The 57322-nt window shown below is 59.0% G+C and carries 48 protein-coding genes and 1 tRNA gene (1 of these 49 running past the window's edge); 12 read left to right on the top strand and 37 right to left on the bottom strand.

The window, feature by feature from the left end; genetic code table 11:
* Together oscA and dibA are read right to left on the bottom strand one after the other, a co-directional pair.
* Positions 1 to 40 carry the start of a sulfur starvation response protein OscA gene (gene oscA / locus ACP7BN_RS05020; protein ID WP_420646698.1) on the bottom strand. The gene continues 143 nt to the left of window position 1, outside the view, so only the first 40 of its 183 coding nucleotides appear in the window; the start codon lies at positions 38 to 40; its stop codon lies off the left edge, out of view.
* A gap of 158 nt (positions 41 to 198) precedes the next feature.
* On the bottom strand, positions 199 to 2130 hold the full coding sequence (dibA, locus tag ACP7BN_RS05025) for a phosphodiesterase DibA (protein WP_426202107.1): 1932 nt from the start codon (positions 2128 to 2130) through the stop codon (positions 199 to 201).
* Between the two features lie 146 nt (positions 2131 to 2276).
* Between dibA and desA the strand changes: the two genes are divergently transcribed.
* A complete protein-coding gene (desA, locus tag ACP7BN_RS05030) occupies positions 2277 to 3461 on the top strand; it encodes a delta-9 fatty acid desaturase DesA (RefSeq protein ID WP_426202109.1) in 1185 nt (394 codons plus the stop codon).
* Between the two features lie 143 nt (positions 3462 to 3604).
* On the top strand, positions 3605 to 4594 hold the full coding sequence (locus ACP7BN_RS05035; protein WP_426202111.1) for a GGDEF domain-containing protein: 990 nt from the start codon (positions 3605 to 3607) through the stop codon (positions 4592 to 4594).
* Positions 4595 to 4625: 31 nt separating this feature from the next.
* Here ACP7BN_RS05035 and ACP7BN_RS05040 read toward each other — a convergent pair whose 3' ends face one another.
* The 3 genes from ACP7BN_RS05040 to gabD form a co-directional block, all read right to left on the bottom strand.
* Complete coding sequence (locus tag ACP7BN_RS05040) at positions 4626 to 5837, bottom strand: HDOD domain-containing protein (RefSeq protein WP_426202113.1); 1212 nt, start codon at positions 5835 to 5837, stop codon at positions 4626 to 4628.
* A gap of 141 nt (positions 5838 to 5978) precedes the next feature.
* Complete coding sequence (gabT, locus tag ACP7BN_RS05045; RefSeq protein WP_420646693.1) at positions 5979 to 7256, bottom strand: 4-aminobutyrate--2-oxoglutarate transaminase; 1278 nt, start codon at positions 7254 to 7256, stop codon at positions 5979 to 5981.
* Positions 7257 to 7441: 185 nt separating this feature from the next.
* Positions 7442 to 8884: an NADP-dependent succinate-semialdehyde dehydrogenase gene (gene gabD / locus ACP7BN_RS05050; protein ID WP_426202115.1), complete on the bottom strand. Its 1443-nt coding sequence runs from the start codon at positions 8882 to 8884 to the stop codon at positions 7442 to 7444.
* A 351-nt stretch (positions 8885 to 9235) separates the two neighbouring features.
* Between gabD and ACP7BN_RS05055 the strand changes: the two genes are divergently transcribed.
* From ACP7BN_RS05055 to ACP7BN_RS05065, 3 genes are all read left to right on the top strand, one after another.
* Positions 9236 to 9312: transfer RNA gene (locus ACP7BN_RS05055), tRNA-Arg, on the top strand.
* Complete coding sequence (locus ACP7BN_RS05060) at positions 9285 to 10058, top strand: Shufflon-specific DNA recombinase (RefSeq protein WP_426202117.1); 774 nt, start codon at positions 9285 to 9287, stop codon at positions 10056 to 10058. The genes ACP7BN_RS05055 and ACP7BN_RS05060 overlap by 28 nt, the downstream gene beginning before the upstream one ends.
* Before the next feature lie 107 nt (positions 10059 to 10165).
* Positions 10166 to 10789, top strand: a complete 624-nt coding sequence (locus tag ACP7BN_RS05065; RefSeq protein ID WP_426202119.1) for a sce7726 family protein — start codon at positions 10166 to 10168, stop codon at positions 10787 to 10789.
* Here ACP7BN_RS05065 and ACP7BN_RS05070 read toward each other — a convergent pair.
* Genes ACP7BN_RS05070 through ACP7BN_RS05080 form a run of 3 tightly spaced genes read right to left on the bottom strand, consistent with a single transcriptional unit; the run spans position 10782 to position 13340 of the window.
* A complete protein-coding gene (locus ACP7BN_RS05070; protein WP_426202121.1) occupies positions 10782 to 11846 on the bottom strand; it encodes a beta family protein in 1065 nt (354 codons plus the stop codon). The genes ACP7BN_RS05065 and ACP7BN_RS05070 overlap by 8 nt on opposite strands.
* Positions 11839 to 12705, bottom strand: coding sequence for an ImmA/IrrE family metallo-endopeptidase (locus ACP7BN_RS05075; protein WP_426202123.1), 867 nt, complete (start codon positions 12703 to 12705; stop codon positions 11839 to 11841). Before ACP7BN_RS05075 ends, ACP7BN_RS05070 begins: the two co-directional genes overlap by 8 nt.
* Complete coding sequence (locus tag ACP7BN_RS05080; protein ID WP_426202125.1) at positions 12705 to 13340, bottom strand: hypothetical protein; 636 nt, start codon at positions 13338 to 13340, stop codon at positions 12705 to 12707. The genes ACP7BN_RS05075 and ACP7BN_RS05080 overlap by 1 nt, the downstream gene beginning before the upstream one ends.
* 907 nt (positions 13341 to 14247) lie before the next feature.
* Between ACP7BN_RS05080 and ACP7BN_RS05085 the strand changes: the two genes are divergently transcribed.
* Entirely contained in the window at positions 14248 to 15249 is a 1002-nt protein-coding gene (locus ACP7BN_RS05085) for a restriction endonuclease (protein WP_426202127.1), read from the top strand.
* A 241-nt stretch (positions 15250 to 15490) separates the two neighbouring features.
* Here the strand turns inward: ACP7BN_RS05085 and ACP7BN_RS05090 are convergent, their stop codons facing one another.
* From ACP7BN_RS05090 to ACP7BN_RS05110, 5 genes are all read right to left on the bottom strand, one after another.
* The gene (locus ACP7BN_RS05090) at positions 15491 to 15763 is read right to left on the bottom strand and encodes a hypothetical protein (protein ID WP_420651036.1); all 273 of its coding nucleotides are present in this window, start codon (positions 15761 to 15763) and stop codon (positions 15491 to 15493) included.
* A gap of 20 nt (positions 15764 to 15783) precedes the next feature.
* Complete coding sequence (locus tag ACP7BN_RS05095) at positions 15784 to 16359, bottom strand: hypothetical protein (protein ID WP_426202130.1); 576 nt, start codon at positions 16357 to 16359, stop codon at positions 15784 to 15786.
* Positions 16356 to 16937 carry an RNA polymerase sigma factor gene (locus ACP7BN_RS05100; protein ID WP_426202214.1) on the bottom strand — a complete coding sequence of 194 codons (582 nt, stop codon included), beginning with the start codon at positions 16935 to 16937 and terminating at the stop codon, positions 16356 to 16358. Before ACP7BN_RS05100 ends, ACP7BN_RS05095 begins: the two co-directional genes overlap by 4 nt.
* 29 nt (positions 16938 to 16966) lie before the next feature.
* Positions 16967 to 18658 carry a vWA domain-containing protein gene (locus ACP7BN_RS05105; protein ID WP_426202132.1) on the bottom strand — a complete coding sequence of 564 codons (1692 nt, stop codon included), beginning with the start codon at positions 18656 to 18658 and terminating at the stop codon, positions 16967 to 16969.
* Positions 18659 to 18745: 87 nt separating this feature from the next.
* Positions 18746 to 19306, bottom strand: a complete 561-nt coding sequence (locus ACP7BN_RS05110; RefSeq protein ID WP_426202135.1) for a YbhB/YbcL family Raf kinase inhibitor-like protein — start codon at positions 19304 to 19306, stop codon at positions 18746 to 18748.
* A gap of 138 nt (positions 19307 to 19444) precedes the next feature.
* Between ACP7BN_RS05110 and ACP7BN_RS05115 the strand changes: the two genes are divergently transcribed.
* Entirely contained in the window at positions 19445 to 20974 is a 1530-nt protein-coding gene (locus ACP7BN_RS05115; protein ID WP_426202137.1) for an FAD-dependent oxidoreductase, read from the top strand.
* Here the strand turns inward: ACP7BN_RS05115 and pgaD are convergent.
* The 13 genes from pgaD to ACP7BN_RS05180 form a co-directional block, all read right to left on the bottom strand.
* Positions 20967 to 21500 carry a poly-beta-1,6-N-acetyl-D-glucosamine biosynthesis protein PgaD gene (gene pgaD / locus ACP7BN_RS05120; protein ID WP_426202140.1) on the bottom strand — a complete coding sequence of 178 codons (534 nt, stop codon included), beginning with the start codon at positions 21498 to 21500 and terminating at the stop codon, positions 20967 to 20969. The genes ACP7BN_RS05115 and pgaD overlap by 8 nt on opposite strands.
* Positions 21500 to 22849 carry a poly-beta-1,6-N-acetyl-D-glucosamine synthase gene (gene pgaC, locus ACP7BN_RS05125; protein WP_426202143.1) on the bottom strand — a complete coding sequence of 450 codons (1350 nt, stop codon included), beginning with the start codon at positions 22847 to 22849 and terminating at the stop codon, positions 21500 to 21502. Before pgaC ends, pgaD begins: the two co-directional genes overlap by 1 nt.
* 1 nt (position 22850) lies before the next feature.
* Entirely contained in the window at positions 22851 to 24848 is a 1998-nt protein-coding gene (gene pgaB / locus ACP7BN_RS05130; protein ID WP_426202146.1) for a poly-beta-1,6-N-acetyl-D-glucosamine N-deacetylase PgaB, read from the bottom strand.
* Between the two features lie 12 nt (positions 24849 to 24860).
* Positions 24861 to 27341 (bottom strand): poly-beta-1,6 N-acetyl-D-glucosamine export porin PgaA, encoded by a 2481-nt coding sequence (gene pgaA / locus ACP7BN_RS05135; protein WP_426202148.1) that lies wholly within the window; start codon positions 27339 to 27341, stop codon positions 24861 to 24863.
* A gap of 259 nt (positions 27342 to 27600) precedes the next feature.
* Positions 27601 to 29106 (bottom strand): YdgA family protein, encoded by a 1506-nt coding sequence (locus tag ACP7BN_RS05140; protein WP_426202151.1) that lies wholly within the window; start codon positions 29104 to 29106, stop codon positions 27601 to 27603.
* A 247-nt stretch (positions 29107 to 29353) separates the two neighbouring features.
* On the bottom strand, positions 29354 to 29989 hold the full coding sequence (locus tag ACP7BN_RS05145; RefSeq protein WP_426202153.1) for an NADH:ubiquinone oxidoreductase subunit N: 636 nt from the start codon (positions 29987 to 29989) through the stop codon (positions 29354 to 29356).
* Between the two features lie 93 nt (positions 29990 to 30082).
* On the bottom strand, positions 30083 to 31522 hold the full coding sequence (locus ACP7BN_RS05150; RefSeq protein ID WP_426202156.1) for an efflux transporter outer membrane subunit: 1440 nt from the start codon (positions 31520 to 31522) through the stop codon (positions 30083 to 30085).
* On the bottom strand, positions 31519 to 32406 hold the full coding sequence (locus ACP7BN_RS05155; RefSeq protein ID WP_426202158.1) for an efflux RND transporter periplasmic adaptor subunit: 888 nt from the start codon (positions 32404 to 32406) through the stop codon (positions 31519 to 31521). The genes ACP7BN_RS05150 and ACP7BN_RS05155 overlap by 4 nt, the downstream gene beginning before the upstream one ends.
* The gene (locus tag ACP7BN_RS05160) at positions 32403 to 32612 is read right to left on the bottom strand and encodes a DUF1656 domain-containing protein (RefSeq protein WP_420651023.1); all 210 of its coding nucleotides are present in this window, start codon (positions 32610 to 32612) and stop codon (positions 32403 to 32405) included. Before ACP7BN_RS05160 ends, ACP7BN_RS05155 begins: the two co-directional genes overlap by 4 nt.
* Positions 32609 to 34681 carry an FUSC family protein gene (locus tag ACP7BN_RS05165; protein WP_426202160.1) on the bottom strand — a complete coding sequence of 691 codons (2073 nt, stop codon included), beginning with the start codon at positions 34679 to 34681 and terminating at the stop codon, positions 32609 to 32611. Before ACP7BN_RS05165 ends, ACP7BN_RS05160 begins: the two co-directional genes overlap by 4 nt.
* Entirely contained in the window at positions 34678 to 35106 is a 429-nt protein-coding gene (locus ACP7BN_RS05170; RefSeq protein WP_426202162.1) for a MarR family winged helix-turn-helix transcriptional regulator, read from the bottom strand. The genes ACP7BN_RS05165 and ACP7BN_RS05170 overlap by 4 nt, the downstream gene beginning before the upstream one ends.
* A 118-nt stretch (positions 35107 to 35224) precedes the next feature.
* Complete coding sequence (locus ACP7BN_RS05175) at positions 35225 to 36712, bottom strand: Fic family protein (RefSeq protein ID WP_426202163.1); 1488 nt, start codon at positions 36710 to 36712, stop codon at positions 35225 to 35227.
* 100 nt (positions 36713 to 36812) lie between these two features.
* Positions 36813 to 37058 (bottom strand): DUF2789 domain-containing protein, encoded by a 246-nt coding sequence (locus ACP7BN_RS05180; RefSeq protein ID WP_426202165.1) that lies wholly within the window; start codon positions 37056 to 37058, stop codon positions 36813 to 36815.
* Positions 37059 to 37258: 200 nt separating this feature from the next.
* On the opposite strand from ACP7BN_RS05180, the gene ACP7BN_RS05185 reads away from it, so the two are divergent.
* The 4 genes from ACP7BN_RS05185 to ACP7BN_RS05200 all read left to right on the top strand — a co-directional run bounded on the left by ACP7BN_RS05185 (position 37259) and on the right by ACP7BN_RS05200 (position 39437).
* Positions 37259 to 37810, top strand: coding sequence for an NfeD family protein (locus ACP7BN_RS05185; RefSeq protein ID WP_426202167.1), 552 nt, complete (start codon positions 37259 to 37261; stop codon positions 37808 to 37810).
* Positions 37810 to 38571 carry a slipin family protein gene (locus ACP7BN_RS05190; RefSeq protein ID WP_420651019.1) on the top strand — a complete coding sequence of 254 codons (762 nt, stop codon included), beginning with the start codon at positions 37810 to 37812 and terminating at the stop codon, positions 38569 to 38571. Before ACP7BN_RS05185 ends, ACP7BN_RS05190 begins: the two co-directional genes overlap by 1 nt.
* Before the next feature lie 202 nt (positions 38572 to 38773).
* On the top strand, positions 38774 to 39139 hold the full coding sequence (locus ACP7BN_RS05195) for a type II toxin-antitoxin system RelE/ParE family toxin (RefSeq protein WP_426202169.1): 366 nt from the start codon (positions 38774 to 38776) through the stop codon (positions 39137 to 39139).
* Positions 39132 to 39437, top strand: coding sequence for an XRE family transcriptional regulator (locus ACP7BN_RS05200; protein ID WP_426202171.1), 306 nt, complete (start codon positions 39132 to 39134; stop codon positions 39435 to 39437). Before ACP7BN_RS05195 ends, ACP7BN_RS05200 begins: the two co-directional genes overlap by 8 nt.
* Before the next feature lie 105 nt (positions 39438 to 39542).
* Here the strand turns inward: ACP7BN_RS05200 and ACP7BN_RS05205 are convergent, their stop codons facing one another.
* The 11 genes from ACP7BN_RS05205 to ACP7BN_RS05255 all read right to left on the bottom strand — a co-directional run bounded on the left by ACP7BN_RS05205 (position 39543) and on the right by ACP7BN_RS05255 (position 53808).
* A complete protein-coding gene (locus ACP7BN_RS05205) occupies positions 39543 to 41117 on the bottom strand; it encodes an efflux transporter outer membrane subunit (RefSeq protein WP_426202173.1) in 1575 nt (524 codons plus the stop codon).
* The gene (locus ACP7BN_RS05210) at positions 41114 to 42184 is read right to left on the bottom strand and encodes an HlyD family secretion protein (protein ID WP_426202176.1); all 1071 of its coding nucleotides are present in this window, start codon (positions 42182 to 42184) and stop codon (positions 41114 to 41116) included. Before ACP7BN_RS05210 ends, ACP7BN_RS05205 begins: the two co-directional genes overlap by 4 nt.
* 25 nt (positions 42185 to 42209) lie before the next feature.
* A complete protein-coding gene (locus ACP7BN_RS05215; protein WP_426202179.1) occupies positions 42210 to 43745 on the bottom strand; it encodes an MFS transporter in 1536 nt (511 codons plus the stop codon).
* 110 nt (positions 43746 to 43855) lie between these two features.
* Positions 43856 to 44773, bottom strand: a complete 918-nt coding sequence (locus tag ACP7BN_RS05220; RefSeq protein WP_426202181.1) for a LysR family transcriptional regulator — start codon at positions 44771 to 44773, stop codon at positions 43856 to 43858.
* 58 nt (positions 44774 to 44831) lie between these two features.
* Positions 44832 to 45698 carry an ABC transporter permease gene (locus tag ACP7BN_RS05225; RefSeq protein ID WP_426202183.1) on the bottom strand — a complete coding sequence of 289 codons (867 nt, stop codon included), beginning with the start codon at positions 45696 to 45698 and terminating at the stop codon, positions 44832 to 44834.
* 17 nt (positions 45699 to 45715) lie between these two features.
* Positions 45716 to 46576, bottom strand: coding sequence for an ABC transporter ATP-binding protein (locus ACP7BN_RS05230; protein WP_426202185.1), 861 nt, complete (start codon positions 46574 to 46576; stop codon positions 45716 to 45718).
* Positions 46577 to 46581: 5 nt separating this feature from the next.
* Positions 46582 to 47607, bottom strand: coding sequence for an ABC transporter substrate-binding protein (locus ACP7BN_RS05235; protein WP_426202187.1), 1026 nt, complete (start codon positions 47605 to 47607; stop codon positions 46582 to 46584).
* Positions 47608 to 47625: 18 nt separating this feature from the next.
* The gene (locus ACP7BN_RS05240) at positions 47626 to 48522 is read right to left on the bottom strand and encodes a TauD/TfdA dioxygenase family protein (protein ID WP_426202189.1); all 897 of its coding nucleotides are present in this window, start codon (positions 48520 to 48522) and stop codon (positions 47626 to 47628) included.
* Between the two features lie 386 nt (positions 48523 to 48908).
* The gene (locus ACP7BN_RS05245; protein ID WP_420651006.1) at positions 48909 to 50276 is read right to left on the bottom strand and encodes an HlyD family type I secretion periplasmic adaptor subunit; all 1368 of its coding nucleotides are present in this window, start codon (positions 50274 to 50276) and stop codon (positions 48909 to 48911) included.
* Complete coding sequence (locus ACP7BN_RS05250) at positions 50266 to 52422, bottom strand: type I secretion system permease/ATPase (protein WP_420651007.1); 2157 nt, start codon at positions 52420 to 52422, stop codon at positions 50266 to 50268. The genes ACP7BN_RS05245 and ACP7BN_RS05250 overlap by 11 nt, the downstream gene beginning before the upstream one ends.
* Positions 52423 to 52455: 33 nt before the next feature.
* Positions 52456 to 53808 carry a TolC family outer membrane protein gene (locus ACP7BN_RS05255; RefSeq protein WP_426202192.1) on the bottom strand — a complete coding sequence of 451 codons (1353 nt, stop codon included), beginning with the start codon at positions 53806 to 53808 and terminating at the stop codon, positions 52456 to 52458.
* A gap of 359 nt (positions 53809 to 54167) precedes the next feature.
* Between ACP7BN_RS05255 and ACP7BN_RS05260 the strand changes: the two genes are divergently transcribed.
* The coding region (locus tag ACP7BN_RS05260; protein ID WP_426202194.1) for a retention module-containing protein at positions 54168 to 57322 on the top strand (3155 nt) is incomplete at its 3' end.

Genomic DNA, 57322 nt, shown 5'->3' on the forward strand with positions numbered 1-57322 from the left:
TTTCGTCCTGACCGTCAACGCTACGCAGGGATGCGCTCATGGTGCTGCTCCTTTGGATGAAATATGCCTGGCAGTGGGCGGCACTGCGTTCGGCGTAGGAGCAATATAAGAGAGCTTTAGATATTCTTAAAAAGACTATTTAAGAATGTTTATATAACTGAAAAACATTACGTGACAGGGCAAGGGTTTGCGCCGCGTTCAGCCGATGGCGGGCGCTCTGGCCCAATCGATTTCCTGCCCCGGTACTGGCCGCCCAAACCAGTAGCCTTGTCCCAGATCGCATTCCTGTCCGAGCAGAAACGCGGCCTGCTCCACCTGTTCGATCCCTTCGGCGTGCACCTGCATGCCCATGCTCCGCGCCAGCGCGACGATCACCCGCACAATCGCCGCGTCGTCCTCGTCCCACGGCAACCCGGCGACGAAACCCTGATCGATCTTGAGCTTCTGCACCGGCAGCCGCTTGAGTCGCAACAACGACGAATAACCGGTGCCGAAATCATCGATGGCCAGACGAATGCCCAGTTCGCGCAGACGATGCATCTGCTCCAGCGCCACTTCCGGGTCGTCCATCACCGCGCTTTCAGTGACCTCCAGTTCCAGACAGGCCGGATCCAGCCCAGTCTCGTGCAGCACCTGCGCCACCTGTTGATACAACTCACGCCGGGCGAACAGCCGCGACGACACGTTCACCGCGACAAACGACAGCACGATGCCGGACTGCTGCCATTGGCACATCTGCTCACAAGCCTGCTGCATTACCCAGGCGTCGATTTCGGCAATCAACCCGGTGCGTTCGGCAATCGGGATGAATTCCGCCGGCGACACCAGCCCGCGCTGCGGATGCTGCCAGCGCACCAGCGCTTCGACGCCGATCAGGCGACTGCTTTTCAGGTCATGCACCGGTTGGTAGTAGACGCGCAACTCTTGCTGCTCCAGCGCGCGACGCAGCTCGAAAGCGATTTCCACCCGTTGTTGCGCATGGGCCGTCAGTTCCTCGGTGTACAACGCGTAACCGTTGCGACCGCTGCTCTTGGCTTTGAACAGCGCCGCGTCGGCGTTGCGCAGCAGTTGCTCGGCGCTCAAGGCATCGCTGGGAAACAGGCTGATGCCGACGCTGGCATGGATGAGCAGCGGATTACCCTCGAGGCAGAACGGCTGCTTGAGGCCGTCGAGAATGCGTTGCGCCAGAGCGGCGGCCTGCGCGGGCTGTGGACAACTTTCCGCGAGCACCGCGAACTCGTCACCACCGAGGCGCGCCAGAGTGATGCCCGCCCCGAACAACTCCTGCAAACGCCCGGCCACGGCCTTGAGCAAGCGGTCACCAATGTTATGGCCGAGGCTGTCATTGATCAGTTTGAAGTGATCGAGATCGATCATCAGCAGCGCGCAGCCGCGCTTGTGCGTCTGCGCCGAAGCCAGCGCCTGCTCGGCGCGGTCACTGAACAACAGGCGATTGGGCAGGTCGGTCAGTGGATCGTGGTGCGCGAGGCGCTTGAGCTCGTGCTCGGAATCCTTGATCGCACTGATGTCGGAAAACACCGCTACGTAATGACTGAGTCGGCCGTCATCGTCACGAATCACCCGGATCGTCTGCCACTGCGGGTAGATCTCGCCGTTTTTGCGCCGGTTCCAGATCTCGCCGCTCCATTCATCACTGGCTTGCAGCGTGGCGAACATCGCCTGATAGAAACCCGGCGGGTGATGACCGGATTTGAACAGGCTGGGTTGCTGGCCGAGGACTTCTTCGCGCTGGTAACCGGTGATCTCGATGAACGCGCGGTTGACGTGCACGATCAGCCCTTCGCGGTTGGTCACCAATACACCTTCGCGAGTGCAGTCGAACACCGCTGCGGCCTGACGCAGGCGCTCGCGATCTGCTTCGCGCTCACGCAGACGCGCGCCGATGCCGAGAAACCTGAATAACCGCGCCCGGGCGAGGAAGATCAAACCGGCACTGATCGCCACAAACAGATAACCGTTGATCAGTTGCCAATGCAGCAAATCTTCTGCGCCGTCCACGGAGCTATCGAAGAAACTGTTCAATAAATAACCAGTGCCCTGCAACCAGACAACGGCAAGTACCAGGTAAAGCAGCGCTGCACGCAATGCATCGCGATAAGTGGCAGACATTCGGCCGTCCATGTCCCTACAAAAAGGCTGGATTATAGGTCAAGAAACATTCAGCCATCTCTTATCTGAAAGGGTGACTGGTTTTATCTGTGTGCTTGGTGATAATGCTACGGCTGTTTTTATCTTTATCGAGGGCCCTATAGCCTATGTGGTACGAAGGTTTTCTTGGCTTGTCGGCCTGGTCACTGGTGGCAGTCACCCTGCTGATGACCCACGTGACGATTGTTGGCGTGACGGTCTACTTGCACCGCTATTCAGCCCATCGCTCGCTTGAGCTGAATGCCGGCCTGAAGCATTTCTTCCGTTTCTGGCTGTGGCTGACCACGGCGCAGAATACCCGTGAGTGGACCGCTATCCACCGCAAACACCACGCCAAGTGCGAAACCGTCGATGACCCGCACAGCCCGGTGATCAAGGGTTTGTCGACGGTGCTGCGTACCGGCGCCGAGCTGTATCGCGCTGAAGCGCAGAACCCCGAGACCCTGCGCATCTACGGCAAGAACTGCCCCGAAGACTGGATCGAACGCAACCTCTACAGCCGTTATCCGCTGCTGGGCGTGGCGATCATGGGCGTGATTGATCTGCTGCTGTTCGGCACCATCGGCATCACCATCTGGGCAATCCAGATGATGTGGATCCCGGTGTGGGCTGCCGGCGTGATCAACGGCCTCGGGCATGCCATCGGCTATCGCAACTTCGAATGCCGTGATGCGGCGACCAATCTGGTGCCGTGGGGCATCCTGATCGGCGGCGAAGAACTGCACAACAACCATCACACCTATCCCAACTCGGCCAAGCTGTCGGTGAAGAAGTGGGAGTTCGACCTCGGTTGGGCATGGATCAAAGTCTTCTGCTTCCTGCGTCTGGCCAAGGTGCAGCGCGTCGCGCCGATTGCCCACCGCGTCGAAGGCAAGGGCAATCTGGACATGGACACCGCCATGGCGATCCTCAACAACCGCTTCCAGATCATGGCCCAGTACCGCAAGTTGGTGATTGGCCCGTTGGTCCAACAGGAACTGGCCAAGGTCGATCATTCGGTGCGTCACCAGTTCCACCGGGCCAAGCGCCTGTTGTCGCGCGAAACCAGCCTGCTGGAAGATCGCCACCACGCGCGCATTCAGAGCATGCTCGAACACAGCCACGCGCTGAAGGTCATTTACGAAAAACGCCTGGCCTTGCAGCAGATCTGGGTCAAGACCAGCGCAAATGGCCACGACATGCTTGCGGCGATCAAGGAATGGATTCACGAGGCTGAGGCCAGTGGCATCCAATCCCTGCGCGAGTTTGCCGACCAGCTGAAAACCTACTCGCTGCGCCCCGCCGCAGTCTGAAGCCATTGATCGGTGCGCCCGGACCCGGGCGCACCCTTTGGAACTTCCCCTTCAATCCCCTATCTCAATGACACTTCGCCACCCCCGGCGGGTTGAACCGTGGCCGTTGTCGACTTGCGGCACGCCTTTTGAGATTGGTGCCGATGGTCAACAACAACCAAAAAGACTCATCCCTCCCCCAGTGGCCAGAAGCCGCGCAAACCCTCATGGCTTTGATGCACGCCCAAGGCGAAGTCGCTCGACTGAGCGAGCGCGAACAGCTGTTCAGTTCGCTGCTGGTCAGCGTCAACGCGGTGCTTTGGGCGTTTGACTGGGAAACCCGTCAGGTGCTTTACGTCAGCCCGGCCTATGAGCGGATTTTCGGCCGCTCCGCTGCACTGCTGATGGCCGACTACAACCAGTGGCGTGACAGCATCTACCCCGACGATCTGGACTACGCCGAGCGCAGCCTCGCCGACGTGCTGCACAAAGGCGCAGTGGAAGACCGTGAGTACAGGATCATCGCCGCCGACGGCCAGGTGCGCTGGATCAGCGACAAATGCTTCATCAACCGCCAGGACGAACCCGGCCAACCGGTGATCATCGTCGGCATTGCCGAAGACATCACTGAAAAGAAGCAAATGGAAAGCGAGCTGCAACGCCTGGCCACCACCGATGTGCTGACCCAGAGCAGCAACCGCCGACACTTCTTCGAATGCGCCCACCGCGAGTTCGCGCAGGCGCGCCTGCAAGGCGCGCCGCTGGCGTTTCTGTTGCTGGATATCGATGACTTCAAGCTGATCAACGACACCTTCGGTCATCAGGAGGGCGACAGCGTTTTGCAGAAGATTGCCGAGTGCGGACGCGCGTCATTGCGCCGGGGCGATCTGTTTGGACGGATTGGTGGTGAGGAGTTTGCGGCGGTGTTTCCGGGCTGCGCGCCAGACATGGCGATGCAAGTCGCCGAGCGCTTGCAGAAGGAGATTCAGCGGTTGAGTTTCAGCCATGGTGAGCAGACGTTTGGCGTCACCGTCAGTCAGGGATTGACCAGCATGACCGCCGAAGACGAAAGCCTCGACAGCCTGTTTGCCCGGGCGGATGCGTCGATGTACGAAGCGAAGCGCCAAGGCAAGAACCGCATTATCTCCGGCTAACGCAACTCCCTGTGGGAGCGGCGTCGCTGCATTATTTACGCATCCGCAGCAGCTCCGGCAAACCGATCTTGAGCAACCGCGCCGTGCGACTCTTCGCCAGCTCTTCAATGCCCTCATGCTCGGTCAGCCGCGCCATCTGCGCGGCCATGTTCATCACCAGCGCTTCACGCGAATACACCCCGCCACCGAGCTGATACACCGCCGCAATCAACTCGCGCAGTTCCAGTGGCAAACGCCAGCGCGTGCGCAGCGCCGAACCATAACCGGCACCGAATTCGGCCAGCGCCTCGCCGACTTCCTCCAGATCATCCAGCTCGCCGCCAGCCTGCTTCCATTCCTGCAAACAACGCAGCAGCGCCAGATCGCCGAGACGATGCAGCATGCCTGCGCAATAGCAGCGCTCCTGATCCAGATCGAGCAGCCGTGCCAGCGTGCGTGCGTACTCAGCGGTGTGCAGCGACAGCCCCCAGTAACGCTCGGCGTAGTCCGCCAGACATGGATCGCTGAGCTTCGCGCTACGCTTGAGCGACAGGCCGAGGATCAGGTTCATGCTCTGTCCGGTGCCCAGCCGATGCAGGGCCTGCGCCAGCGTCTGTACCGGTGCGCCGTGGTGCTGCGCGGCGCTGTTGGCGGCGGCGATCAACACCGCAGTGATCTGCGGATCCTTACGGAATTCATCCTCTAACACTTTCAGATCAAGGCCATTGGGATTGAGGCTGCGTTTGACCGCCACTTGCACGTCGGTCATCAACGGCGCGCCGTCGGCCTGCTCGCGGCGACGTTCGAGGAACACCGACAGCGTCATGCCGGCGGCCAATGCCGGCACTTCGCAAAACACTTCTTCACCGGCATCGAGCAGCAGATCCTGCAAGCGCTGGGTCAGGCTTTCCATGTTCAGCGGTTTGGTCAGATACGCCAGCGGCGCCAGCGGCAGGGCTTCGCGCACGCTGGCGCTGTCGTTGCGGCTGCTCATCAAAATGAACGGCAGCGGCGGATTGCGTTTGCGCTGGCGCACGCTGCGCAACACGCTCAAACCGTCGATGCCGGGCAATTCCCAGTCGACAATGGCCAGGTCATAGGGCACGTCGCGCAGCAGCGACATCGCCTCTTGGCCATCGGCACACAGATCGAGCCGCGCATCGCAACGCACGTTGAGCAACACTTGTTTAAGTAGGTCACGAGACCAGGGGTCGGCCTCGGCAATCAGCACTCTCGGTACGGCGGGTAAATCAACGGCAGTCATGCGCGCGCTCCCTTGCAATGCCTGAACCTTAGCCAATGCTGGCGTTTCGATACAGCTCTCAATCGCCGGTTGTGTTTCAACAGGCAAGAAAAAACCCGCCGAAGCGGGTTTTTTGTCGATCCGATCACACGGTGCTGCGGATTACAGCTCCGAGAAGCACTCTTCGATGATCGCCAGGCCTTTGTCCAGTTGCTCGTCCGGCGAGGTCAGCGGTACGAGTACGCGCAGAACGTTGCCGTAAGTGCCGCAGGACAGCAGGATCAGGCCCTTGTCGCGGGCCTTGGCCACAACCGATGCCACCGCAGCAGCGTTCGGCTTGTGGCTGTCGCCGTTTTCGAACAGCTCGACCGCAATCATCGCGCCCAGTGCACGGACTTCGCCGATCACCGGGTACTTGGCTTGAATCGCCTTCAGGCCAGTCACCAGACGCTCGCCAACCGCCTTGCAGCGATCCAGCAGGTTTTCTTCTTCGAACACTTCCATCACGGCCAGAGCGGCGGCGCAAGCGATCGGGCTGCCGGCATAAGTGCCGCCCAAGCCGCCTGGCGCGATGGCGTCCATGTATTCAGCCTTGCCGCACACACCGGCCAGCGGGAAGCCGCCAGCGATGGATTTGGCGAAAGTGGTCAGGTCGGCAGCAACGCCCATCTGTTCCATGGCGAAGAAGGTGCCGGTACGGCCAGCGCCGGTTTGTACTTCGTCAGCGATCAACAGAATGCCGTGCTGGTCGCACAGCGCACGCAGGCGCTTCATGAAGTCTTTCGGCGCGACGTAGAAACCACCTTCGCCCTGAACCGGCTCGATGATGATCGCGGCAATGTCTTTCGGCTCGGCGTCATTCTTGAAGATGCGTTCGATGCTGGCGATCGAATCGTCAGTGCTCACGCCGTGCAGCTCGTTCGGGTACAGCGCGCGGAAGATACCGCCTGGCATCAGGCCCATGCCGGCCGAGTACGGCACGACTTTACCGGTCAGGCCCAGAGTCATCATGGTGCGACCATGGTAAGCGCCAGTGAAAGCGATCACGCCAGCGCGGCCAGTGGCGGCGCGGGCGATTTTCACGGCGTTCTCAACAGCTTCGGAACCGGTGGTGACCAGCAAGGTTTTCTTGGCGAAATCGCCCGGCACCTTGGCGTTCACTTTCTCGCACAGTTCCACGTACGGCTCGTAGGCCAGAACCTGGAAGCAGGTGTGAGTCAGCTTGTTCAGTTGCTCGGTCACGGCAGCGATGATTTTCGGGTGCAGGTGACCGGTGTTCAGTACGGCGATACCGCCGGCGAAGTCGATGAACTCGCGACCTTCAACGTCAGTCACGGTAGCGTTCTTCGCGGACTCGGCAAAGATCGGGTGAATCTGGCCTACACCACGTGGAACAGCTGCGGTACGGCGGGCCATCAGTTCAGCGTTAGTCTTGCTCATTACAGTCCTCATTCGCCGCTCATCGGGCGGCGCGGTTCAAGGATGAAGCAGCGGGGAATCAGCGGCGGCAGCATGCGATGATCGACTGCCACGGCGTTCCCGGCCGCAGAGAAATTGCGGTTTGCAGCGGCGCAAAGGGACAGCGCTCTCGTGCCCTTCGCGCTTGAAGCGTTCTCTGACCGGGCTTAGATGCCCAGGCAGAGGTATTTGATTTCCAGATAATCTTCGATGCCGTACTTGGAGCCTTCACGGCCCAAGCCCGAAGCCTTGATGCCGCCGAACGGCGCGACTTCATTGGAGATCAGCCCGGTGTTGACGCCCACCATGCCGTACTCCAGCGCTTCAGCCACACGGAACACACGGCCCAGGTCACGCGCATAAAAGTACGAAGCCAGACCGAACTCGGTGTCGTTGGACATCGCGATCACTTCGGCTTCGTCTTTGAAGCGGAACAGAGGCGCCAGTGGGCCGAAGGTTTCTTCCTTGGCCACGGCAGCATTTTTTGGCACGTTGGTGAGAATCGTCGGCTCGAAGAAGTTGCCCTCGATGACCTTGCCACCGGCCAGCACGGTCGCGCCTTTGCTGATCGCGTCAGCAATGTGCTCCTGAACCTTGGCCACGGCTTTCTCGTCGATCAGCGGACCAGTGGTGGTGCCGTCTTCCAGACCGTTGCCGATCTTCAGCTTGGCCACCGCCACTTTGAGCTTTTCGGCGAACGCGTCGTAGACCGAGTCCTGAATGTAGAGACGGTTGGCGCAGACGCAGGTCTGGCCGTTGTTGCGGTACTTGGAAATGATCGCGCCTTCGACGGCCTTATCCAGATCCGCGTCGTCGAACACGATGAACGGCGCGTTGCCGCCCAGTTCCAGCGAGACTTTCTTGATGTCCTTCGCGCATTCAGCCATCAGCTGACGACCGATTTCGGTCGAGCCGGTGAAGGACAATTTGCGCACGATCGGGTTGCTGGTCAGCTCGCTGCCGATGTCGCCGGCGCTGCCGGACACCACGCTGAACACACCGGCCGGAATGCCGGCGCGCTGGGCCAGTTCGGCCAGAGCGAATGCAGAGAATGGGGTTTGCGAAGCAGGCTTGAGCACCATGGTGCAACCGGCGGCCAGGGCCGGGCCGGCTTTACGGGTGATCATCGCCGCCGGGAAGTTCCACGGGGTGATGGCTGCGGTCACGCCGATTGGCTGCTTGATCACGATCAGGCGCTTGTCTGGCTGGTGGCCCGGAATCACGTCACCGTAGACGCGCTTGGCTTCTTCGGCGAACCACTCGATGAACGAAGCGGCGTAAACGATTTCGCCCTTGGCTTCGGCCAGTGGCTTGCCTTGCTCGAGGGTCATCAGGCGCGCGAGGTCGTCCTGGTTCTCGATGATCAGTTCGAACCAGCGCCGCAGCTTGTTCGCGCGGTCCTTGGCGGTCAGTGCACGCCAGGCCGGCAGCGCCTTGTCAGCGGCTTCAATGGCACGGCGGGTTTCGGCAGCGCCCATCTTCGGCACGGTGCCGAGAATCTCACCGGTGGCCGGATTGTTGACCTTGATCGTCTGACCGTTGTCCGCATCGACCCAAGCGCCATCGATGAAGGCTTGCTGGCGGAACAACTGGGTGTCTTTAAGCTGCATGTCGGCTTTCCTTAACAGCACCGCGACGGGCGCGGAGCAAAATTATGATTGTAGAAAGGCGCCTCGCAAGGCTGCCGTCAGGGAAATCATTCACCGGGCTGAAGCACGTATATAGCGCACGACTGGCAACGCGTGCGGCTCAGCATCCAGACAAGGAGCGTTTGAAATCTCAAACGAATCCTAGGTTCAAAGGGGTTAAAGGACAATAGGACGTTCGAAAAAAAGAACAAAAACGCCGCATTCACGCATTTTTCCCGATCAACGTAGCAAACGCCCGTTACAGCTTCAAAAAACACAGACGATTCAGCAGCATGGACGCCCGCAATGCATATGCGTATCATGGCGCCCGCTGCACCAGTAGCTCAGCTGGATAGAGTACTGCCCTCCGAAGGCAGGGGTCGTGGGTTCGAATCCCGCCTGGTGCACCATCTTCTTTCCCTTGTATTACAAGGGGATAGCGCTCCTGACAGAAACCTGTCCTAGTCCTGAAAGTCGTTTTTGCCACAAATTTGCCACACTTAATGTGGCGGGAATGGTCGAAATGGCAACAATCAGGAATCGCGGCGAGTATCAGTGGGAGGCGCAGATCCGCCGTAAGGGCTATCCAGCCCAGCGCAAAACCTTCGAAACCAAATCCGACGCCCAAGCCTGGGCACGCATGATCGAAAGCGAAATCGACCGGGGCATTTTTGTCTCTCGCGTCGAGGCTGAACGCACCGCCTTTCATCAACTCATTGATCGCTACATCTCCGAGATCGCTCCGAAGCACAAAGGCGCTTACTCGGAAATCAAACGTCTGGAAGAGCTCAAGCGTCATCCGCTGGCATCACGCCTCACCTCTTCAGATTTTGCACGCTACCGTGACGAGCGCCTGAAGATCCGCAAAGGCAATACGGTGAAACGTGAGCTGGCTTTGTTTCAGTGCGTGATTGAGGTCGCACGCCGCGAATGGGGAATTTACCTTGCGGAGAATCCAGTCAGAATGGTCAGCCGCCCCAGCTACAACGACGAGCGCTCGCGACGCCCTGACCCAATAGAAGAGCAATACATGCTCGGTGCCCAAGAGCTTCGTGAGCGCCGTGCCGACGGTATCTATGCTGATGCCTCACACAATCCCTGGATACGGCCCATCGTCCAATTGGCGATTGAGCCCAGCGCATGCAAAGCCCGGTGACTCGACGCCAGAGAGATTTAGAAAGTACTCGACCGCCGACAAGTCAGGTCTGCGCACCTAACATCCGCTTTAGAGAATAGGTGCTCAGTGACGTATAGTGGCGGCGAATGCAGAGCGGTTTGTGTTTCGACGAGGCGTTTACCGATGTTGATACTTCAGCTAGAATTTTTATTATGAGCTTAAAAGACAAACATATTCGCTTCGCTTTGAAGCAACATCTGTTAAAACGACGGCCTGCGGCATCGAAGATTCTTGAAGAGTTACGCATTCAGAATGGAAACGCGATAGCTGACGTGGTTGCTTTTTATAAAGAAATGCACTGCTATGAGATTAAAGGTGAAACCGACAACGTAAGCCGCTTAACTAGACAGGCTGGATTCTACAACCTAGTATTCCCAAAATTGACAGCGGTAATAACCAAAAACCATCTAAAGTGGGCAGAAAATAATCTTCCTCCGTATTGGGGAATAATTCTAGCCAGTGAGCATGGGCCAGACGTGATACTGAAGTATCAGCGAGGAGCGAAGCTTAATCCTCAGTTCGACAAAGAGATGGCACTCATGACTCTCTGGAAGGACGAATTAGTAAACATAGCCAAGAACTCAACAAACCTTAAAGTAAAGACGTCACATACTAGGCAAGAACTGGCATCAATTATAAGTCCATTATTAAGGAAAGACCTCACTCTAGATTTAGTAAGAGACGCCATCTTGTCCAGGCAGGCTATATAGTATTGACGATATAAGTAATGTGAGCGCAAAGCATTCCTTTTATCCAAGAGCCTTGCGACCCCGCCTTAGCAGGCTTTTTGGCCGACAAATAACTCCGATCATGAATATACTTGTCCCCATACGAGTAAGTTATAGTACGGTAGAAAACCTCTGGCACTATCATATCGGCTATATCAAAAAATTGGTTATTCCCTTTAGGATTAGTGTGTAACGAACTACCTCGCAAAATAAAAAAACTATCTGCGTAAGGATAAAAAACTTTAGGAGTAGACACTAGCCTAAGTAACTTAGGATCTAGATCTGCATCCGAATAGTCGGGACTAACGACTCCGTAATCACCGAACTGCACAGGAAACTTTGACACGACTCTATTCCAGACAAGCTTTTCATTCCGGTGCACATGCAACTGCTTACTCGTCCCTATAAGTCCTGCTATATTTGAAGGAATTATTGATCCAGAAACTATAAGATTCCCGTAACTGAAATCCTTAGTGAACCCTTCCAAAAAGCTATTAACTATAGCAAAATCGCTATTTACGTCAGATATTACACGCAGATCCAAAAGCAGATGCACCTCAGTAACGTTGTACTTAGCGATCTCACCGTATAGGTCTACAATGTCTGACTTGGTTAGCTTGTAGCTTTCAATGTCCTCTCTTTGAAGGCGGATAGCAACTTTCCCACCTTTTTTTGCTAAATATGAAAATGCCGCAGTATTGTGATTTGCGTTTCGATCAAGCGCTAAAACCGGGATTGGGTTAAAAATAAAAAACCTTGACAGGATGTATTCATACTGATGCATTCCGTTCAAGTGTACGTCATCATCGATATCATGGTTATCTATATAAAATTCAATTGCATGTTTTTCTTCATATAATTTTTTTAAGCATTTCAACCCCATATCAATGCGCTTTATGATACCTGCCTCTGACTGTATTTTTGTTGTTCGAGGTATATCAAATAAAGGGCGAATCTGCCCAGCTATATGACTAGGAAGCTCTTCTAACGCTTTCGCCTCATTTAGCTTTAGCTTCAAAAACGGGGAATACTTAATCATTTAATCCTAGCTCGCTTCTCACGTCCATGAAATTTACAAGCTCAGAGTACAGGGTCCACTGCCCCGTCCTATGCCGAATCATACCAGCGGCGATTGCTGGGTGACATTCAGCCTCATTGCTCAGCTCTACAACTCTCTTTAAACTTCCTTGGTTAAGCATTATTTTTCTAAGAACATTACGCGGAATAAGCGAATCCGTAGCCAAACGATTGGCTTCAACTTCAACTTCACTGTCTGACGCCTGATCAAAGTCATCAACAATAGGAGAATCTAAACTTTCATAATGCAGAACAATATGTGCTAGTTCATGACTCAACGTGAACCAAAAATTATCATATCTGTTATATCTAGCACTTATCCCTATTACTGGCACACCATTTATTAGCTTGAAAACACAGCCATCAAGTTTCATAGCTGGCAAATACTTCTCAACTACTAATATTATGCCGTAGCGCTCAGCCAATAGCTCAGGTAGTTTTGTTATGGTGCTTGGATCCTGGCTGAGCCGAGTAACATCTCGCAGATCTTTCTCAGTAAAGGCAGCCGGAAATGCGATGTCTCGATTCAAGCACAGACTGGTCGCCCGATCCTTTACAAGTGCTAGCCACACTAATGCTAGTGCGTCATTTGCAGTTTCCGCTTTTCTATAGAGGGTACTACTGCCTGAGGTAGACGAAATTGCGACTCGCAAGAGGAAATCATCAATACTTTCATTCGGGAGAGTCCGCCCCTTGAGCACAGAAGGTTTACACCGATTTTTGAGTTCTGAGAAAACCTTGAACACGCTTGATGCAGATCTACTAAGGCCGTGCAATACTGCAAAATCTTGGCCTTGAGTCATTTCTTCGTCATCGGACATTATGCAGCCCCCGCTATTTTGGCAGCAGTGACGGGGCAGGCTTCAAAGTACACTAGGTTCTCTTTGTCTGGATCAGCTGGAAACTCCGTCATACCTAAACCGCGATAATAACGCTCGGCGGTCGGAAGCGAATGGAGACAAAATCCATGCCTATAACTTAGCGTGTCTAGCACGAATTTCGAGACAAAAGAGATCAAACGGCTCCCCACCCCTGAAAACCTTCGGGTGTAGTCAGGACGATCTCTATTACTATACGATGCGGCGATATAATCGATATAGAAAATATTATCTCCATCAAATCGACTTTGCTTAGGGTGGTATACAACACAGGCACCCTGAACATGACCCTCGGCCATAAATAAAAACCAAATATAGTCGTCAGATTTGCAGTGAAAAGCTTTTGCAGTCCAATCCCAGTTCAAGTCCGCCAAGTTATAGCGTAAAAGCGCTTCCTGAGCAAAATGTTCATCATCCAACTGAGCGCCATATTTGGCTATGATCTCTTTGAGAACCATTGATTTTTCTGCCTGCCAGTCGGCCTGCATTTTTATAATTGCTCCCAGTTGAAACCCCGATGTAATTTCGTACTCGACCTGCATGCCTGTGTGATTACAAAGAATATTTTTTGCCGACATCTCAGTGCCTATATTAATTCCGTTTAATTACATAGCGAAATCATCACAACCATCTATCAAAAATGGGATGAAATACGCCATGAGAATATTACTAAATCTTGAGCTCCCTACCTAGCCAGCTATTCTGCGCAGGTGATTATAGCGCATCCAGCATAGCTCCGCACACACGCCAAGAATGGGATCACCATAAAGACATCTAAGTTAGGCCGACTCTATCCATATGATTTTGTTGAGAATTTTATTACCCGTTTTTTACTTTCGCCGCCAGACGATGCGGTTGATGATGAGACAGAACGAAATAAGAGAGAGGTCTGCTTTGCAGGATGAGCCTCAACGAATTTAAGACTGGGCAAATGAATTCGGTCAGCAGCATTATTGGGAATGTCCACCCGCCGCAATACTGTCCTTCATACAAGGTAGATGGAAGCGCATGCGATGAGTCGCAGATTTTGATTAGACGCCACAAATTTGCCACACTCGCCCCACTAATCAGGGCGAAGACCCGCTAACCCTAGTTAATACAACCCATTGATTCCCAGATAATCCCCACTAACGTGTTGATTCTAAATGTCCGACTTTTAGGACTCCAAAGGCAGGGGTCGTGGGTTCGAATCCCGCCTGGTGCACCATGAATCAAACGAGAAAGCCCCGGACTGCGGAAGTCCGGGGCTTTTTTTGAGCGATGATTTTCGAATGGGTTTTGCAAGCCTTTTGATCAGAGAGGCTTTGGCTGGAATGGCAGTTGTCAACTTAGAGTTTACAACTGCCGTAAATCATCCCAGCTTCATTGATCGAGGAATTCGGCGTTTGCCTGCGAGGGCTGAAGAATCTAACTTATGCTGCAATCTACTCGATGCGTAAATGCAGCGACCGCGTGCCATACCAACTACAAAACCAAGGAGGTGATATGACCAAAATGTGGATGATCCGTGGCGAGTCTGGTCGCCTCTACGACGATTTTCGTGAACGTGGCGTGGTGGCAATAGGGTGGTCACAGCTCGCTCCGTTGGCCAAACCCGGCATGTCGCGAAAAGAAATAACCCGCCTTTATCAAGACATCGAGCCCAACATCAAACCCGGCACAGCCATATCAGGCGCGTCGCAGGTTTGGCGATTCATCAATGAAATTCAGTCTGGTGACTGGGTTGTTACTTACTCTCCGGCCAACCGCACCTATCTCGTTGGCAAGATCACCGGCGATTTCAAACACAACCCTGAACTGGCTGATCTCGGAATGTCCCTGACTCGCCCAGTGCAGTGGATCGATCAGGAAGTAGATCGCGACAGTCTCACCTCAGCGAGCAAAAACAGTCTCGGCTCCACACTCACAGTATTCGTCGTTCCGGACTTCGCGCTTCAAGAGCTGAAAGCGATGGCCGCAGGAAACAAAAAACCTGTGTTGCCCCCGGTCGAAGAAGAATATCCAGACAGCGATCCTCTCGCAGGTATGGAAAGCTTGGCCCTAGAGCGCATCAAGGATCTGATCAGCGCCCTACCATGGGACGATATGCAACACCTAGTCGCCGGTATTTTGCGAGCGATGGGCTACAAGACTCAGGTCTCCCCGGCTGGCCCTGATCGCGGGAAAGACATCATCGCATCACCGGATGGTTTCGGTTTCGAGAATCCGCGGATCATTGTTGAAGTTAAGCATCGCAAAGAGCAGATGGGCAGTCAGCAAATCCGCAGCTTCCTTGGAGGGCGGCATAAAGATGATCGTGGTCTTTACGTGAGCACCGGCGGTTTCAGTAAAGACGCCTATTACGAAGCTGAACGGGCCAGTGTGCCGCTGACGCTTTGGACGCTGGATAACCTCGTACGCGCATTGGTTGAACATTATGGGCAGACAGATTCAGAGACCAAGCGGTTGATACCGCTAAAGATGACGTACCTGCCTGTCGCTCTCTGACAAGCTCATGCTCTAAGTCTGAAGCGGTATCCGGCCATAGCTCCCAGACTGAGCAACTATCAAGTAAAACTTGATGGTTCAATCCTCTGGTGAAGTAGCTTTCTTGGGTAGTTTCTGAGGCGGTTTCTTGGGTAGTTTCTTGGGTAGCCCAAGAAACATCGACCGTTGTTCCTCTAGCGTCACCGCCCTACCACTCTCAATGCTCAGTAATTTGAGGGTGGTGGAGCTCCGCAGTCACCCCTCACTCCGTCGTCCAATCAAACTCATCATAATCATCGTCGTCCTCTTCATCCTCCCCAACCTCCTCCTCAAAGACGTCCTCTTCCTCAAGCACATCTTCTTCCGGCTGGTTCAGCAGAAATTCCTTACGCGTCTCGGTGATCGCGCGGCGCATTTCGTCGCCCTTCGCAGGGCAGTTGAGGAGTTGGGCGATGCGGTCGATTTTTGGTGCCACGGTGGTCTCCAGCGCATCGGCAATGCCTCGATAATGCGCGTTTTTGCGCGGCACTGCCAAATGGCTGGAGGATTGGTTGGTCAGTTTTTGCGGATTTTTTTCAGTCGCAGGTCGAGATCGACGTTCGGGTAGCGTTTGTGCAGGTTGTTGAACAGGGTGTCGGCGGCTTGCGCTTGTCCGGATTCGCGCAGGCGCAGGAGTTCTCGCAGTTGCTCATCCAGACCGTTGACCGGGGCGGCGGCGCGTTTGGCGACTTTGGCTTCGTCCGCCGTGTCGGCGCTGATCGATTCGCTTTGCATGGGCGCAGCCATTTCGGCCATCGGTGCGGGCGCGGCCATTGAGCGGGCTTCTTTACGAGCGACTGGCGCGGCGGGTTTGGCGGCCGGGGCGAAATCGTATTGAGGCACGGATTCCGGCGCGCGCTGCACCAGTGACAGCATCAGCGCCACGCCGACCAGGCTGGCGAACGCCACTTGATAACGCGGTTTGCGGCACGCCTGGAGCCAGCGCTGCCATAAATCGGGCTTCGGTGCCGGGACTTGGCGCAGGGCCGCATCAAGAATGAACGCATCAAGCTGCGCCGACGGTTCGGCATTGTGCTGTTGGCGAACGTGTTTGAGCAGTTGCTCTTCGGGTGTCTGGCGGGCGTCAGTCATGTCAGTACCTCCTCGGCCAGCAGCCGACGCAGTTTTTGCTGGGCGTAGCGCAAGCGGCTTTTCACGGTTTCCAGCGGTGTTTCGGTGAGGCTGGCGATTTGCACCAGGTCGAGGTCGCCATGGGCGCGCAGCAGAAATACTTCGCGCTGGTCGGCGGGCAGGGTTTGCAGGGCGCTCTCCAAACGTTGGCTGTCACGGCTGAGGGACAAGAGTTGCTCGGGGTCGCTGGCGTCGTCGCTGATGGCGTGGGTCTGTTCGTCGTAGCTGTCGTGCAGCGGTTGCCGGGCGCCGTGTTTGCGCCAGTGATCGATCAGGCGATTGCGCGCAATCTGGAACAACCACGTACGAAATGTCGCGCGGCCTTGTGGCTGACTGCTGCTGCGGATCAGGCTGAGCCAGGTTTCCTGAAACACCTCGTCAGCCAGCTCCGGTTTACCGCTAAGTCCCAGCAAAAACCGGTACAAGCCCTGACGATGGCGAGCGTACAAGATCTCGAAAGCCGCGCCCTCGCCCTCGCGATAACGCGCCAGCAGCGCTTCGTCGCTGCTGGCTTCGGGGCTGTCTGCGGTGGCAAACAGCTGAGTGATGAAGCCTTTCAATCGGCTCACTATTCAATCCGTCGCTCAGTGTCGGTCAGATTCGATGCGGTGGTGATGCGCAGACTTTGCGCCAGCTGCACCAGTTGCACGAACTCGCTACGCAGGCCGAAGCGGTCATCACCACGGGCGCCGCGCGCCAGGGCTTCGGTGTCTTTCAGGCTGAATTCGCCAGTGTAGCGAGCGTCCTTGAGCTGTTGGGAAAACGCCGCGACCGCAGCGGCGAAGCGCAGATCCTCGCTGGCCGGCGTGACCTGATTGGCGATTGGCCGTTCGATCAGCAGACTTTTCCCACCGTCAGGCTGTTGATAACGCACACGCAGCATGGCCAATTCTCCGTTCTTCTCGGACATTTCGGCGCCGGTTTTTCCGTAGCGCAGCGGTTCCAGCCAACCCTTCTCACCCACCGGAACAATTTCATACAAGGCAGTCACCGTATGTCCTGCGCCGATTTCACCGGCATCGACTTTGTCATTGCTGAAATCCTCACGCTTCAGCGCGCGGTTTTCGTAACCCAGCAGACGATATTCGCTGACCTGCGCCGGGTTGAACTCAACCTGCAACTTGACGTTTTTCGCCACCACCGCGAGGGTCGAGCCGAGCTGATCCACCAGCACTTTGCGTGCCTCGCGCAGGTTGTCGATGTAGGCGTAGTTGCCGTCACCAGCGTCGGCCAGTTGTTCCATCAAGTGTTCATTGTAGTTATCCACACCGAAACCCAGAGTCGTCAGGGAGATCCCGGTTTTGCGTTTATCCACAGCCATTTGTTTGAGGCTGTCGAAGTCGCTGACGCCAACGTTGAAGTCACCGTCGGTGGCCAGCAGGATGCGGTTGATGCCCTTGGGGATAAATGCCTGTTGCGCCATCTGATAGGCCAGCTCGATGCCGGAAGCGCCAGCGGTCGAACCGCCCGCAGTCAATTGCTCGATGGCGCTGCGAATTTTGGCTTTTTCGCGTCCGGACGTCGGCTCCAGCACCACTCTGGATTCGCCCGCATACACCACCAGCGACACGCGATCCTGCTCGCGCAACTGATCGACCAACAATTTCAGGGTGCTTTTGACCATCGGCAATCCCTCACGGCGATCCATCGAACCAGAGACGTCCACCAGAAACACCAGGTTGGCCGGGGCCAGTTCCGCCACGGCGCGGTCGGAGGCTTTGATGCCGATGCGCATCAAGCGTGTGTGCGGATTCCATGGCGCGGCGGCCAGTTCGGTGGTCACGCCGAACGGCGAGCCATCGCTGGGCAGCGCGTAGTTGTAGGGGAAATAGTTGACCATTTCTTCCAGCCGCACCGCGCCTTCCGGTGGCAGGCGCCCCTGATTGAGCAGGCGCCGGACGTTGGCGTAAGCGCCGGTGTCGACGTCGGCGCTGAAGGTCGAAACCGGGGTTTCGGCAACGCTGTGGATCGGGTTATCAGCCAGCGCCTGATACTGCTCCCGCTGTTCGTCACGATAGCCCTGTGGATAACTTTCACCGGCCGGCATCGGCGCAAAACTGGCCATTGGCGCCGCACGCACGCTGCGTTTGGCCAGCGCGCCGTCAGCCTGCAACGCTTCGTGTTGCACCGCAGATTCAGGCTGAGCCGCAGGCGTCACAACGGCGGAGTCAGGATTGGAAGAAACGCCGCACCCGGCGATCGCCAGCAGCACACCGAAGGCGACAGGTCGCAACGAAGACAAAGGCAGGGAACGGGACATGGGGGCTGACCTCAGGAGGAAATTGATCCATTCATCCTGTGAGACGGGCAGCCCTTTCCGTTCGGGTTAAACGCCCTGAAAAAATTTTCAGCGGTGATAACGGCGCACCGCACTGCTGTTGCGCAGCACGTGGCCTTTGATCTTTTCCATCAGCTCGGCGCGGCTCAGACCGGCAGGCAGGGCGTCCGGCGCCAGATCCAATGCGTAGATCTGGATGATGTAATGGTGCGCACTGTCGCCGACCGGCGGGCACGGCCCCATATAGTGCGTGTTGCCTTTACTGTTGGTGCCGCCAACGCCTTCCAGAGCCGACTTGGCGCCAACACCGGCGGCAATCTGCCGGGTGGTCGATTTGATGCCGTAATGAATCCAGTGATCAACGCCCAGGCCCTTCTGACCGTCCGGATCGTGCATCACGATGGCGTAGCTTTGGGTGCCCGCAGGCCCGGCGTTCCAGCTCAGGGCCGGCGACTGGTTCTTGCCGCCGCAGCCGCTGGCATCGCTGGCCGCCGCCGAGGTGAACAGACGGTTATCCGAAACACCCGGAATGCTCAGGGTGAAGCGCTCCTGGGCCTGCGCCGGAAACTGCACGCAAAGTGCGACAGCAACGGCCGCCAGCCAAGGGTTGAGAGAGGTCAATCGGGTCATTCCGGGAGCACCTTATGCGGTTGGGCCGTCGTCGGCTTGCAAACTATAGCCGTACCGTTCGTACCTTGGCAGTGGCAAATGGCTGAACCTCGCGTTCCAGACCCAACTCGTATGAGAGACAGCCCATGGAGCGCGATCATGTCCCTGCACCTTGTTGCCCGTTTGACCGATGTGCCTGATGAGCGCGGTCTGCAAGTGCAGATCGGTGACTGCAAAATCGTTCTGCTGCGCACGGCCGGGCAATTGCGCGCATTTCAAGGCGAGTGCCCGCATGCCGGGGCACCATTGGCCGAAGGTGCGCTGTGCAATGGGCGACTGATCTGCCCGTGGCACAAGGCTGCGTTTCGCATTGAAGACGGCGCATTGTGCGAACCGCCGGCACTCGACAGTCTCAAGCGCTATCCGCTGGAACTGCGGGGAGATGAGGTATGGGTCGATGACCAGCCGCTGCCAGACCCGCACACGCCGCCCGAGGATGATCCGCGCACCTTTGTGATCGTCGGCGCAGGCGCAGCCGGCACCGCGTGTGCGGCAGCGTTGCGCGAAAAAGGTTTCGGCGGGCGAATCGTGATGATCGACCGCGAAGCCGACGCCGGTTACGACCGCACGGTGTTGAGCAAATTTGTCCTCGCCGGGGAGATGCCGCCCGAGGAAATACCGCCGTTGCGCGACGCAGATTTTTATCGCGAACAGCGCATCAACCGGCTTCAGGGCGAAGTCACCGCGCTCGATGCCGAAGCAAAAACCCTGCATCTGAGGGATGGCCGGGCACTCCATTACGACGCTGCCGTCCTCGCGACAGGCGCAATACCCAATCAGCTCCAGCTGCCGGGTGCAGACCTGCCGCAGGTATTTGTCCTGCGCTCCAAAGCCCAGGCTGAAAGCATCATCAACAGCGCTAAACCCGAGCAGCGCGCAGTGATTATCGGCGACAGTTTTATCGCCCTGGAATGTGCTTCGGCGCTGCGCCAATACGGGCTCGAAGTGACGGTGCTGGCGCGCCACGCGATTCCCTTCGCGGCGCAATTCGGCGAAGCGGTCGGCACCGCGATCCGCGCATTGCATGAAGCCAACGGCGTGAAATTCATCACCGAGCACGCGGCCACCGAGATTGTCGGCGACGGCAAGGTCGAAGCGGTGCTGCTGGACAATGGCCTGCGCTTGTCGGCGGATCTGGTGGTGGCGGGAATCGGCGTCAAACCGGCGACCGCGCCGTTCGCCTCACTGACGCGCGAGGGCGATCAATCGCTGCGCGTCGATGACGGCATGCGTGTCGCCGATGGTCTGTGGGCCATCGGCGACATCGCCACCTTCCCGCTCAGCGGCCAGCCGCAACGCATAGAACACTGGCGTCTGGCGCAACAGCACGGGCGGATTGCCGCGGCGAACATGCTCGGCGGCGAGGAACATTACCTCGACGTGCCGTATTTCTGGACCTGGCATTTCGGCAAGAACTACGACTATCTCGGGCATGCCGAACATTGGGACGCCGTCGAATTCATCGGCGAACCGCAGCAGCCGCCCTTCATCGGACTGTTCGGCGAGAACGGCATCGTCGTGGCCGCCGTGGCCTGTGAAGAACAACGGGCGATGGCGTTACTCGCCGAGCGCATGAAGCAGCCGTTGTCGATGGAGGACGCGTGGCGGCTGATTCGCGAGATCAGGTGATACGGTTCACCGGCTCGCGGTTGTCATCGTCCTCGGCGTGCAAAAAGATCACCCGTGGATGCTCCTGCGGAGCCAGCGGTGCCGGCAGTTCCTGCTGATGCACCGGCCAGAAATGCGGCACCACATGGCTGACGTCGCCTTCCTGGTCGTTGTGAATGGTCATCACGCCTTGACCGCGAAGCTGCTGCAAGCGGTCGCCACAGAGCTTGAAGCTTTTGCTCAATCCCGCATCGTCAACCACCGGTGAAGGTAAACGGCGCTGAGCGAAGCTGCGGCTTTTGCGCTGTTGATAACGCGCCCAACCGATCAGGATCAGCGCGTTGACCAGCGCCACCCACAGGTAAATCTGCAGAGTGCCCAGCGCATCAAACGCCGGGTTGTCCAGCCGTGGGCCGCCCTCACGGGCTTCAATCAATGGCCACAAACCGCTTACCAACAGATAGAGCAGGCCGATCCACGCGAGCACGGTGAAGACCGCATCGATCACAACCAGAAACGGCCGTTGGCGGGTCCGGATGATTTTCATTAGAGAACCTCCTCTTCATCGTTCAGCGGTTTGATGCCACGGTCGGGACTGACCCAACGGGCACGTTTCTGATGTTGGCCAAACAGCACTTTGGGGAAGCTGACCAAGGTGGTGAGCAAACTGACCAGCCAGAACGCAATCGGGTACCAGACCACCCAGAACATGGTCTTGCCCAGGCCCGGTTCGTAGCGGCGGTCGATGATGATGCTGACCGCGAATTGCACCAGGCAGACGAAGGCCAGCAGCAACCCGGTAAATGCCGGCGGCATCAGGTGATCGACGGCGATGGCTTCAGGCATGACCACGAATTTGCCGACGCCCCAGAAGATCACCGACAGCAGGAAGGTGAAGGCCCAACCCGTCGACAGGCAGTATTCGAACAGCAGCGGCCACAGGTAACGATGGCGGTACTGCCAGATCCCGCGAATGTTCTTGAACAGCACCTCGGCGCCGCCCTGAGCCCAGCGCAAGCGCTGCTTCCACAAGCCGCCGAGAGTTTCCGGCATCAAGATCCAGCACAGCGCGCGCGGCTCGTAGAAGATGCTCCAGTGGTCGAGTTGCAGCTTCCAGCTGATGTCGATGTCTTCGGTGATCATGTCCGGGCTCCAGTAGCCGACCCGGTGCAACGCGCTGCGGCGGAACGCGACGATCACCCCGGACACGGTGAAGATCCGCCCGAACACCCGCTGCGTACGTTTGATCAAACCGATGATCGAAGAGAACTCGCCGACCTGCACCCGTCCGACCAATGTCGAACGCGTGCGAATCCGAGGATTGCCTGTTACCGCACCGAGCCGCGCGTTGTCGAGCATCGGCGCCACCAGATAAGCCGCAGTGTTCGGCGCCAGCAGTGCATCACCGTCGATGCACACCAGATACTCGCTGCGCGCGGCAATCGCACCCATCCGCAGCGCAACAGCCTTGCCCTGGTTTTCCGCCAGATGCAGGACGCGCAAACGCGGGTCTTCCTTGGCCAGTGCATCGAGCACTTCGGCGGTGTTGTCCTTGGAGCCGTCGTTGATCGCGATGACTTCGATGTTCGGGTAATGCTGGGCCAGCGCCGCGTGGATGGTGTCGGCGGCGTTTTCACCTTCGTTGTAGCAAGGGATCAGGATCGAAATCAGCGGCTCGCCGGCCAATGGTGGCGGCAGTGTGTCGTCCTTCCACGGCCAGTGCCGCTCCCAGTGCAGCCAGAAATATAGGCCGCCGGCTATCCACAGTCCGGACATGAACAGCGGGTAGAAGAACACGAAGTCCATCAGGAACTGCCCGGTGACCAGGAAGATCAGCCCCAGCGGCACGCCGAGGACGAGCGCCAGAACAAGCAGGGCTAACAGTCTATCCAGCATGTTATGGATTCCATTTATTGGAGAGTGCAGGCCGCACGGCTTTGAGGTCCGGCAGGTTCTCGAGGAAGTTATCCGGGTAGTAACCGAAACTGGTCGCGCCCTGACGCTTGAGCGTGCTCATCCAGTCGGCCAATAGCTGGCCGTCGATGTCGGCCTGATCCTTTTTCGTCCAGTCGCGCGCCTGCAATTCGAACACCGTACGGTTCAGCGCACCCGGGCGCGCCTTGACCGTTGCCACCAGCTCTTCGAGCCAGGGATTGGATTGCGCATGGGTCTGTTTTTCCATGAGCGGCATGGCCATCGGCGCCGTCCAGTCGTAGGTCGCGAGGAAGTCGTCGAGGTTCTGTGCGAACCACGCTTCGCTCTCGGGATTGAGCATCGGCTCGGCGAAAATATTGCGCGCGGTCTGCACCTGCGGGCCACGGATCGCCCGCACCTTGGCGGTAAGTTCTTTGGTGAAGTCGATCAGGTAGCGGCTCTTGAACCGCGTCCAGCGCTGCAGCGTCGCCGGGTCGCCGCGCAAGGCGCTGATCGAACCGGGCAAGCCGTTGGCGGCGTAGACCTTGAGCGCTTGCGGGCTGGCGTCTTCGAAGTCCGACAGCACCGCATCGTCGTGATAGAGCACGCCGTCGACCGATGTCAGGCGCGCGAGGTCTTCGTAGATTTCGCCGATGATCCGCCGGACTTCGGGATCGAACGGCGACAGACGTTTGTACTGCTGCGGATCGACCGAAGTGCTGCCGGTCTGCGGATCCCAACGGGTGACCCGTGGCAGCTTCGAATCCAGCGCAAAACTCAGCACTGGCATCCACGCATAGACCTTCACATGCGCACGGGTGCGCAGTTGCCAGGCGACGCGGTCAAAGATGTCGGCGCGCACCGGCAAGTGACGGTTGGGAAAGTACAACGAGTGCACCAGACCATCGCCTTTAGGATCGCCAAAGGCTTGCAGGAACACCGTGTTGGCGCCCATGTCAGCCATGCGCTGCACCAGTTTGCCGAGGTTGATGTCCTGCTGTGCCGGGTCCGGGTCGTAGACGTTGTCCAGATCCACATGCACCACGCGCATTGGCGCTTCGGACTGCACGCCGACGATGCTGTTGGCGAAGTGTTCGCCATCCGGGTCGGACGCCACGAGGAAGCGTGGGCTGCTCATCAGGTTGTCGAGGGCGTCGAGCCCGTCGTCGAGCGTCAGGGCCATTTCGTAGCCCTGCTCGCCGACCACCGTCAGCGAAGTGCCGTCCGCCGCGCCGTAAGGCCAGACCCACACGCGCGGTTTGCTGCCGGTGACCTTGCGGATTTTTTCCGAGATCGCCGCTACGTCTTTGCGAATGCGCGCCTTGAATTCGGCCTCGGTTTCATATTGCTTGGTGACCGCGTTGTATTGGCGGGTCGCGGCGGCCGGTTGCAGGTTGCCCTGCGGGTTGGCCAGCACGCCTTTGTGGTTGGCGTCGGTGTGGGCGGCGATTTCCACCAGCCCCGATTTTGAAATTTCGCGGACCTGCTCCCAGGTCAGGAAGTCCGAACGCTGACGCGGGGTGCCGGCGAAATCCACCGGTTGATTCAGCGGCGTATCGATCCAGCTGCCGACCGGCGCCAGCAGCGCGGGCCAGTTGTAGGCGCGCAGCACCGGCAACACGCGGGTGTAGAAGCTTGAATAACCATCGTCGAAACTCAGCAAAATCGCACGCGGCGGCAGCTGCGGCCCGCCCTTGCGTGCGGCCATGATCTGATCGACTGTCACCGGCTGATAGTTGTTCTCGCGCAGCCAGGCGAGCTGCTCGATCATGCGCTCGGTGCGCACCGCCACCACGGCCTGATCGGGATCGCGATCTTCAACGTCATGGTAGGCAATGCCCAGCACGTGGTTTTTCGGCCACGGTTTTTCGTTGGCCGCGACCGGGCGTTCGGACGGAGGCGTGAACGCCGGAGCTTGCTGGGCGCAGGCGCTGACCACCAGCGCTCCCAGCAAAAGGATGAAACGCGAGATAAAAGGCATCTTCAAACTCTTCTAGAAGCGGAAAGTGAGGTCGACGAGCAGACGCAGATCGGTTTCCCGATCACCGTCGTAAGGCCGGTTGATCGCGCTCAACATGCCGCCCACCTCGAACACGTCGTTCCAGGCGTAACGCTGGCCGTAGCCGACCAGTGCCATGCCGCCGGTGCCGTGATCGCGCTGACTGTACGTACCTGCGCCGAGCTGGAATTGCTGGCTCCAGGCAGTTTCGTAGCGGTGGTAGAGCACGTGGTTGACGTTGAGCAACGGCATCACGCTGAAGTCCGACTTCGGGTTGAAGTACGGCACGTCGTCTGACTTGGAGTTGTGGCTGGTGGCGACTTCCAGACCGGCATCGACCTGCACGTTGGGCGCGCTGTAAATACCTTCCCGGCCAGTCAGCAAAGCTTCGACGCGGTTGTTGCCGTCGCTGAAGTGCGACGGGCTGACCGACAGTCGCCACTCACGGCTTTCGTTGGCGCGCCAACGGATGAAACCACTGCCGCCGTTGGCGGTGATATCGCTGTTGAGCGCGCGCAGAGGCGTTTGCGCCGACAGGTATTCGAGACTGCCGCCGTATTGCCAGTGGTCGTTGATGTCGCGGGCGATCGCCAGGCGCGCGCCCTGCTTGTCGCCGAAACCGTAGGAGTGGTTGGAGACTTCGGCTTCGAGGGTCATGTCGCGGGTGCGGCGCTCCAGACCAACACGCTGGAAGCGGTGATGGCCGGTGCCTTCGGCAAAGTCACCGGTGGCGTAGCCGGCGCCGGCGAAGACGCGCCAGTCTTCATTGATTGGCGGGCTGTACAAGGTGCTTTCGATCCCGAAATCCTTGCTGCCGGTGACCGCGCCGGTATCGCCACTATCACCGCCGTAAGCCTTGCCACCGTAGGCCTCGACGCGCAGTTCGGACATGTCATGCACTTCGCGCTCGCGGGCCAGCCGCTGCACTTGGCGGTTGTCCGGGAAACGCGCAACCACGTCGTCAGTCAGCGCATCCATCTGCCGCCATTCCTGCAACTGCATGGCGGTGCGCGCTTGCGCGACTTCGAGTCCCGTGTCGCGCGGCGCCATGCTCTCGGTTTCCTTGAGCTGGTTTTCCGCGCGGCGCGGCCACTCGCGGGCCAGATACAAATCTGCCTGGGCCAGACGCAGGCCGATATTGCCCGGTGCCTGGTCGACCAGCATCTGCAAGCGTTCTTCGCCGTGGGGCAAGTCGGAACCGTAGGTGCCGGCTTGCGCCGCGAGCTGCTGGGCGTCCATCCATTCGTCGTTGGGGTTGCCGACCGGCAAGCCCTTGAGTTCGATGCGTGGACGCTGGGCCTTGGCCAGTTCCTCGGCAACCTTGCGCGCTTCATCGGCGCGATCGCTTTCCAGCAGCGCGTAGTACAACGCGGTGCTGTCTTCGAGGCGATCGCCGACGTCGGCGTCGGGGGTCGAGAGCACTTGGCGATAGAGGTCGGTGGCGATTTCCGGTTCGCGCTGATCGAGATACGCAGCGGCCACCCAGCGCAAGGCATAGGTCGGAATCTGTACGCCTTCAGCTTGCAGCTTCTGGTATTCGCGGATGACGTCGGCAGTGCGCGCACGGGCCTTGAGCGCGCCCATGCGGTCGATGCGCCAGCGCGTCACGTCTTCGCGAGCAGTAGCGTCCGGCGTCCAGGTCGCGAGCAATTTGTCGTAGTCGGCCAATGCACGGTCGGCGATCACGTAGCGTTCTTTTTCACTGCGCGTGGCGAGTTCGGCGAGGCGTACGCGTTCGGCCGCCAGATCACCTTCGAGGCGGCGCAGGGTTACCGGATCAAGCAGCCCTGGCCGTTTGTTGGCCAGACGCAGCGCCGGCTCCGGCAGACGGGCCTTTTGCAGGGCGACTACATATTCGCGGGCGACTTCCGGTTTGCTCCCGGCGCGAATGAACGCCTGATCGTATTCGAACAGCGCGTCGTACTGCTTGCCGGCGCGGCTCAAGGCGTATCCGAGCGCGAGGCGCCGGGACGGATCATCGGGTTTGGCGGCGACCAGCGCTTTGGCGCGCGTCACGGCCTCGTCAGGTTTGCCGGAATCGGCTTGAGTCAGCGCCAGACCGAGTTGCAGATCGGCATTATCCGGCTCCAACGCCAAGGCCTTGTTGTAGAGCTGCGTCGCCTGATCCCAGCGCTTGAGGTTGCGATAGGCGCGTGCGGTGGCAGTCAGTGCCTGCACCGGCAACACCCGATCGCGGCCCTCGGTCTCGTAGACCTTGACCACTTCGGCATCGAGCCCGGCCCAACTGGCGATTTGCAGGTGATCGCTGATCTGCCCGGTGCTCGACTGGCCCGGCGGCACCTGCCGCAGCACGCTCAGCGCAGGCGTGTAATGTCCGGCCCGCGCATCGAGCACCATTTGATCGTAAGGCGTGTCGGCGAACGCAAAGGCCGGCCAGAGCAACTGGCTGCACAGCGCGATTCGAAACAACGGGCGTAAACCACGATGTAATACAGGACCATCATTACGCGGCATTCGTCAGCATCCTTACATGGCCAGCCGGGTCGCGATGCGCCCCTTGCCCAAATTCGTAACGGAGGCCGTAGCAGTCGCCCACGGCCAAGCTTATCCAGCCAGTCTTGCACGCAAGAGCAGGTCAACATTCACAACGCAATAATTGTTCAGATTCATGACGGATTGGCTGTCAGCGCTGGCCAGAACCCGAACGCCAGACAGCAAAAAGCCCGGCATCTGCTACGCGCAGAGGCCGGGCTTTTCGAGGTAACCCGTGGGGTTACTGTTGCTGAGTAACGCCAGCAAACTTGCTCATCAGGAAGCTGACAAACTGCTCGACGGTCATTTTCTGGCCGTTGAATTCCACCTGATTGGCGGCGTAATGCAGCTTGGTCGACACGTTAGTACCGTCCAGGGTCGCCAACTGCGTACCGACTGCCATGCCGGCGAACATGTCGGCGGTGGCGGTGGCCTGCTCGACAATGGTTTTAGGGTCGGTCTGACCGTCAACTTGCGCCTGCACGCTGAGCAGATCGACCATCATCGGCTTGGACACCTGCACATTGATGTCGAGCAGCGCGATCAGCTGTCTGGTCAGTTGATCCGGCGGCAGATCCATCGACGCTGGTTTGGTCAGGTCGATGACCATGGTCGCGCGGCTCTCGCCGTTGGCGGTTTTCAGCGAGAAGTTTTCCAGCGCCAGTTGCGGGCCGGCGGCCAATAGCTTTTGCAGGTCAGCCTTGACCTGGGTTTCTTCGGCCGGGGTCAGTTTCAGCTCTGGAGCCGGCAGACCGGCGGCGGTTGCCTCGGCAGCGGCTTTCTCGTACGGCTGCAGTTTGGTCTGATAAACCTGCATCAGCGACATGGCCGACGGAATGTCGAGGTTCTTCAGGCTCATGGCCAGATTGGCCTCACCGATCTTCTTGTCGTTGAGCGTTACCTCACCGATTTTGTAGTCAGCACGGCCGGAAGCGCTGGTGCCTTTTTCTTCGGTGAGGTTCTTCATCTCGAAGTTCTTCACACCCAACACCGATTGCTTGGCGCCGAAGGTGGTTTTGCTGCTGGTCAGTTCCAGAGTGTTGGAGCCGGTGTAGTAGCCGTAGCTGCTCTTGGCGAGGTTGCTGGCCAGCGTCAGGCCATTGAGTTCGATTTGTACCGGCGTCTGGTCTTCAGCAACCGAGGTCAGCTTGAAGCTGTCCATGTAGCCGTCGGCTTTGACCTTCTGCGCCTGGGCACTGGCGGAAATGTCCATGTTCAGGCCGGAGAATTTCAGGCTCGACTTGTCATCCAGCGCGGTTTCCAGCGGCAGCAGTTCTAGGTTGCCGGTGGTCGACTGGTCGTAACCGATGTTCACCACACCCTTGAGCGGCGCCGCGCCGTTGGCGGCGGCGAACCATTTTTCAGTGGTCGGGGTCTTTTCCAGCTCGTAGTGACTGGTGGCCATGACCGGCAGCCATTTCAGCGATACCAGACGCGAGAACGGCAGCGGGCCGTGTTCGATATGGTCGACGAACAGCAACTCGACCGGTGCCTCGCCGAACATTTCGCCCTCGCCCTTGAGGCGGTAGTGCGCGGTGCTGCTGAAGGTGCCGCGTTCCAGCGAAACCAGCTCCAGCGCCGCCGTGCCGTTGGAACCGGCCATGGCGGTTTGCAGCTCTTTGTTGGCATCGACGACGGCAGTGTTCAACACGCCTTCGATTTTGGTGCCGGTGTACCAGGCCCCGCCGGCACTGATAGCGCCGATGGCAACAACAATTCCGAGAAGCACGCCTGCTGATTTATTCATGAATGACCTGATCGATTCCGTGGCTGAAAGTGTGGTCGTCTTCCCTGAACCCGTATCCGGGTCGCGGCTCGACTCCGCTGAATTTAGCGGTGGAGATTAGCACTGGCCACGCGGGGTGACCGAATGTTTAAAGGTTAAAGAGTGTCTATGGACCACAGAAAAGCAAAAAGATCGCAGCCTGCGGCAGCTCCTACAGAGGAACGCATTCCAGTGTAGGAGCTGCCGCAGGCTGCGATCTTTTAAAAGGTCAGGAATACTGGACTTCGATCTCATCGAGTTGATGATCAAAGCTTTTGAGCCGCGCGGTCCAGGTGTACACCAGAACCTCAAAATCCCGATCAATCACCGCCCCGTTCGGCCCGTCGCTGCGCGGGTCGCAGAAGTCCAGTTGATAGCGCTCGCGGGCCATGGCCGTGGCGACATCGGAGAGCTCACGCGCATTGTTCAGCCAGTGCCAGCCTTCCTCGTCAATCTGCTTGTCGAGTTCCAGACACTGCTTTTTCAGCGCTTCGAGGCTTTTTTCCAGCGGCGTGCCGGTGAGTTCGCCCATGACTTCGGCAAACGTGCGTCCGGGCTGCCAGTAACTACCCCAGAAATAGCGGTCGAACACGGTTTCGACCCGGCGCAGCGCAACTTTGGTGTCCCAGATCAGCACCAGAGTCTTGCCCTGTTCGAGTTGGCGTTTCTTGGTGCGCTGCACCTGAACAGACGCCCACGCCACCACGACGATGGACATGACACCGATCAGCGCCACCGCGCTGTCGAGGAAGATCATGGCCTTGTCGAGCTGGTGAGCGAGCATGATGCCGTAGAAATAGGCGGCCGAAAGCAGCACCAGCGCGACGATGGCGCACCAGAAGCCGAGAGCGTAAGGGTTTTTCATTATTGTTTCCCCTGGACCCACGCAAGCAATGGGCGTTGGAACGGGCGCTTTGCACGGGGCGCCCCTCCAACACTTCAAAGCATAGACGCGGCGTCAGGGTTTGCTGGCGCTTGAGGCTTGCGTTCGTCCGCTTTCCCATCCGCCGCCGAGGGCGAGGAACAAATCGATCTGGCTCATCGCTACCTGAGTGTTGGCGGCGGCCAGTTGCGCGGTAACGTCGGTGTAAGTGCGCGTGGCTTGCAGGTCGGCGAGGAACGACGCCCGCCCGGCCTGGAAGAAGCGGTGCGTCTGATCAGCGGCCAGTTGCGCCGACTGCTCGGCATCGGCCAATGCGTCGCGGCGCTGGAGCAAGGCGCTGTATTGCGCCAGACCGGTCTGGGTCTCACGGATCGCGTTGAGCACCACGCCGTCGAAATGCGCCAGCGCACCTTGGGTCGATGCCTCCGCTTCACGAATCCGCGCGCGGGAGCCGTTGGACGGCACAGTCCAGGTCAGCAACGGGCCGAAGCCCCAACGGTTGGCGGACGGCTTGCCCAGGTTCTCCAGCAGGCCGACGGTGCCGACCGTCGCGCCAATGCTGATGTCCGGGTACAACTCGCCGGTAGCGATGCCGATCCCGGCGGTCGCAGCCGCCAGCCGACGTTCGGCCTGACGCACGTCCGGGCGACGTTTAAGCAGCGTGGCGCCGTCGCCGACCGGCAGCAATTGCGCAATCTTCGGTAACTCGGCGCAATCGCGGGTGCCGGCCGGCAGTTGATCGACCGGTTTGGCCAGCAGCATCGACAAGCGGAACAGTCCGGCCTGACGCGCTGCTTCGTAACGCGGCAGTTCAGCGCGCAGGGATTTGAATTGGGTTTGCGAGCGGGTGACCTGGGTTTCATCACCGCGCCCGGCATCGCGCAAGCGCTGAGTCAGGCTCGTACTCTGCGCTTGCAGATCAAGCGAATGCTCGGCAATTTCGCGTTCTTCATTGGCCGCGCAGACTTGGGTGTAAGCACGCACCACGTCGGCGACTACGGTGATGCGCGCAGTATCCGCAGCAGCCTGAGTCGCATCGGCGTTGGCCTTGGCACCCTCGATACCGCGCTGCAGCACGCCGAACAAGTCGAATTGATAAGAAGTGGTAATGCCGATATCACCGACGTTGCCCACCGGCACCTTCTCCGGCAACAGGAAGGCTTCGCCCGACTCCTGCAAGCGCTGGGCCCCCAGCTTCACGCCGCCGCTCCAGCCACCCGCCGCTTGCGCCTCATCCACCTGAGCCCGGGCTTTCGACAGATTCGCCGCCGCCACGCGTAAATCGGTGTTGGACGCCATCGCCTGCTGGACCAATTGATCCAGGCGGGGATCCTGATACAACCGCCACCAGTCGCCCGGCACCGGCGCCGATATCACATTCTTGTCACTCACCAGATCGCCCTGAAAATCCGCGCGATGCACGGCGGCCTCGTCCGGCAAATGATAGTCCGGCCCCACCACCTGACAGGCCGAGAGCAACACGCCCAACCCGGCGATCATCAGGGCTTTGCTCATTTCGCAGGCTCCTGCGGCTGATCGTCGATGATCGACACGGTGGCGGTACGTCCGGCGATCATGCGGAAATCGGCCGGCACTTCGTCGAAGGCAATCCGCACAGGAATGCGCTGCGCCAGCCGTACCCAACTAAAGGCCGGATTGACGTTCGGCAACAAGTTGCTGCCGCTGCTGCGGTCGCGATCTTCGATGCCGGCGACGATGCTTTCGACATGCCCGCGCAACCGCGCAGGGTCACCGATCACCCGGATGTCCACCGACTGACCGACATGGATGCCGTTAAGCTTGGTTTCTTCGAAATATCCGTCGATATGAAAGGAGTTGCTGTCGACCACCGACAACACCGGCCGCCCGGCGGTGACGAACTCCTGCGAGCGCGGCGCGCGGTCGTTGACGTAGCCGTCCACCGGGCTGCGAATTACCGAGCGATCCAGATTGAGCTGCGCGCTGTCTACCGTCACCAGCGCTTCGGCCAGTGCCGATTGCGCACGCGCCACCCGCGACTGACTTTCTTCCAGCTGTTCGGCCGGCACCAAATTGCCCAGGCCACGGTTACGCTTGGCTTCGCGCTGCGCCTGAGCGAGGGTTTCTTCGCGGTCGGCGACGGCGGCTTTGGCCTGGCGCAGGGCCAGTTTGAAGCGGTCCTGGTCGATGCTGAACAGCACCTGGCCGCGCTTCACTAGCTGGTTGTCCTTCACTTCGACCTGCTGGATCAGACCGGAAACGTCCGGCGCGATCTGCACGATGTCGGCGCGAATGTGCCCGTCGCGAGTCCAGGGCGCGAACATGTAATACATCACCATGCGCCACACCATGACCACGGCGAACGTCACGATCAGCAGAGTCAGCACCACGCGACCAATAGTCAAAAACGGTTTTTTCATGTCATCAGGTATCGACTGAGTGAGTCCACGACGCCGAGCATTACGGCGTAGAGAGCCACGTTGAACAATGCCCGGTGCCAGACCAGACGGTAGAAGTGCAGGCGCGTGAGCACGGCGTGCACCAGCAGAAACAGGACATAGGTGATGCCCATCAGGATCAGCAGGGTCGGCAGGAAAATGCCGCTGACATCCAGATCACCGATCATAGGGGGGCTCCATCAATGCCATGAGGCAGCGGTTCTTCGGCATCGCTGCTGCCGACAAATTCAACGCCGGGTAACAGCGCCAGACGCAAGCCGCTCAAGGCGTGCAGCAGGTGCAGGCGGGTTTCGTCATCGCCGTGGCCATTGAGCGCACGGCGCGTGCGATCCATGGTCATCAGCAATGCGCTCGGCGCCGCCAAGCGTTCGCCAGCCTTGAGACAAGCCCTGAAGTATTCGCCGACCTCGGCCACCACTTGCTGCAACAGTGGGCGCGGTACGCCGGTCACTCGCGGGGTGTAGGCGAGCAAGTCGAGCAGGTTGAGTCCGACCCGCACTTCGCGCATGGCGATGCCGGTGTCCTGACCGGTAATCGCCAGCCGTGGCAGGTGCTGCATCAGACGATCGAGCATTTGCACGCCCAAATGCCGGTGCTCGGCGAGGTTGGCCGGCTCGGTCATGCTGACGATATCTTTCCAGCTGAAACGCGTCAGGCGCTTGGCCGCCAGCTCAGCACCGAACGGTCGCGCGATCAGCGTCCAGATAAACGCGAACAGCAAGCCAACCGGGCCAGCCAGGTTGGAGTTGGCGAAAGCGAAAAAGTCCGCGTCGTAAGCGCCCTGAATACTGATGAACGACGAGGTGTTGACCAGCGTCAGCAGCATGCCGAGATAGAAGCGCGGCTGCACCGTCAGCGTACCAACGCAAATGAACGGCACGGCAAACGCCAGCACCAGCATCGGGAAGTCATGCAGGTTCGGCAGGACCAGAAACAGATACAGACTGGCGAACAGTACCGACATCCCGGTCCAGAAAAAGAACCGGTAAATCTGCGGCGCCGGGTCGTCCATCGAGGCAAAGAAACTGCACGCCACCGCCGCCAGAATCACCGCGCTGCCGCCGTCGGTCCAGCCGAGCAGAATCCACAGTACCGAGGCGACGATGATCGCCAGAATGGTCGAGGCCACCGAGTACAGCATCAATCCACGGTCTAGAAACGGTGACAGTCGCCCGAGTCGCCAGTGGCGATATACCGCGCGCCAGTTGTCCTGGCGGTCACACAGAATCGCGTCTTGCAAACTGCGGCAGTCTTGCCACAGATCGATAAATTCACCGAGGCGATACAGCGCGTTGGAAAACAGCAATTGTTTGCGATCTTCCAGTGCCGCCGCGCTCGGTTGTTCGGCTTCGAGCTGATCCTTGAGGGCTTGCCAACGCTCGAGGTCAGCGTCTTTGTGGGCAAGCCATTCATTGGTCGCGGCAAGCAACGGCGCGAATTTGTCGACCAGCTCCGGCGTGCGCCGCTCCAGTGCGTACAGCGCGTCTTCGAGGGCGTCGATCACCGGCAGCAGATGGATCATTCGCCCGCGCAATTCCTTGGTATTGCGCACGGTTTGCGGACGGGCGCCTTCGTGCGGCAACTGGCCGATCATCAATTCGAGGCTGTTGAAACTGCCGACCATGGCCATGCGCAGCGCAGTGATTTCTTCCGGCTGCACGTTGCGGCTGAGGAAGCGCTGGCTGTAGGTCGACGCGTCGGCGAACCACTTGCTCACCGCATCGTTGAACACTGGCGCCAAGCGGCGTGGCCAGAACATCGCGCCGACTACAGCGGCGACGGCGATGCCGAGGAAAATCTCTTCGGTGCGCGCCTCGGCCACGTCCCACACCGCCAGCGGGTTATCCACAACCGGCAGGGCAATCAGCGGCAAGGTGTAACCGGCGAGCATCAGCGCATAGCTGTTGGCGGTGCGCAAATGCAGGGACAGGAACAACAGAATTCCGGTCCACAACGCGATCACCACCACCAGCACATATGGGCTCTGCACAAACATCGGAACGAAGAAAACCGCCGCCGCCGCGCCGAGAAAAGTCCCCACCGCGCGGTACAGCGCCTTGGAGCTGGTCGGCCCGACAAACGGGCTGGAGACGATGTACACCGTGGCCATCGCCCAATACGGACGCGGCATCTGCATCAACATGGCGATGTACAACGCGATCATCGAGGCAGCGAAGGTACGCACGCCGTAGAACCAGTCGCGTGCCGGGGGCATGCCGGTGAAAAAACCTTTCACGGATTGAGCACCGATGGCGGGTTGGCCGCCTCAAAGGCTTTGAGTACCCGAAGCGTAGCTTCCAGATCGCGCTGGTCGATGCCTTCGAGAACTTCATGGCGCAGACGCACCAATTCAATCTCCACCGCTTGCACCAGCTCACGGCCGGTGTCGGTCAGGCTCAGGCATTTGGCGCGGCGATCCTGCGTGTCTTCGGTGCGGCAGACAAACCCGGCATGACACAACTGATCGAGCAACCGCACCAGCGAAGGACTCTCCATCCCCGCCGCCTGCGCCACTTGCACCTGACGCACGCCCTCGCCCAAGCGCCCGATCATCAACAACGGCACGGCGCAGGCTTCGGAGATCCCGTAGTTGACCAGCGTGGTCTGGCAGATCTTCCGCCAATGCCTGGCGGCCACCACCATGGCACTGCTGATGTTCATCTGGAGAGCGTCGAGGGAATTCGGCACGAGGGAAAACACACACTGTTAGTTTGCTAACTATCAATATGGCATTGGAGGGGATTTTCAGTCAAGTTTTGAAACAAATTCGCTGTGCCGATCAGCTCAGCTTCTCCGACTCAGACCAGAATGGAGCAGCAACCTGTTCGATGAACTCAAAAACGTCCTCCGCCACACTGTACTGAAACTGTTTGCGCCGGTTCTTGGAGACCTTGCCGTCATTATCCAGGCACATCATCACCAGTTTCGACAGGTCACTCCCCCGGACGTCAAAGCGCTCGTTCACCGCTTTGACCACATGGTCGTAGCGCTCCAGAAACCTGGTTTCTTCGAGTAGCTCTACTTCGAGCGCGCGACGGGCCATGCGCAGTGTGAATTCGGCGCATTCAGTTGCATCCCAGTAGCGGTACATCGACGGGTGCCCGACAAATTCGAACGCCATCTGGTCCGCATCCAGCCAGGTGACGTTCCAGAAATCGCGTGCAGGTGTTGAAAAACCTTTCAACGCTTGCAGATAGCTTGGTTCCTCATGCTTCATCGCTACCGAGACGGGTAGCAGCAAACCATTTTGCAGTGCCCCGGAATGACACAGCGTCTGGTGAATCAGGAAGCGTGAAAGTCGGCCATTACCGTCCATAAACGGATGAAGAAAGACGAAACCGAAAGCCACAACAGCAGCCGCAACCAGCGGATCGACCTGCTGCGCCTTGCGATTGGCGAAGCCCATCAGCTCCTCCATCAATTCACGACACAAGTCCGGCGCAGGCGGGACATAGCTAACCCCCGCCGCTCCTCTCAAACCGTTATGCAGATGGTTTTGCTCGTGACGGAACAACACCGCTTTATCGAAAGGATTTGAAACGGTGCTGTTCTGCAGTTCGACCAGATAGTCTTCGCTCAACTCTGTCCGCTCATGAGCCTGGCGCAGCAACCGAACGAACCGGCGTGATTTCTCTTCGCTAGGCTCTTCTTTTTCTATGGCAAACGAGTCACGGGTTTCGTGCAAATAGGCCCAATTGATTGCGCGATCCATCATTTCTGGCGGCAGCGTTGCCATGAACGCCTGCGCTCGATCAATGATGTCGAGATCGAGCAGGGCTTGCAGTTCCTCGGTTCGCTCGACGGTGGCGCAATACTGCAATGAACCCAAGCCATTGAAAGCGACTCGCCAGCGGCTGTTACGTATCGCAGGTCCAGTGACGTAGCGTTGAGGATCGAATAGGGCAACCACACTTCCCCGAACCGGCACGGAGTATTCCAATTGCCTGCCGGTAAAGCTTTCCCATAGAAAGCACGCTTTTCGTATAAACACTCCATTTGGCGATTTCGCCAGCTCAGCGATCAGCGCCTCAGCCTCCAGGGTCTCAAGCGCCTGAGCAAGAATGCTCAAATTGATGCCTTCATGTTTAAGCGCGAACAGGATGTGTTCCAGTGTGGAGCCTTGGGCAGGTGCCACCGCCTGCGGGACCGCCAGGCAATCGCCGATCAAAGTGATGCGCGTAACGGGCTTAATCATTGCAGTGCGCTTGGGCGCAAATGCTTTGAGACTAAGAGCGTCTTTCAGGTACGCATATCCAACCGTCGGCATGGCTATATCCATAGTAAAAATTCACTGCAGCGATTAAAGCCCAGTTTTTTTTACCCGGCCTATGTTTTTTTTACATTTCAGACTTTTCCGACAGTTTTTTTTACACATTCCTACCCTTCCTCAACATCACATCCAACTGATCCACCACCTCCGCCCAATCCGCATCCTCCAGAATCTCATCACGCAAAAAAACCGCCTGGCTCTGGGTCCAGAAGAATGCGTCCGACAAGTGCAGTTCGGGTTTCAGCGGCGAATGGGTGGCGATGAATTGGTCGATGCTGATCGGGTCGTTGGGCAGGCCGAGTTGTTTGAATAGCGATGGGAGGCTGTGGGTTGGGTCTTCCATTTACGGTCTCCTGTGGAATGTGCGGTGACTGAGAGATTTTTTCGCGGGCAAGCCACGCTCCCACAGGGGATTGAGGTGACTGTGCTTGAAAGTCTAGACCCGCAGGCCAGCCGCGCAGGCAATTCCGCCCACTGGCGGCGCTCAACAACTGATCAAAATTCATACAGCGGCGCGCTCAACTAGACTGGAGGAACAACTCCATGAATCTCGCGGAGGGTCGCGTGAACACCCGTAGCTGTGCGTTGCTGTTTTTCATCCTGCTGAGCGGATCGGCCCTCGCTGCGGATTCCCCGCTGCCAGCGGTCAGCCCGGTCGGTTTGTGGTTGATCACGCTGGGCATCGCGTTTTTGATCGCCGAAGCCGCGCTACCGAACTACGGAGTGATCGGTCTCGGCGGCATCATCATGTTCGTGATTGGCGCGTTGATTCTGGGTAACGCCGAGTTGCCGGTGCCGATGATGATCGGCCTCGGTTTGATCAGCGCATTGCTGTTGATCGCGCTGGTGATTCGCGCGCTGAAAACCCGACCGCGCGAAACCGTCAGTGGCGATTCCGGGCTGCTCGGCAGCGTCACGCCGATCACCACCGTGCAGGCCGATGATGCTTGCAACGGCTGGGTGCAATTGCAAGGAGAACGCTGGCAGGTGTTGAGCGCCACACCGCTGCACGCCGGGCAACCGGTACGCGTGGTCAGTCGCAAAGGCTTGTTGCTGCAAGTGGCCGCGACTGACGCGGCACCGCACGGAGAGTGATCATGGGTCTGCAAATCGGTTTTGTCGCACTGCTGCTGTTGCTGATCGCCCTCGCCGGCGCGACGTTCCGCATCCTGCGCGAATACGAGCGTGGCGTGGTGTTCCAGCTCGGACGCTTCTGGCAGGTGAAGGGGCCGGGGTTGATCTTGCTGATTCCGGTGGTGCAGCAAATGGTTCGGGTCGACTTGCGCACCATCGTTCTCGATGTACCGCCGCAGGACGTGATCACTCGCGATAACGTCTCGGTCAAGGTCAACGCAGTGCTGTACTTCCGCGTGCTCGACCCGCAGAAGGCGATTATTCAAGTCGAAGACTTTCTCATGGCCACCAGCCAGTTGGCCCAGACCACCCTGCGTGCGGTGCTCGGCAAACACGAACTGGACGAATTGCTCGCCGAACGCGAACGCCTGAACATCGATATCCAGCAGGTGCTCGACGCACAGACTGATGTCTGGGGTATCAAGGTCGCCAACGTCGAAATCAAGCATGTCGATCTCAACGAATCGATGGTGCGCGCCATCGCCAAACAGGCCGAAGCCGAACGCGAACGACGGGCCAAGGTGATTCACGCCGAAGGTGAACTGCAGGCCTCGGAAAAACTCATGCAGGCCGCCGAAATGCTCGGTCGCCAGCCCGGCGCCATGCAGTTGCGCTATATGCAGACGTTGAGTTCGATCGCCGGCGACAAGAGTTCGACGATTGTCTTTCCGCTGCCGATCGAGTTGCTCAAGGGGATGGCGGATTTGTCGGCGAAATCTTGAAAGGAATCAGCGTTTCGAAGTGGAACAGTCGCGCCCTGGAGACATTCTTCAGCAACCGACCCAGTAGCAAGGGCGATTAGCATCAAGCGAAAGGCGATCACTCACCGGCAGGTCTGGCGCATTCAAGCAGAACCGGCTAGGGTGCAACCTATCGAAAATATAACCTTGATGGAATATTCCATAAAGGTCATATTCCGAACCCATGAAATGGGATATCGAATACACCGACGAGTTCGGCAGCTGGTGGGAAGATCTGACTGAAAACGAGCAGAGCTCTGTGGCTGCAAGCGTCAAACTGCTAGGCCAATTCGGGCCAGGTTTACGCTTTCCACACAGCAGTGCAATCAATGGTGCGCGACACAGTCATCTGCGGGAATTGCGAGTTCAACATGCCGGGCGACCTTACCGCATCCTGTACGCATTTGATCCCAGACGCTGTGCGTTGCTATTGATCGGAGGAGACAAAACCGGTCAGGATCGCTGGTATGAAGTCAACGTTCCGCTCGCCGATCAGCTGTACGATGAGCATCTCGCAACACTGCGCAAAGAGGGTTACAAAGATGGCTAAGAAATTTGCCGAACTCGAAGCGCGTATGACACCCGAAGCCCGGGCGCACGCCGATTCGATCTATGAACAACACATTAAGGAAATGCCACTGAACGAGTTGCGACAGGCCAGAGCCTTGAGCCAGGCCACGCTTGCCGAGACATTGCATATCAATCAGGCGGCGATCTCGAAAATGGAACGCCGCACCGATATGTACATCAGCACGTTGCGCAATTACATCCGCGCAATGGGCGGTGAACTTGAGATCATTGCCACGTTTCCTGACGGGCAAATCAAAATTGAAAATTTCGCGAGTTGAGAGCTAAAAGGCTGCTCAGCCCGCGATTTTTCGATTGTGTGATTATTGAGTCAGGCTCGTTACTTTCAAGACGGCGCGGGCCTTCCCGCGCTCTGCGCGCAAGCCTCAACGCTGCGCCATCTCCCCCACCGGATACACCGACTCCCAACCCCCACCCAACGCTCGATACAACCCGACCATTGCCAGCGACACGCCAGTCGAGCTTTCCACCCACTGTTCCTGAGTGGCGAGTAGTGCACTCTGTACGGTGAGGACGTTGACGAAGTCGACCACGCCTTCGACGTACTGCTGTTGCGCGGTGCGCAGGGCGATCTGGTTCTGGCGCACGGCTTCGGCGAGGCTGTCGCGGCGGCGCTGGCTGGCGTTGTAGGCGGTCAGTTGGTCGTCGATCTCATGCCAGGCGCGCAGCACGGTTTGCTGATAGGCAATGGCTGCGTCCTGCTGCTGAGCTTCACGCAATTGCAGCACGCCGCGCAGGCGCCCGCCGTCGAACAGCGGCAGGCTGAATTGCGGGCCGATACCGAAAGCGCGTGAGCCCCATGAGCCGAAATCGCTGAGCTGCATGGCTTGCGAACTCAGGTTGCCGGACAGGGTAATGCGCGGATAGAAATCACCCTTGGCCACGCCGATGTTGGCCGTGGCGGCGTGCAGCGCGGCTTCGGCCTGGCGGATATCCGGACGACGTTCGGCCAGTTGCGACGGCAACCCGATGGCGACCTGGGGTGGCGACTGCGGTACCGGGGCGTCTGTGGATAACTGTTTGGCCAAGGCTTGCGGCGGCTCGCCCATCAACAGGCTGATCGCGTTGATCAGTTGTGACTGGCGTTGCTCCAGCGCCGGCAGGCGCGATTCGATGGCGGCGACTTGCGCGGCGGCTTCGGCGACGTCGAGATCGGTCGCGACGCCATCGTTCAGGCGCAGTTGCGAGAGTTTCAGACTGTGCCGGGCGACGTCGAGATTCTGCTCGGTCACCGCGCGAGTGTTCTGCACGCCACGCAGCTGGATGTAGTTCTGCGCGGTATCGGCAAGCACTGCCAGCAACACCCCACGACGGTCGTTTTCCGCGACTTCCAGATTAGCGTCGGCGGCTTCGGTTTCGCGGCGTACGCGGCCCCAGAAATCCAGCTCCCACGAAGCGGAAAAACCGGCATCCCACAGATTGAACGCGGAATCGCCGTCGTGCCCGGACGGATCGTTCAAGCCTTTGCCGCTGTTGCGTTTGCGGCCATAACTGCCGGTAGCCGCGGAATTGGGGTAACGCTCGGCGGTGATCACCTGGCGTGCGGCGCGGCTTTGTTGCAGGCGACTGCTGGCGCGTTTGAGGTCGAGGTTGCTGCTCAACGCGCGCTGGGTCAGGGCTGACAATTGTGGGTCGTGGAATACCTCCCACCAACGTTCGTTCATGGGCTCGCTGACCGCCTGGCTCGGAGCGCTTTTGGCCGGTTTTGCCCATTCGCTGATTTGCGTGGCTGCGGGTTTCTCGAAGTCCGGGCCGACAGTGCAAGCGGTGAGGCCCGCAGTCAGCAAGACACTCAGGGTGAGTCGCTGCCACTGGCCCAATCGCTGGCAAGCCAGCTCCCACAGGGGACTCTGTTTGCAATCGAGACTTTGGACAGCCTGCACAACGCCTGTGGGAGCTGGCTTGCCAGCGATGGCGTCAGACGATTCAACAAAAATCATCGCTGCGTCACCTCGCGCACCGAGGTCGCCGAGCTCTTGGTATCAATGCTCGCCTCCACCGACATCCCCACGCGCAGGCGTTCAGCCAATGGCTGACCCGGCTCGAGCAAAATTTTCACCGGAAGCCGCTGCACGACTTTGGTGAAGTTGCCGGTAGCGTTATCCGGTTTCACCGCTGCGAAGGTCACACCGGTAGCCGGGGCGATACTTTCGACACGGCCGGTAAGCACTTCACCGCCAAGGCTGTCGACGCGGATCTGCACGTCCTGCCCCGGCTGCACATCAGTCAGTTGGGTTTCCTGAAAGTTTGCGACCACATAAGCCTGCTTCAGCGGCACCACCGCCAGCAGTTTGCTGCCCGGCGTCACATAAGCGCCGACGCGCACGGCGCGCTCGCCGATCATGCCGTCCTGCGGCGCGGTGATGCGCGTGTAGGACAGCTCGAAACTGGCGATCTCCAGCGCCGCTTGCGCGTGCTTCAAGCCACCTTCGGCTGCATCGCGCTGGGCGCTGAGAATGTCGACCTGCTTGCGTTCCGCCGCAAGTTTCGCGGTGGCGGTGTCGAGCTTGGCGCTGGCCTGATCGATCCGCGTACGCGCCTGTTGCGCGTTCTGCACCGTACCGGCACCAACGCCCGCGAGGTGGTTGTAGCGATTGAGTTCTTGCTGAGCAAAAGCCATTTCAGCCTTGGCCGAAACTACCGCAGCCTGCTCCTGGGCAATCACCGAGGTCTGGCGCTCCAGCGTCGCTTTGGCATTTTGCAATTGGGCGCGAGCGACCAGGGTTTGCGCATCGGCCGCCTCGGCGGCGGCGCGCAGATCGCGATCATCGATCAGTGCGAGTAACTGTCCCGCCTTCACTTGCTCGTTGTCCTCCACCAGCACTTCTTTGATGAAGCCCGACACACGCGGCACCACCAACGTGAAGTCAGCGGAAACATAGGCGTCGTTGGTGTTCTGCTGCGTGCGTTTGCCGAACAGACCCGGCACCGCCAAGTACAGCAACACGCCGACAGCCAGTGCAGCCGCCACGGCGACGGCGATTTTTTGCTTTGCTTGAGTCGTCATAAAAACCTTCTGTTTCGTGAAGCAATCAAGTCGGCGCGCGAGGCGGGAACATCCGCGTCGGCAGCCAGAAAATCAGCAGAATCAGCGCCAGTGCCACGCCGCTCATGCACAAGTAGAGATCCGAAGAAGTCAGCACCACGGCTTGTTCGTGCAAGCGATGGGCGAGACCGGCGTCTTGCGCGGCCAGCGGCGAGTTGCCGAGACGATCGACCAGCATCGTCGAATGGAAATGCAGCCGCGCTGTGGTCAGCGTTTCGATTACCCCGGTGGCGATCACGGCCGCCATGCCTCTGATAGTGTTGAACCACGCCGAGGCGAACGGCCCTTCCATCGGCGAGATGCTGCCGGTGGCGAGCATCAATAGCGGCAGCACCGACATCGGCTGACCGAAAATCTGCAGCCATTGCAGGACATAGAAATTGTCGCGAATCCATACCGAAGTAATCTGCGAACCGCCGAAGCACGACAACGCGAGCATGCTCAAACCAATCCCGAGCACCCAGCGGCAATCGATCCAGCGCAAGTTGCACAGCGCCGCCACCAGCGGCAGCGCGATCAGTTGCGGGAGCGCTGCCAGCAGCATGATCGGCGCGGTCTGCACCGGGCGATAACCCTGCACTTGCGCCAGATAACTCGACGGAATCACCACCACCGCCGACAGCACCACCAACACTCCCGCTAGCGTCATCAGCGAGAACGACAGATTACGAATGCCGAGCATCTGCAACTTGAAGAATGGAATCGGCTGCGACCATTCATTGATCAGAAACGCCACCAGCAACAACGACCCTGCGCCGAGCAAGCCGCAGATCAGATCCGATTGAAACCAGTCCAGCCGATTGCCCTGCAAGATGCCGATCACCAGCATGCAGATTGCCGGGAAGCCCAGCAGCAAACCCTTCCAGTTGAATGCCTTGAAGCGCTCCAGGCGCAGCGGATCCTGCGGGAGGCCGTAGGCGACCATCGCCGCGCCGATCAGGCACGGCGCGATGATTTGCCAGAACGTCCACTGCCAGCCGACGTATTCGGTCCACATCCCGGCCAGCGGCGTGCCGAGGCCGGGGCCGAAAGTTGCGGTCAGGGCGTAGCCGGCCAGTCCGTAAAGTTTGACGTTGGCCGGTAGAAAACGCAGGGCCACGGTCATCAGCATCGGCGGCAACGCGCCGCCGGCCAAGCCTTGCAGGGTGCGCATCAGCAACAGGCTTTCGTAGTTCGGCGCGAACGGGCAGAGCACGCCGAGCACGGTGAATGCGGCGATGGCGCACAGGGTGAAACGCCGTAGCGAGAAGGTCACTGAGCACCAAGGTGCAAAAGCCATCGCCGCCACCGAAGTCGCGGTGTAGCTGGCGACCAGCCAGGTGCCGTCGTCGTAGCCGATGCTCAGCGCGCCGCGAATGTCGGCCAGGGCAATCTTGGTCACCGCCTCGTTGAGGCCCGAGACCAACACCACCAACAGCACGCCGACCAGACCGATGATGATCCGCGCGCCGAATATCGGCGGCGCGGTCGCTTTGGCCGGAGCGGCAGCGGCAAGCGGCGCCGTGACCGTCAGGGATGTCATGGGGAAGCAAACTCCGGAATGAAAAATACCGGAGCATTTTAGTAAGGCTTATTGCTGACGAAAATTGACTTATTGGAAGTTTATAAGTGCGTCAGACGCAATTGTTGAGATCAGGGCTGTGCTTCCAGCCAGGTTTCATCGCAGCAACTCTTGAGGGTTTCGCGCAGCCAGCGGTGTGCCGGGTCTTTGTCGAAGCGCGGATGCCAGGCTTGGGTAAGCATCAGGGTCGGCAGAGGAATCGGCAAGTCGAACGAACGCAGCTTCAGTCCGAGTCGACGCACACTCAGCAACGCCTCCTTTGGCACCGGCAGGATCAGGTCGGAATCTGGAAGGGCGAACATTGCCGCATGAAAACTCGGCGCGATGACGGCCACTCGACGCTCCAGACCCAAAGCGTTCAGCGCCGTGTCGATAGGGCCACGCGCGATGCCTCGGCGCGACATGCTGATGTGGGAAAACCCGGCGTAACGTTCGGCGGTGATTTCGCCATTGAGCAACGGGTGATCCTCGCGCACCAAACCGACGAAGTGCGTGGCGAACAGGTTTTGCACCTTCACCTCCGGCATCACCGGTCGAGTATTGCTGACGTTCAGGTCGATTCGCCCTTCGCGCAATGCCTCGTCGTCACCATCGCCTTCCGGGACGAAGCGCAATTCGCAGTGCGGGGCTTGTCGCTCAAGGGTGACGAACAGCTTGCCGCCATACACGCCGACGAAAAAATCGTTGGCGCGAATGCTGAAGCGACGGCGCAAAGTGCCCAACTCCACGGCATCGGCCGAGCGGAACAACAGCGCGGCTTGCTCAACCAGATCGCGCACTTGCTCACGCAACTCCAGCGCTTTCGGGGTTGGCACCAAGCCGCGGCCGGCGCGCACCAGGATCGGATCGCCGATGGCTTCGCGGATTCGCGTCAGCGTGCGACTCATGGCCGCCGGGCTGAGATTCATGCGCCGCGCTGCGCCGATCACGCTGCCCTCGTCGAGCAAGGCGTCGAGGGCGACCAACAGGTTCATGTCCGGGAGTTGCATGTTGAGCACTCATCGCCGATCAGGATTAATCTGCACGCAATGCTAGCAGATCAAACCATCAGCGCTGCATGCCCCAACGTTTCACGGTGATTCGCTCAAGGGTGTCGAACACCAGATTTTCCACTAGTAAGCCAATCAGGATCACGACGGCCAACCCGGCAAACACTTTATCGGTGTACAGCTCATTGCGATTCTGGAAGATGTACCAACCCAGCCCGCCCTTGCCGCTGGTCGCGCCGAACACCAACTCGGCTGCAATCAAGGTGCGCCAGGCAAACGCCCAGCCGATCTTCAACCCGGCCAGAATCGATGGCAGCGCTGCCGGGATCAGGATGAACAGCACAAAGCGCATGCCCTTCAAGCCGTAGTTACGTCCCGCCATGCGCAAGGTTTCCGAGACGCCGAGAAAACCCGCGTAGGTATTCAACGCCAGCGCCCACAGCACCGAATGCACCAGCACAAAAATCAGGCTGTTCTGCCCGAGTCCGAACCACAGCAACGCCAACGGCAGCAGGGCAATCGCCGGCAGCGGGTTGAACATCGACGTCAGCGTGCTGAGCAGATCGCGGCCAAACTGGGTCGAAACCGCCAGCGTCGTCAGGGCAAACGCCAGCACGATGCCGATCAAGTAACCCTTGAGCAGCACCACCAGCGAAATCCACACCTTGCCCAGCAATTCGCCACTGAGCAAACCGTCGTACAACGCATGGCTTGTCTGAATAAAACTCGGTAGCAGCAAATCGTTGTTCTGCACCCGGGCAATCACTTCCCAGAGCACGGCGAGCAACATCAGGATCAGACTTTTGCGCAACCAGCCCTGCTGCCACAGCCGTTGGCCAAGCGGCAACTCGCGCTCCACCGGCACACTGGTCAGCGGCTGCAGATCGATTTCAAATTCTTCACGAACGGATGATGAATGGCTCATCGGGCAATCCTCCAGGCTCAATAAGCGATGCGAATGTCGCTGAAATCCAGTTCGCGCTCAGCTTCCCGCGCCTGACCTTCGTCGAACAACAACCGATGAATACGCCGCGCCGATTCCTGAAAAGCCAGACCGCCGAGGCTTTGCAAGTCGTATTGATGGCTGTGCACTTCGGCCTTCACCCGGCCCGGATGTGGTGACAGCAACAAGATGCGATTGCCGACCACCAACGCTTCTTCAATCGAATGCGTGACGAACAACAGGGTGAAGCGCACCTCTTCCCAGAGCAGCAGCAACTCTTCCTGCATCTTGCGTCGGGTCAGCGCATCCAGCGCGGCGAACGGCTCGTCCATCAGCAGGATTTTTGGCTGCATGGCCAACGCGCGGGCAATCGCTACCCGCGCTTTCATGCCGCCGGACAAGGTGTGCGGATAGGCGTCGGCGAACGCCGCCAGCCCGACTTTTTCCAGGTAATGCAGCGCACGCTCTTCGGCTTCTTTTTTGTTCAAGGTGCGCGAAGCGAGCAGCGGAAACATTACGTTCTGTTTGACGGTTTTCCACGGCGGCAGTTGATCGAATTCCTGAAACACCACGATCCGGTCCGGCCCCGGCGCGTCGACGCGCTGGCCCTGCAGACGGATCTCGCCCTCGCACGGCGCGATGAACCCGGCGACAGCTTTGAGCAAGGTGGACTTGCCACAACCGGACGGCCCGAGCAGCACGAAGCGATCCTGCTGATCGACATCGAAACTGACCTGATGCGTAGCGCGCACCACGCGTTGCGGCGTGCGGTATTCCAGACTGACGTGATCAACCGCCAACAGCGCCTGCGCCGTGGTGATCGGGTTGCTGGCCGCGTGGCCTGGCAAAGGAGCGTTCATCGCGGTCAGCTCCCTTGCAGCGGTTTGGCGTCCTGGAAGAAGTAGTCCTTCCACGATTCAGGTTTGTTCTTGATCGCGCCGACGCGGTAGAGAAATTCGGCCAGTGGATAAGTATTTTTCGGGGTGACGCTGAATTCGAACTGCGGGTTATCGATGATTTTCAGCAACGCGGCACGGTCGATTTTGGCTTTGGTCACGCGGATGTAAGTATCCGCTGCTGCGCCTTTATCGTTCTGCGAAAATTGCGCAGCTTCGGTCAGCGCTTCAACGAAGGCTTTGTAGGTTTTCGGGTTCTCTTCGCGGAATTTCTCGGTAGCGAACAGCACCGTCGGCGAGTTCGGGCCGAGCAGGTCGTAGGTGTTCAGCACCACGTGCACATTGGGATTTTCCAGCGCCTGATCCTGGAACGGCGGGTTGGAGAAATGCCCGGTCAGTTCGGTACCGCCGGCAATCAACGCAGCGGTGGCGTCGGGGTGCGGCAACGCGATGGTGTACTTGTCGAGGCGATTGAATTCCTTGTCACCCCACTGCTTGGCGGCCGCGTATTGCAGGAAACGCGACTGCACCGACACCCCGACCGCCGGCAGCGCAATCCGGTCTTTCTCGGTGAAGTCGGCAATGGTTTTGACCTTGGGATTGTTGCTCACCAGGTAGTAAGGGAAGTTGCCCAGCGAGGCCACGGCTTTGACGTTCTGCTTGCCGTGGGTGCGATCCCAGATCGTCAGCAGCGGGCCGACCCCGGCGCCGGCTATATCGATCGAACCGGAGAGCAACGCATCGTTGACCGCCGCGCCACCCGACAGCTGTGTCCAGTCGACCTTGATGTCGAGGCCTTCCTGCTTGCCGTACTTCTCGATCAGTCCTTGATCACGCACCACGTTGAGTAACAGATAAACAATGCCGAACTGCTCGGCGATACGGATTTCACCTTCGGCGTGAGCCACGGACGGCGCGACCAGGCTGCTGGCAATCAGGCTGAAACCGAGGCCGATGGCAGCCGCCAGCGGTGCGAATGGAAGACGTTTGGACATGATCGAATCTCCGGCAAATCAGAAAGGCGCGTCGCCCTGAATGGTGGTGCGATACAGCATGCGGCGCAGGTGCGCGGGGCAGCCGGCGGCAAGGTGAATCAGCGAGCGGTTGTCCCAGAACACCAGGTCGTGCGGCTGCCATTGATGGCGATAGATGTTCTGCGGCAACACGCTGTGGGCGTAGAGCTCGGCGAGCAGTTGCTGACTTTCGTCCTCCGGCAGGCCGACGATGCGCGTGGTAAAGCCTTCGCTGACGAACAGCGCCTTGCGGCCGTTTTCCGGATGAGTGCGAACGATCGGATGCACCACTTCCGCGACCTGCGCGAGTTGCTCCGGGGTCAGGGTCGGGCGCCAATTACCTTCGAATTTTGTTTCGCTGTAGCGCGCGGTGTAGGAATGCGCAGCCGAGCGACCTTCGACGGCTTTGCGCAGCGCTTCTGGCAGGTTATCCCAGGCTTTGTGCATGTCGGCGAACAGCGTGTCGCCACCCTCGGACGGCAACTCTTGCGCGTGCAGCATCGAGCCGAGGCTCGGCAGCTCTTTATAGGAAAGGTCGGAGTGCCAGAACTTGCCGGCGTCGCCGAGGCCGATGTTCTGGCCGTTCTCGACGATATTGGAAACGATGAGGATTTCCGGGTGATTGGCCAACAAGAACTGCTTGAGCACATGGATCTGCAACACACCGAAACGGCGGCTGAAATCAATTTGTTGCTGCGGGGTGATGCGCTGATCGCGGAACACCACGACATGATGATCGAGGTGCGCACGATGAATGCGCGCGAAGTCCTGGTCGTTGACCGGACGGGTCAGGTCGAGGCCGATGATTTCGGCGCCGACCGCGCCGCTGAACGGGCGAATCTCGAGGGTTTGCGGCGCGAGGGTCGCGGCGCTTGGGGTAGCAGTAGCTGCGGACATCAATCAATCTCCCACGCACGGCACGCTCAAAGGCGCGCGCGTCGATCAGAAACTCACGCTGGGTTGCGTGTTGGTTCGTGTCGTGCGGCGCGCCGATTGGTCGGCAGGTACGCAGGGAAATGACTTTATAGATATAAGAAGTGGTTTTTAAATACTGTTAACGAATAACGATATGGCAATTGCTTAGGTATGGACTGGATGGTGAGTGACTATTTGTGTCACTTACTGACAGGGATGTGGTGTTCAAACTGACGCCATCGCTGGCAAGTCGAATCGTCGCACCGCAGCTCCCACAGGGCTCTCTTGTGGAACACGATTATGTGTTCGACGCAAAAACCTGTGGGAGCTGGCTTGCCAGCGATGAGGCCAGAAAGGCCAATGCAGATCTAGCGCTCGTGCAGCGCCTCAGCCCGCGCGCGGATGATCGGTTTGAGCAGGTAGCTCAGCACGGTCTTCTTGCCGGTGATGATGTCCACCGATGCCACCATCCCCGGGATGATCAGCAACGGCTTCTCGTCAGTCCCCAAGTGGCTCCGATCAGTACGCAGCTTGATGATGTAGTACGTGGTTTTCTTGTCTTCATCGGTGATGGTGTCGGCGCCGATCTGCTCGAGCTTGGCTTTCAGACCGCCATAAATCGTGTAGTCATACGCGGTGAATTTCACCGTGGCTTCCTGGCCCGGATGCAGGAACGCGATGTCCTGCGGACGGATTTTCGCCTCGACCAGCAAGGTGTCATCCAGCGGGACGATTTCCAGCAAGTCGCTGCCCGGCTGGATCACGCCGCCGATGGTGTTGACCAGCATCTTGTTGACGATCCCGCGTACTGGCGAGGTAACCAGCGTCCGGCTGACCCGGTCTTCCAGCGCTTTGCCGGTGGCCTGGGCCTTGTTCAGATCGGTGCGCGCTTCGTTGAGTTGAGTCAGGGCTTCGCTGCGGAATTTGCCGCGCGTCTCGTCGACCTTGCGCTGCACTTCCTTGATCGCCGACTCGGCACGCGGAATTGCCAGCGTGGTGGCGTCGAGCTGACCACGGGTTTCCACTTCGGCACGCTTGAGGCGCAGCACTTCAACCGGGGAGACCGCGCCCTGCGCCACCAGCGGCTCGGACATGTTGATTTCCTGACGCTGCAAGCTCAGTTGCTGACGGTATTGCGCCTGCTTGGAGCTGAACTCGCGCAGCTCTTGCTGACGCTGAATCAACTGCTCCTGCAAACCGCCAATCTCGTCGTGCAACTGCTGGCGACGGCTGATGTACAGCGACTCTTCGCTTTTCGCCTGGCCGGGCACGGCTTTGACCACGTCTTCAGGGAAACTCAGCGGACGGTCATCGACCTCGGCGCTCAAGCGCTCGACGCGCAGCAACATCGACTGTCGATCAGCCTCGGTTTCGCCGACGTTGGAGGCGAAACGTGTGTCGTCCAGACGAATCAACGGTGCGCCGGCCTCGACGATCTGGCCTTCCTTGACGAACAGTTCCGATACAATCCCGCCCTCAAGGTTCTGGATTTTTTGGATCTTCGACGATGGAATCGCCTTGCCGTCGCCCTTGGTCACTTCGTCGATCACGGCGAAGTTGGCCCACAGCATCAGAAACACGAAGAAACCGATGATTGCCCAAATCGTCAGCCGCACCACGCGTGGCGCATCTTCGATCAAGGCCTTGTTGACCTCGGGCAGCGGCTGGCCCTGCAACGACGCCGAGCCTTTGAAGTAGCGACGGATCGAATCCTTGAAACCCGACTTAAGCAACACTGATCTGCCCCTTCTTCAACGCTTCCATCACCGCGGCTTTCGGGCCGTCGGCGAGAATCTGCCCGCGATCGATCACCAGCAGGCGATCCACCAGCGACAGCAGCGAAGCACGGTGCGTCACCAGCACCACGGTCTTGTTTTCAATCACGGCCGCGAGGCGTTGTTTGAGGCGTTCTTCGCCAGTGTTGTCCATGGCGCTGGTCGGCTCATCCATCAACAGGATCGGCGGATTGAGCAACAGCGCCCGCGCCAGGGCAACGTTCTGGCGCTGGCCGCCGGACAGGTTCTGCCCGCGCTCGCCGACTTGCAGCTCGTAGCCTTGCGGATGCAGACGGGCGAATTCATGCACGCCAGCCAATTCGGCGGCTTGCAGCACCAGCTCGTCTTCAACGTAACGCGCGCCGGAAACCAGGTTGTCGCGCAACGTGCCAGCGAGCAGCTGGATATCCTGCGGCACGTAGCCAATGTTGTAGCGCAGCTCGCTGACGTCGATCTGGCGGATGTCCACACCATCGACCAGCAATGCGCCGTCATCCGGCTGATACAGACCAACCAGCAGTTTGGCCAAAGAGCTTTTGCCTGAACCGCTGCGGCCGATGATGCCGATCTTCTCGCCGGGACGGATCACCAGGTTGATGTTCTTCAGCGCCGGGTTTTGCTGCTCGGGATAGGTGAAGTTGAGCTGGCGGCATTCGATGGCGCCTTGCAGAACCTTGCGGCTCAGCGGGCGTTCTTCGAAATTGCGTTCCTGCGGCAGCTCCATCATCTGATCGACCGAAGTCATGGTCACGCGGGCTTGCTGGTAACGGGTCAACAGACCGGATAGCGAGGCCAACGGACTCAGAGCGCGGCCGCTGAGCATGTAGCAGGCGATCAGACCGCCCATGCTCAGGTTGCCGGCGATGATCTGGTACACGCCGAAGACGATCATGATCACCCCGGCCAGTTGCTGGATCAGCAGGGTGATGTTCATCGCCAGACCGGAAAGCATTTTCACCCGCAGCTCGAGGCGGCTGAGGGTGCCGATGGTCTGTTCCCACTGGTACTGACGTTCACTTTCAGCGTTGTTGACCTTGACTGCGTCGAGACCGGCGAGGGTTTCGATCAGGCTCGACTGGCGCTCGGCGCCAAGCGCCATGGTGCGTTCCATGGTCGCGACCAGCGGCTTCTGCAACGCGTAGCCGATCAGCAGGGCAATCGGGAACGCCAGCACCGGGATCCACACCAGATGCCCGCCGAGAATCGCGATGACAATGAAGATCAGGATGGTGAACGGCAGGTCGATCAGGCTGGTCAGGGTCAGCGAGGCGAGGAAGTCGCGCAGGCTCTGAAACTCATGGATGTTCTGCGCGAAGCTGCCGACCCGCGCCGGACGGTACTTCATCGACATGCCGACAATGCGTTCGAACAGCGTGGCGGAGATGATCAGGTCGGTTTTCTTGCCGGCCAGATCCAGGCACAGACTGCGCAGGCTCTTGAGGATCAGGTCGAACATGTACGCGCCGGTGATGCCCAGCGCCAGCACCCACAGGGTTGCTTCGGCCTGGTTCGGTACCACGCGGTCGTAGACGTTCATCACGAACAGCGGCGCGGCCATGGCGATGATGTTGATCAGGAAACTGGCGGCGATGGCGTCGACATACAGCCAGCGCGAACGCTTGAGGGTGTCGCGAAACCACGAACGCGCGCGCGGGATCAGCGTGCCGTGGTTGACGTCGAATTTGTGCTGCGGCTGGGCGAAGAACACTTTGCCGAGGTAATCGTCGGCCAGCAGTTCGCGGTTGACCAAGGATTCGCCGCCATCGCTTTCGCTGAGCAGCACCCGAGCTTCGTTTTCACCCTGCCAGCCGAGCAGTACGGCACTGCGGCCATCCTTGAGCAACAACAGCGCGGGCATCGCAATCGCCGGAATTTCTTCCAGTTTGCGTTGCAGCACCCGCCCTTGCAGGCCGGCGCGCGCCGCTGCACGCGGCAGCAGCTCGACACTCAGGCGTTGTTTGGGCAGCGGCAGGCCGGTGGTGAGCATCGCCGCGCTGGCGGGTTTCTGGTGCAGCATGCAAAGAGCGAGCAGACCATCCAGTAAAGGATCGTCGTGCAACGCGCGTGGATCATGACTGAGATTAACTCGACTGACTTCTGATTCCACGCTCGGCACTCTTAACTGTTGAAAGGGGACAACTCAATTCATCCCAGGCAGTTGAACCTTGGGCTTCACGTCGTTCTGCACAACGGATGCCAATGGCGCGACCACTCCTTGGCTTTTGAGTAACTCGCCCATGGTCGCCTTGATTCGGTACTGAGTAAATAACTGAATGTTCTGGATTTCGGCCAGACGGCGCGAAGCGGTGAACAGTTCGTTTTCACTGTCGAGCAAATCCAGCAGGGTGCGCTCGCCGAGGCTGAACTGACGCTGGTACGCGGTACGCACCGAGGTGCTGTGATCGACGTACTGCTGCGCGATCGGCACTTGGGCGTTGGCGTTGTTCAAGGCGTTCCAGGCCAGACCAAGTTCTTCGTTCAACTGGCGCAAAGCGTTGTTGCGGATGTCCAGCGCCTGATTCGCCAGGTAGGACTTGGATTCCAGATCAGCCTTGTTGCTGCCACCCGAATACAGGTTGAAACGCATGCGCAGCATGGCCTGCCATTCATTGTTGTGACCGTTCTGGCCGTCGAGGTCGTTGTCGGCAGAGCGGCCCAGTTCGGCATCGAAACGTGGGTAGAAGGTCGATTTGGCGGTGGCGTACTGCTTTTCGGCGGCGGCGATATCGGACTCGGCCGAGCGCAGGATCGGGCTGTTTTCCAGCATTTGCGCACGCGCTTCATTCAGGTTGGCTGGCAACATCGCCATAAATGGAGCCGGGCGCTCAAGTTGGTCAGGCATCTGGCCAACGGCGCTGAGAAAGTTGGTTTCCGAGTCGGCGAGGTTAGTCTGCTCGGTGATCAGGTTGTTGCGCGCCTGGGCCATGCGCGCTTCGGCCTGATCGAGGTCAGCGCCGCTGCCGACACCGCGCTGGGTGCGCAACTGGATCTGGTCGTAGATGCGCTGATGGCTCTTGAGGTTTTCTTCGGCCAGACGCACGAACTCGCGGCGCGTCAGCACGTCGAGGTAAACCTGGGCCACGGTCAGCCCGGTGCGCTCGGAGGTGCCGAGCAGGGAGTAGGCACGGGAGTTAACGGTGGCTTGTTGACGCCCTACTTCACTCGACGTCGCAAAACCGTCAAAAATCATTTGCGAGAGACGCAAACTTGACTCGCTGCGGTTCAGAGTTTCCCAGTGGTTGCTGTTTCCACCCGAGCGGGTCGTGACGCTGTCGGTGCCTTCACGGCCATAACCGCCGAGCAGATCGACCTTCGGCAGGTATCCACCTTTGGCCGCTCTTAACTGATAATCCGCAGCCAAACGACTGTTGACCCCGGCCTGGATTTCCGGATGGACATCCATTGCCTGTTGCATGGCTTCTGGTAGGGATTGTGCTTGTACGAAAGAGGCGGCGAGGACGAAAGGTAGAGCCTTGAACAGTTGCGAACGCATGGTAAATGTTTCCCAGAACTTCTTGTCGTGAATCACAGCAAATAAGGGTGCTGCGTCGGATGATGGCAACCGGAATGACCGTATGTCGGAAAGTTTAAATTCGGAACTGGATCACATGCTGTAGGACAGGTCGCCGCTTAAATATCAATGTGACATTAGTGGGACGATTGTTTAGGATGGCACCCATAAGGTCAATAGTTTGGCATAAACTTAATCGCGAAAAAAATATAGCCAGATTATTGACGCAAATCAGCGTCAATCTTGTTTCGCACATTTTAAAAGTACGTCCAGACTGAATTGGCAAAGGCGCCCGTCAGCCTATGGAAGTCAACTGAACGTGATACCCCGGAGAGTCTTCAATGAGCAGTGTTGTTGCCATCGTCAAAAGCATTGTCGGTCAGGTTTTCGTGGTGTCCCCAGAGGGCATCCGCCGCATTCTCGTTGAAGGCGACAAGCTATACGCTGGCGATCGAATCGACACCGGCGTATCCGGCGCCGTGTCGCTGGAACTGGCCGATGGCCGCACGCTCGATCTGGGCCGTGACACGCAGTGGAGCGCTGACGCTCCGGCCTCCAGCACCGATCTGGCAGAGGCCACCGCGCAAGCCGCGCCGTCGGTTGCTGAACTGCAGCAAGCCATCGCCGCCGGTGTCGACCCGACGACCGCGCTTGAAGCCACCGCTGCCGGCGCGACCGCCGCAGGCACTGGCGGTGCCGCCGGTGGTGGCCACAGCTTCGTGATGCTCGATGCAACCGCTGGCCGCGTCGATCCAACCATTGGTTTCCCGACCGCGGGTATCAACTCGGCCGGCCAGGCTGCGCTGGACATTACCGGCGGCCAGACCACCGACACCACCACCAACGCTGTGCGTGAGTCGACCCTGAGCCTCAGTGCCACGCCGACCATCACCGAAGCCGGCGGCGTGCTGGCGTACACCGCAACTCTGACTCAGGCGCCGCTGACCGACCTGACCATCACCCTGTCCAACGGCGCGGTGATCGTGATCCCGGCCGGCTCCACCACCGGCACCGTCAACGTCCCCTTGGCGCCGAACGACACCGTTTATAACGACCCGACCCAGATCGACGTGACCGTCACCGGCACCACGGGCGGCAATGGCATTACCGTGACCCCGCCGACCACTCCGGCCGTGACTCAGGTCACCGACACCACCGACACCACCACCGTCACTCTGACCGCTGGCAACAGCGTCACGGAAGGTGGCCAGATCACCTACACCGCGACATTGACCAACCCGGCGCAGACGCCGGTCACCGTCACGCTGTCGAACGGTTCGACCATCACCATTGGCGCCGGCCAGACCACCGGCACTGTCAACGTGCCGACGCCGGCGAATGACGTTTACAACAATGGCAGCACCGTCAGCACCACGATCACCGGCGCTACCGGCGGCAACTTTGAACAGTTGACCCCTGACCCGACGCCGGCCGTGACCACGATTGTCGATTCGGTCGACACCACCACCGTCACCCTGACCGCTGGCAACAGCGTCGTCGAAGGCGGTCAGATCACCTATACCGCGACCCTGACCAACCCGGCGCAGACGCCGGTGACCGTCACGCTGTCGAACGGTTCGACCATCACCATTGGCGCCGGTCAAACCACTGGCACTGTCAACGTACCGACGCCAGCGAATGACGTTTACAACAACGGCAGCACCGTCAGCACCACGATCACTTCCGCCACTGGCGGCAACTTCGAAAACCTGGTGCCAAATCCGGCGCCAGCGACCACCACCATTACCGACTCGATCGACAACACCGGGCTGACCCTCACTGCCACCGGGACCGTCGTCGAGGGTGGTCAGATCACCTACACCGCAACCTTGACCAACGTTGCGCAGACTCCGGTAACCGTGACCTTGAGCAACGGCTCGGTCATCACCATCGAAGCCGGGAAAACCACTGGCAGCGTCAACGTACCGACTGCGGCCAATGACGTTTACAACAACGGCAGCACCGTTAGCACCACGATCACTTCCGCCACCGGCGGCAATTTCGAAAACCTGGTACCTAACCCGGCCCCAGCGACCACCACCATCACCGATTCGAAAGACGACACTGGCCTGAGCTTGTCGGCATCGAGCGACGTGGCGGAAGGCGGTTCGATCGTTTACACCGCGACCCTGACCAATCCGGCTGGCACCCCAGTCACTGTGACGTTGAGCAACGGCGCGGTGATCACCATCGCCGCTGGCGCGACCACCGGCACCGTGAGCGTTCCAGCCCCGGCCGATGACGTCTACAAAGACGCTGGCAAAGTCGAAGCGACCATTTCGACGGCCACCGGTGGCAACTTCGAAAACCTGGTAACTGACCCGACGCCTGCGGTGACCAACGTTGCCGACACCATCGACACCTCGACCGTCAGCCTGACCGCCACCCCAACCGTGGCTGAAGGCGGCAACGTGGTCTACACCGCGTCCGTGACTGCACCGGTTACCGGTTCGCCAGTGGTCGTGACGCTGTCCAACGGCCAGACCATCACCATTCCGGTCGGCGCCAGCAGCGCCTCGGTGACCTTCGTTGCGCCTAACGATGCACTGGCCGGCGGCAGCTCTCTGAGCGTCAAGATCGACGACGCCAAGGGCGGCAACTACGAAAATCTGGCAGTGGATGGCAAACCGGCGGACACATCGGTGACCGACGTCGTCGACACCACCAACCTGTCGCTGAGCGCGACCGGTTCCGTGGCTGAGGGTGGCTCGATTGTCTATACGGCCACCCTGACCAACCCGGCTGGCACGCCGCTGAATATCACCCTCAGCAACGGCGCGGTCATCACCATCGAAGCCGGTAAAACAACTGGTACCGTGACTGTTCCGGCGCCTGCCGATGACGTATACAAAGACGCCGGCAAGGTGGAAGTCACGATCACCAATACCTCCGGTGGCAACTTCGAGAACCTGGTGCCGAGCACCGTTCCGGCTGTTACCGAAGTCACTGACACCATCGACACTTCGACGGTGAAGCTGACTGCCGATACAACTGTGGCTGAAGGTGGCACCGTCACTTACACCGCGACTGTCGGTGCGCCAGTAACCGGTTCGCCGGTTACAGTGACTTTGGCCAACGGCTCGACCATCACCATTGAAGTCGGCAAGACCACCGGCACCGTCACCACCGTCGCGCCGAACGACGCGCTGACCGGTCAGGCATCGCTGACCAACTCGATCACTGACGTGACGGGTGGCAACTTCGAGAACCTCGTAGCCGACAAAACTCCGGTGAGCACCACGGTCACCGACACCGTCGACACCACCAACCTGTCGCTCAGCGCCACTGGTTCCGTGGCCGAGGGTGGCCAGATCACCTACACCGCGACACTGACCAACGCTGCTGGCTCGCCAGTGACCGTAACTTTGTCGAACGGCGCTGTGATCACTATCGACGCCGGCAAAACCACCGGCACCGTGACCGTTCCTGCGCCTGCCGATGACGTCTACAAAGACGCAGGCAAAGTCGAAGCGACCATTACCGGCGCAACCGGTGG

The organism is Pseudomonas sp. TWP3-1 (genome assembly GCF_049896625.1).
In the GTDB taxonomy this organism is placed as follows: Bacteria; Pseudomonadota; Gammaproteobacteria; order Pseudomonadales; family Pseudomonadaceae; genus Aquipseudomonas.

Bases quoted from the DNA above. Each gene is read 5' to 3' on its own strand.
- dibA (WP_426202107.1), bottom strand. From the start codon at position 2,130: ATGTCTGCCACTTATCGCGATGCATTGCGTGCAGCGCTGCTTTACCTG.
- desA (WP_426202109.1), top strand. From the start codon at position 2,277: ATGTGGTACGAAGGTTTTCTTGGCTTGTCGGCCTGGTCACTGGTGGCA.
- ACP7BN_RS05035 (WP_426202111.1), top strand. From the start codon at position 3,605: ATGGTCAACAACAACCAAAAAGACTCATCCCTCCCCCAGTGGCCAGAA.
- ACP7BN_RS05040 (WP_426202113.1), bottom strand. From the start codon at position 5,837: ATGACTGCCGTTGATTTACCCGCCGTACCGAGAGTGCTGATTGCCGAG.
- gabT (WP_420646693.1), bottom strand. From the start codon at position 7,256: ATGAGCAAGACTAACGCTGAACTGATGGCCCGCCGTACCGCAGCTGTT.
- gabD (WP_426202115.1), bottom strand. From the start codon at position 8,884: ATGCAGCTTAAAGACACCCAGTTGTTCCGCCAGCAAGCCTTCATCGAT.
- ACP7BN_RS05065 (WP_426202119.1), top strand. From the start codon at position 10,166: ATGCAGAGCGGTTTGTGTTTCGACGAGGCGTTTACCGATGTTGATACT.
- ACP7BN_RS05070 (WP_426202121.1), bottom strand. From the start codon at position 11,846: ATGATTAAGTATTCCCCGTTTTTGAAGCTAAAGCTAAATGAGGCGAAA.
- ACP7BN_RS05075 (WP_426202123.1), bottom strand. From the start codon at position 12,705: ATGTCCGATGACGAAGAAATGACTCAAGGCCAAGATTTTGCAGTATTG.
- ACP7BN_RS05080 (WP_426202125.1), bottom strand. From the start codon at position 13,340: ATGTCGGCAAAAAATATTCTTTGTAATCACACAGGCATGCAGGTCGAG.
- ACP7BN_RS05085 (WP_426202127.1), top strand. From the start codon at position 14,248: ATGACCAAAATGTGGATGATCCGTGGCGAGTCTGGTCGCCTCTACGAC.
- ACP7BN_RS05095 (WP_426202130.1), bottom strand. From the start codon at position 16,359: ATGACTGACGCCCGCCAGACACCCGAAGAGCAACTGCTCAAACACGTT.
- ACP7BN_RS05105 (WP_426202132.1), bottom strand. From the start codon at position 18,658: ATGTCCCGTTCCCTGCCTTTGTCTTCGTTGCGACCTGTCGCCTTCGGT.
- ACP7BN_RS05110 (WP_426202135.1), bottom strand. From the start codon at position 19,306: ATGACCCGATTGACCTCTCTCAACCCTTGGCTGGCGGCCGTTGCTGTC.
- ACP7BN_RS05115 (WP_426202137.1), top strand. From the start codon at position 19,445: ATGTCCCTGCACCTTGTTGCCCGTTTGACCGATGTGCCTGATGAGCGC.
- pgaD (WP_426202140.1), bottom strand. From the start codon at position 21,500: ATGAAAATCATCCGGACCCGCCAACGGCCGTTTCTGGTTGTGATCGAT.
- pgaC (WP_426202143.1), bottom strand. From the start codon at position 22,849: ATGCTGGATAGACTGTTAGCCCTGCTTGTTCTGGCGCTCGTCCTCGGC.
- pgaB (WP_426202146.1), bottom strand. From the start codon at position 24,848: ATGCCTTTTATCTCGCGTTTCATCCTTTTGCTGGGAGCGCTGGTGGTC.
- pgaA (WP_426202148.1), bottom strand. From the start codon at position 27,341: ATGCCGCGTAATGATGGTCCTGTATTACATCGTGGTTTACGCCCGTTG.
- ACP7BN_RS05140 (WP_426202151.1), bottom strand. From the start codon at position 29,106: ATGAATAAATCAGCAGGCGTGCTTCTCGGAATTGTTGTTGCCATCGGC.
- ACP7BN_RS05145 (WP_426202153.1), bottom strand. From the start codon at position 29,989: ATGAAAAACCCTTACGCTCTCGGCTTCTGGTGCGCCATCGTCGCGCTG.
- ACP7BN_RS05150 (WP_426202156.1), bottom strand. From the start codon at position 31,522: ATGAGCAAAGCCCTGATGATCGCCGGGTTGGGCGTGTTGCTCTCGGCC.
- ACP7BN_RS05155 (WP_426202158.1), bottom strand. From the start codon at position 32,406: ATGAAAAAACCGTTTTTGACTATTGGTCGCGTGGTGCTGACTCTGCTG.
- ACP7BN_RS05160 (WP_420651023.1), bottom strand. From the start codon at position 32,612: ATGATCGGTGATCTGGATGTCAGCGGCATTTTCCTGCCGACCCTGCTG.
- ACP7BN_RS05170 (WP_426202162.1), bottom strand. From the start codon at position 35,106: ATGAACATCAGCAGTGCCATGGTGGTGGCCGCCAGGCATTGGCGGAAG.
- ACP7BN_RS05175 (WP_426202163.1), bottom strand. From the start codon at position 36,712: ATGCCGACGGTTGGATATGCGTACCTGAAAGACGCTCTTAGTCTCAAA.
- ACP7BN_RS05180 (WP_426202165.1), bottom strand. From the start codon at position 37,058: ATGGAAGACCCAACCCACAGCCTCCCATCGCTATTCAAACAACTCGGC.
- ACP7BN_RS05185 (WP_426202167.1), top strand. From the start codon at position 37,259: ATGAATCTCGCGGAGGGTCGCGTGAACACCCGTAGCTGTGCGTTGCTG.
- ACP7BN_RS05195 (WP_426202169.1), top strand. From the start codon at position 38,774: ATGAAATGGGATATCGAATACACCGACGAGTTCGGCAGCTGGTGGGAA.
- ACP7BN_RS05200 (WP_426202171.1), top strand. From the start codon at position 39,132: ATGGCTAAGAAATTTGCCGAACTCGAAGCGCGTATGACACCCGAAGCC.
- ACP7BN_RS05205 (WP_426202173.1), bottom strand. From the start codon at position 41,117: ATGATTTTTGTTGAATCGTCTGACGCCATCGCTGGCAAGCCAGCTCCC.
- ACP7BN_RS05210 (WP_426202176.1), bottom strand. From the start codon at position 42,184: ATGACGACTCAAGCAAAGCAAAAAATCGCCGTCGCCGTGGCGGCTGCA.
- ACP7BN_RS05215 (WP_426202179.1), bottom strand. From the start codon at position 43,745: ATGACATCCCTGACGGTCACGGCGCCGCTTGCCGCTGCCGCTCCGGCC.
- ACP7BN_RS05220 (WP_426202181.1), bottom strand. From the start codon at position 44,773: ATGCAACTCCCGGACATGAACCTGTTGGTCGCCCTCGACGCCTTGCTC.
- ACP7BN_RS05225 (WP_426202183.1), bottom strand. From the start codon at position 45,698: ATGAGCCATTCATCATCCGTTCGTGAAGAATTTGAAATCGATCTGCAG.
- ACP7BN_RS05230 (WP_426202185.1), bottom strand. From the start codon at position 46,576: ATGAACGCTCCTTTGCCAGGCCACGCGGCCAGCAACCCGATCACCACG.
- ACP7BN_RS05235 (WP_426202187.1), bottom strand. From the start codon at position 47,607: ATGTCCAAACGTCTTCCATTCGCACCGCTGGCGGCTGCCATCGGCCTC.
- ACP7BN_RS05240 (WP_426202189.1), bottom strand. From the start codon at position 48,522: ATGTCCGCAGCTACTGCTACCCCAAGCGCCGCGACCCTCGCGCCGCAA.
- ACP7BN_RS05255 (WP_426202192.1), bottom strand. From the start codon at position 53,808: ATGCGTTCGCAACTGTTCAAGGCTCTACCTTTCGTCCTCGCCGCCTCT.